The organism is Pseudomonas sp. (assembly GCF_049590575.1).
In the GTDB taxonomy this organism is placed as follows: Bacteria; Pseudomonadota; Gammaproteobacteria; order Pseudomonadales; family Pseudomonadaceae; genus Aquipseudomonas.
Window position 1 is genome coordinate 1 of record NZ_JBAWDE010000266.1, and the last position, 54,260, is coordinate 54,260.

A 54,260-nucleotide genomic window follows, 5' to 3' on the forward strand; every position below is an offset into this window, starting at 1 on the left:
GCGCAGGCCATCGCCAGCCAGCGCGTACGGCTGAGTGCGGTGCCGAGGCTGTGCGCGGCTTCATCGCCGAGGGCGATCAGGTTCAGCGGCTTGGCCAGGCACAGGCCCAGCGGGATCAGCACCAGGAACGGCAGCACCAGCGCCACATGGTGCCAGTTGCGGCTCCACAGGCTGCCGGTGAGCGCGAGCAGCGCAGTGTTGATATCCAGCGGGTGGGACAGGATCAGAAACTCGGTGACGCTGGACAAGCTCACCGCAATTGCCACACCCGACAGCGCAAAGCGCACCCCGGAAAAACTCACCCCGGTGTTGTACAACGCCAGCAGCAACGCGCCACCGGCACCGCCCAGGCAGGCCACCAGCGGTAGCCAGGCAATCGGCAGGTGCGGCCAGCCGATGATCGCCACGGTCAGCGCGAGCCCGGCGCCCTGGGTCACGCCAAGGATCTCCGGCGAGGCCAATGGATTGCGAATAACACCCTGCACAATCGCCCCGGCCAGGCCGAACGCGGCGCCTGCGAGGATCGCAATCAGGCTGCGCGGCAGGCGGTGGTTCCACACTTCGAAGTCGAGGGCGTCATGGGCCAGCAGGCGCTCGAACACGGTGGCGGGCGTGAGCCACAGGGTGCCGGCGCTGAGGCTGACCAAGGTGGCCGCCAGCAACAGACCGAGCAGCAGCCACAGGCGCAGTGATGGGCGAATCATAGGGCACGCCTGGCAAGAAACAGAAAGAACGGTGCGCCGATCAAGGCAGTGACCACCCCGGCCGGGGTTTCCACCGGGAACGCCACGGCGCGGCTGAGCAGGTCGGCACCCAGCACGATCACCGCACCCAGCGCCGCGCTCAGCGGGATCAGCCAGCGGTAATCGTTGCCGAGAAACTGGCGCAGGATATTCGGCGCAATCAGCCCGACAAAACCGATCGGCCCTACCGCGCAAACACTCGCGCCCACCAGCAACAGGCTGGCGAAAAACACCTGCAAACGCAGGCTGGCGATGCCCACGCCGAGTGAGCGCGCGGCGTCTTCGCCGAGGTTGATCAGGTTCAAGCGCGGCGCACACCACAGCGCCCACAGGCCGCCGATCAAGGTGCACGGCCAGAGCAATTGCAGCTGCGCCGTGCCGACGTTGGCCAGGGAGCCGGCCAGCCAGTTCAGCACGCTCTGCGCCTGGGCTTCGACCAGGATCACCGTGAGCCGGGTCAAGGCAGCGCACAAGGCAGCGACGGCAACGCCGGCCAATACCAGCCGACCCTGAGCAGTGGTCGGCGACCAGGCGCCGCCGAGGCTGAACACCGTGACCCAGGCCAGCGCGCCGCCCAGGCAGGTCATCAGCAAGGCACCGCCGGCAAACGGCGGTGCGACCAAACCGGTGGAAAACAACGCGAGCCCCAATGCCGCACCGGCCGTCACGCCAAACAACGAAGGCGATGCCAGGCGGTTGCGGGTGATGCCCTGCATCAATGCACCGGCCAGGCCCAGGCAGGCACCGACCAATGCCGCGCACAGCGCGCGAGGTACACGCAGTTGCGCGACGATATAGGCCATATTGCCGCCCACGCTGCCCTGGTGAACCAGGCCATTCCAGGCATCTGTCGCGGTGATGGTGAACGGTGACCAGCTGTACAGCGAGAGCCAGAACAAGCAGGCGCCCGCCAGCACAATGCCGGCTGCGGCCAAACTGCGCTGCACGGTTACTGGCTCAGTACGGCTTTGCCGCCCTTGAGAATCGCCAGGGCGTCTTCGGCGATCTGCTCGGACGCCAATACCCCGCGATTACGTGCCCAGCTGTCGCCGTCGACTTCCGCCACCTGGTGGTTGCGCACAGCGCCAAGCACTTGCCACAGCGGCTGCTTGCTCCAGCTGTCGACGATGCTCGGGCGGCGGTAATGGCCGACCAGCAGCCAACCCGGGTCGAGGGCGAGCAGTTGTTCGAGGCTGACGAATTCAGTGGGCGCGGCGTTGGCGCGAACCTCCGGGACTTTCAGGCCAATCGCTTGCAGCACGCTGCCGGCATAGGAGTCCGGGCCGTGCACCGAGAAGCTGTCTTCGCGGGCAACGCCGAACAACACGCTGGCGCCAGCGGGGATTTGCTGGGCAATCTTTTTCAGGTTTTCGCGGTTCTGGGCGATACGCGCCTGCATCTGCGGGCTTTTGCCCAGGGCCTTGCCGATCAGCTCGGCGGACTTGAGGCTGCCCTCGTAATCCTCACCGCGCGAGGGCAGCAACAGGGTTGGCGCAATGCTCGCCAGGTCGCTGTACAGCGCCTGATGGCGGTTGAGGTCGGCGACGATCAGGTCGGGTTTGAGCCGCGCGATTTCCTCGATGCTCGGCTGCGAGCGCAGGCCCACGGACTTCCACTGGCCGATGGTCTGACGCACGCGGGGCAGCACGCGGTTGGCGTCGCCATCATCGGCGGCGCCGACCGGCGTCACGTCTACGGCGGCCAGGCTGTCGAGAAAGGAGAACTCCAGCACCACTACGCGCTTGGGCGCATCCGGCAGGTGCACCGCGTGCTGGCCGTCATTCAGGTCGATGGGCGCAGCGCTTAACAGGCTGGAAGAAAACGCCAGGAGGCAGGCGGCAAGGGTCGGGATGGAGCGCAGCATTCGCATGACAAGTACCTCGGCGTTAAAACACCCCAGCCAGACAGGCTGGGGAAAACGGCGGGTACTATTCCATATCAGGACGGTGTGATCAAAAAACATTCTCATTTATGCCCCGCTCCGTGCGGCAGCGCCTGGCTGATGGTGGCGAGCGGGCTCGCCACAGAAGCCCTCAACCCATAACGGGCCACCGTATTAGAAGTCGACCGTGGCCGACAACAGGTAGGTGCGCGGCGTTGACAAGGTCAGCCCCGGCTCGCTGTCATCCGATGCGCCTGCCGAGCTCCAGTAGCGTTTATCCGCAACGTTTTCCACATTGGCGCGCAGGGTGATGTGCTTGTCATCCACTTTGAACGCATACCGCGCGCCCACGTCGATGCGGTTCCAGGCGTCGATTTCCTTGACGTTGGACTGGTCCAGGTACTGCGAGCTGGAGTAGATGCCGCGGCTGGTCAGGGTCAGGCCTTCCAGGGTCGGCACGTCCCATTCGGCGCCGAGGTTGACGTTGTACTTGGGCGTGGCCGGTGCGCGGTTGCCGTCGTAGGTGCCGTTGGTGGTTTTTTGCAGTTCGCTGTCGATGTACATCACGCCGCCGAGCAGGCGCACGCCCTTGAGCGGTTCGCCGAACATGCTCAGCTCCGCCCCGGTGTTCTGGCGTTTGCCGTTGGGGCCGAACACTTGGGTGATGGCATTGGTTTCGTAGGCAGGTTGCTTGATGCGGAACACCGCCGCGGTCACGGCGAAGGCACCCGCATCGTATTTGGCGCCCACTTCAACCTGGCGGCTGATAAACGGCGGGAAGATTTCATCGTCGTTGACCGAGGTCGACGGCGCGACCTTGCCCTGGCTCAGGCCTTCCATGTAGTTGGCATACAGCGACAGCTTGTCGGTGGCCTTGAACAGCAGGCCGCCGGACGGCGAGACTTTTTCTTCGTCGTAGGCGGTGACGCCTTTGACCCCATTGTTCCAGTCATCCACCTTGACCCGCTGCCAGCGCGCGCCAAGGGTCAACAACAGACGGTCCTCAAAGAAGCCCAGGGTGTCGGACAGCGCCACACCGCTGAACTTGTTCTCGGTGTAGACCTTGGGGTCCTGACGTGTTGCGGTCGAGGGCGTCGGCGTTTGCACCGGGTTATAGAGATTGCTGCGCCCCTGCGCGTAGCGTGCGCCGCCATTTTCAAAGTCCATGTAGAAGTAACTCGCAGCCAGGTTGAGCTCATGGCTGACCGACCCGGTATGGAACCAGTTGCGCACGCCGGCGGTGTAGGTGCGCACGTTTTCATCGCGGGTGAAATCCCGTGGCTGCACGAGGAAGTCCCCAGCCGCATTGGTCACGGAGACAGCGTGGCGCAGGAAGTCGTGGTTACTTTTGCGCGCGCCGACGCCGCCGTAGAGCATCACGTTATCGCTCAGGTCGTACTCGCCGCTGAATGTACCGAACGTGTCATTGGTACTGGCCTTGCTCCAGGACTGTGCGTAGTTGCGGCGCACATCGTTGGCGCTGGGCACCGGCGCGTTGGCCGCCACTTGCACGCGTTCCTGCGGGGCGTCGGTGTCGCGTTCGGTGCGGCCTATGTCAGTCGAAAGGCGCAGGCGTTCACCGCGAAAATCCAGGCCGAGCACGGCCATCTCACGGTCGACATTCTGGTGGTCCCATTCGGTATCGCCGGACTGCTTCACGCCGTTGAAGCGGATGCCGAACTTGTTGTCCTCGCCAAAGCGCCGGCCTATGTCCACCGCGCCACCGGCCTGGCTGTCGGAGGCCCAGTTGCCGGTAAACGAGTTGATGTCCTTGTCGGTGGCGCGCTTGGGCACGATGTTGATCCCGCCGCCCACGCTGCCACGCGGCGAAATGCCGTTGATCAACTGGGTGGGGCCTTTGAAGATGTCGACGCGGTCGGCCATTTCCATGTCGATGGTGTACGTCGGCAACACGCCATACAGGCCGTTGTAGGCCACATCACTGTTGAACAGGCTGAACCCGCGAATGGTGAACTGCTCGTAGCGCCCACCGGCCGGGTTGGTGGCGCGTACCGAGGGGTCGCTGGCGATCAGGTCGCCGAGGGTGCGCGCCTGCTGGTTTTTCACGGCTTCCTGGGTGTAAGTGGTGATGCTGAAGGGCGTTTCCATAAAATCCCGCGTACCCAGCAGGCCCTGGTTGCCGCGCCGCGCGACCTGGCCGCCGGCATAGGTGTCGCCGTCGTACAGGCCGGTGGTGCCGAGAATCGAGGTTGGCGCCAGTTCCAGGCTGCTGCCATCCGGCACCGGCACCAGCATGTAGGCCTGGTCGCCCATCGGTTGCAGTTGCAAACCCGAGCCCTGCAGCAAGCGCGCAAAGCCCTCTTCCACCCCGTACTCACCGGACAAACCGCTGCTGCTGCGCCCGCTGACCAGCGCCGGGTCGACAGACAGGTTGACCCCCGACAAACCGGCGAAACGCGTTAACGCCGCACTCAAGCTGCCGGCCGGAACCTGGTAACTGCGGCGGGTGGCGGCGTCGTCGGCATAGCTGACGGCAGTGAAGAATGGGCTGGCGCTGAGGCTCAGCATCAGGCTCAGCTTGAGTAACGGGCGCAAGCGCAAAGGTAGAACTGCGGACATGGGAGGAAGCTCTCGATTTTGTTCACTTACCTGGAATGACAGGCGACGTGAAAAAAGGGGACAGGCTTCGGCAACTATTTTTCAACCGATGGGAATGTCCAGCCCTACCTCGCGTTGGGGTTCTCGGCGAACGGTCGTCCGAGGAAGGCCCACTGTAGCGTTACGGGCTTGCACTGCCCAGCCTGAATACCCTACGGAAGGCGTGGGCGGGGCTGGTGCTGCTATTGGGGCGCTTTCAGGCTCACTGACCGGCCGAGTCAGCTGAATAGATGACGGTCTGCGCACTGTTGGCTGCGACGTTTTGCCGAGTGAAGTAGGTGTCGCCGTCGTCGGTCAGGATTTCGTAATCCACTTTACGGGGCTCGCTGGCGTGCTTGATGATTTTCAGCACGCGCTGGAATTTCACGCTTTGCGTGCCGTTCTGGTTGGGCCCGGTGAGCACATTCACACTCTGAAACCAGCCAGTCTGCCGCTTGTTGCCGAGCAATGCGCCGGTCATCGCTTCAAACCGTTCCAGCCGGGTGAACCCCCACAGTGTTTGCTCCTCGACCAGTGCGCCGGGCGTGGCCGCACCGGTGAACACAAACAGGTTGATCGCCGGGCTGTCTTCGCAAAAGAAATCATAGGGGACCAGGCCGTCGACCATTTTCCGGCCGGGAACCAAGCCCTTTTTATGCACTTGAAACATCGCCACCGCCGTTCAATAGGACCACAGAGGCATCGAGTCTAAAGAGGCGCAACGTACAGGGCCGTCAAGCCAATGTAATATCGTGTAAAGACAGTGCGCTGTGCAGGTTTACCTTCACGGTCAGCCCCCCCGCCGGTTCGTTACGGGCTTCAATCGTGCCGCCGTGCATCTGCACGGCCCTCGCAGCGATGGCCAGCCCCAGGCCAAAGCCGACACTGGTGTCGTTCACGCCACGCTCGAACGGCTGGAATATGCTTTGCAGACGGTCCTCTTCGACCCCCGGCCCGTGGTCGGTGATCCGCACGTTGAGGCGGGTCGCATCGGAATTGATCTGCGCCGCCACGAGCACGGCGCTGCCCGGCCGGGTGTAGCGCACTGCATTTCGGATGACGTTCTCGAAACAGCGGTACAGCAACTCGCCGCTGGCGCAGGCGATGAACGATGGACACGCCTGCAGCTCGACACGACACCCTTTGATCCCGGCTTCGAACTGTGCATTTTCGACAATCATCGCCAGCAACTCGACGATATCCACCGGCTCGCGCTCGATACTTTCGGGCCGGCCTTGCAGGCGTGCCAGGGTCAGCAGCGCTTCGATCAATGTGTCCATGCGCTCGGATTCGCGTTCGATGCGCTCAAGCACTTCCACTCGAGCGGGGTCCTGGCGCAACAGGCCGATGGCCGCCTGGATTCGCGTGAGCGGTGAGCGCAGCTCATGGGAGATGTCGTGCAGCAAGTGCTGCTGGGCTTCTACCAGCACCTTCAGTTGGTTGGCCATACGGTCGCAATCTTCGGCCAGGTCGACGATTTCATCGCGGCGCTTGCCCATGGCCGGCTTGACCCGGGTTTCGAAGCGCCCCTGGGCCGCGTCGCTCATCGCCCGGCGCAGGTAGGCCAGGGGCCAGGCCAGGTAGTAGGCCATGTAGCCGCTGAACAACGCGCTCATCAGCGTGCCGATGATCAGCGGGAGCTGCTGCCAGGGCTTGCCGAGGTCGGTGCCGGGGGGGTGGGTGGACCTGATCGAAAGCGCCAGGCCTTCCTTGCTGACCAGCGATTGCTCGTAGATTGGCATCTCGACCGGCGAGCCCACGAGCAATTTGCCGGTACTGTCATAGATGCCGATGGCCTCGTCCGGTGGATGCTCCCAAACCGCCAGGAATTGGCCCCCGGCTTCGATGCCATATCGCTGCAGCAGATTCGCTTCGGTCGCCAGCACGGCTTCGACGTGCGGGTCATTGGGCCGGAAACGGCCCCACTCCAACACGCCGACGCCTAACAGAAACGTCAGCGTGGTGGCCAACCAGAAGGCCAGGAACAGTTTCCAGAACAGCAGGCTGGGCCTGGTCATTCGGCAATCAACAGGTAGCCAAGGCCGCGCACGCTCTGGATCCAGGCCTTGGCGTCCGGACGCGGCCCGAGTTTTTGCCGGATGCTGCTGATGTGCACGTCGATCCGCCGGTCATAGCGGGTCAACGGGCAGCCCAGGGCGTTGAGCGACAGGTCCTTTTTGCTCACGACCTGGCCGGCACTGCGCGCGAGCTCTTCGAGCAGGCTGAACTCGGTGCTGGTCACGCCCAGCTCGACACCCTTCCACAAGGCCTGGCGTTTGCCCGGCCACAGCACCAGCAAGCCGGTTTTTATCACTTCGGTGGTCGGCTGGCCCACCGGCTGCACCCTGCGCATGATCGCGCGCAACCGTGCGACCAATTCGCCGGGTGAACTGGGCTTGGGCACGTAGTCGTCGGCGCCCAGCTCCAGGCCCGTGATGCGGTCTATGTTGTCGCCACGGGCGGTCAGCAGCACCACGGGCACCTGGCTGACGGCGCGGATACGCCTGAGCACCTCAATACCAGAGCGCTGGGGCAGCATGACATCCAGCACCACGATGCCATAACGCCCCGAAAGCGCCTGCATCTCACCCTCCTCCCCCGTATGCACAGCGGTGACTGCAAAGCCTTCGCGTGCAAGGTATTGGCTCAGCATCCCAGTCAGTTCCTGGTCGTCGTCGACTAACAGTACGGAGATCATCACAGGCTCGTCGGTGGTGGAGTGCGCATTATCGGTCTTGCCTCGCGGTTTCTAACCAACCTTTACCTAACTTGACATTCGGTTAACCGCATCAAACGCCACGCACTCTTATGCTGGATCTTCACCAGTCTGGCCGCGTGGCGAATTGTCCGAGCGCGCCGGCACTGCTTGTCGATGTGTTCTGGAAAAGATCTTGATGAATTTTTCGCGCCTGCTCTGCTCGGTTGCGTTGCTGCTCAACACCACACTGGCACTCGCCCAAGGCTTCAAAATCTCGGATATCCGAATCAACGGTTTGCAACGTGTCTCTGCGGGCAGCGTGTTCGGTGTCTTGCCACTCAACGTCGGCGACCAGGCCGACGACCGGAGCCTGGTGGACTCTACCCGCGCACTGTTCAAGACGGGCTTCTTCCAGGATATCCAGTTGAGCCGCGAAGGCGATGTGCTGATTATCAATGTAGTCGAACGCCCTTCGGTTGCCAGTATCGAACTCGAGGGCAACAAGGCGATTTCATCCGATGACCTGCTGAAGGGTTTGAAGCAATCAGGGCTTGCAGAGGGCGAGATTTTCCAGCGCGCCACCCTCGAAGGTGTACGCAACGAGCTGCAGCGCCAGTACGTCGCCCAGGGACGTTACTCGGCATCGGTCGACGCGCAGGTAGTGGCCCAACCGCGCAATCGCGTGGAGGTGAAGATTACGGTCAATGAAGGCGAAGTGGCATCGATCCAGCACATCAACGTAGTAGGCAATAACGTCTTCCCCGACGAGGCGTTGACCGAACAATTCACCCTCAAGACCAGCAACTGGCTGTCGTTTTTCAAGAACGATGACAAATACGCACGCGAAAAGCTGTCCGGTGACCTTGAACGTCTGCGCTCCTACTATCTGGATCGTGGCTATATCAACATGGATATCACCTCGACCCAGGTCTCCATGACCCCGGACAAGAAACACATCTACATCACCGTGAACATCTATGAAGGCCCGAAATACACGGTGCGCGAGGTGAAACTGAGTGGCGAGCTCAAAGTCCCGGAGGATCAGGTCCAGTCACTGCTACTGGTACAAAAAGGCCAGGTGTTCTCGCGCAAGCTGATGACCTCCACCTCAGAGCTGATTACCCGCCGCCTGGGAAACGAGGGCTATACGTTTGCCAACGTCAGCGGCGTGCCGAAAGTCAACGAACAAGACCACACGGTGGACGTCATTTTCTCCGTAGACCCCGGCAAGAGAGCCTACGTCAATCGCATCAACTTTCGCGGCAACACCAAGACTGACGATCAGGTGCTGCGTCGGGAAATGCGCCAGATGGAGGGTGGGTGGGCGTCGACCTACCTGATCGACCAATCCAAGGTGCGCCTGGAGCGCCTGGGGTACTTCAAGGAAGTGAACGTCGAGACGCCAGCGGTCGCCGGCGTCGATGATCAGCTGGATGTGAACTACGCCGTACAGGAACAAGCGTCAGGCTCAATTACCGCCAGCGTCGGTTTTGCACAGAATTCGGGCCTGATTCTGAGCGGTTCGGTCAGCCAGAACAACTTCCTCGGCACTGGCAACTCTGCCAGCCTGGGGCTGACGCGCTCGACCTACCAAAGCAGATACAACATCGGCTTCACCGATCCCTACTTCACCTCCGACGGCGTGAGCCTCGGGTACAACGCGTTCTACAGCAAAACCGACTACAACACCTATTACAACGACGGGGTCTCGTACTACGCGATCAACAGCTTTGGCCTGGGCGCCAACCTCGGCTACCCGATCAATGAAACCTCTCGACTGAGCTTTGGCCTGTCTGCGCAACGTGACAGCATTGAACCGGGCACCTATAGCGCGGACGAGATCTACGATTTTGTGGAGCGCGAAGGCAAGGAATTCACCAACTTCAAGGCCAGCGTCGGCTGGTCGGAATCGACATTGAACAGAGGGATATTGGCAACCCGAGGGCATTCTCAAAACCTCAACCTGACGGTGACAGTGCCGGGCAGCGACCTCAGCTTCTATAAAGTCGATTACACGGGGCAGACTTACCTGCCCGTCACCAGCGAAACGACCCTGCGCTTGCATACCAAGCTCGGCTACGGCAACGGCTATGGTTCAACGGACGGGTTGCCTTTCTATGAAACCTACAGCGCCGGTGGCGAGGGCACTGTGCGTGGCTTCCAGAGCGGCACCCTCGGCCCGCGCAACACCCCTGCCACCGGTACTTATGCGCGTGCCGGGCAGGCCTATTACTCCGATCGCGACACCGATGCGCTGGGCGGCAACATCCTGATCACGGGTGGCGTGGAGTACCTGTTCCCGGTGCCTTTTGTCAAAGAAAACAAATCCGTGCGTACTTCGCTGTTCTGGGATGTGGGTACGGTGTATTCGGACACCTGCTACCTCAGCACGACCCAGGGTTGTGGCAATGTAGACCTGAGCAAGATGGCCAGTTCAGTGGGGGTGGGCGTGACCTGGTACAGCCCGCTGGGGCCGCTGAGCGTCAACCTGGCCTACCCGATTCGCACGCCTGAAAATGCGGAAACCCAAATATTTCAGTTCTCGATCGGGCAAACATTTTGATTGCCTAGCTAAGTATCATTTTTTTTACAAAGAAACTCTGAGGCAGAATTCAGGTCCGGTGATGTAGGAAAACTACATTCACTGCACGGTTGAGTTCATGAAACCACTGTCTCGAGTCCCTGTAGAGCCTGCATCAGAGTCAGAACCAGAGGGTTCTGACCCTTCCCATCGCCTGGCGACGCACGATTTTGAAACGTGCCGAAATATCGAACCAGGCGCCGTTTTTATTATTGCTTCCGGGGCGTCTGCCAAGTCGTTCCCCATCGAAAAATATGCGCACGTGCCAATGATCACGATGAATGGCGCTATTTCGAAGTTTATAAACACCAGCGTCAAACCGTACTTTTACGTGTGTACGGACAGAAGCTTTTCCAAACAGCAGCCGGAGCTCTTCAAGTACGCGATGGCCCTCAGCCAAAAAGTCGCGCTATGGGAAGACCACGCGCAAGCATCCCATGCTCACCCAAACGGGCCGCTCTACCCTTTGTCCAAGGCTGAAAAACCATCATGGCTGGATGTGGCGCTGGGAAGGCATAGCGCGCTGGTCGCTGATCATTCCCTATCCGCCCTCCGCAAGCGGCCCGTAGGGTTCAGCAAGGACATGAGCGAAGGTTTTTTCGATGCGCGAACAGTGGCCTACCTGGCACTGCAGCTGGCCTTTCACATCGGATTTTCAAAAGTCTTCCTGGTTGGCGTTGATCTGGACCAGAACTCGGGGCGATTTTATGAAACGAATGACTCCATAAACTCCCCCTGCGGACTCGATGAACACTTTCACAGCCGCATACTTCCCTCATTCGAATTGATGTCGAAAAAGGTCATGGGGGATGACTTCATGGTCTACAACTTATCTGACACTTCGAGGATTCCACCGAGCGTGGTGCCGCGCGTGACGCTTGGGGAAGTGGAGGCGATGCTCGGGTAGTTTGACGCAGCTTTTTAAAAGCCGTGAACGAAAAAGGGGACCCGTCACTATAAGTGAGAGGTCCCCTTTCAGAATATGGTCGGGACGGAGTGATTTGAACACTCGACCCCTAGCCCCCCATCTCCTTTTTCATACTTCTTGAAAGACTTCAAAATTTCACCCTGGTTTTTTCTAAGCTTGTATTTACTTGAGCTCCAGCGATGTTCTGCTCTACGAGAGTCCAGCAACGTCCATCAAGAGCTGACGTTTTTGTGATAGCCTTGATCAAGTACGAGGCCTGCGGCCTCTCGTTTGAATTCAGCGAAAAAGGAACGAAGTTGCTTGGTCATCAGACACCTCTATCTGGCGAGCATTCTCGCCTAGATGGGTGTCCGGAATCATTAGACCACTACACACAAACCCAAGCCGGGGCTGCTTAGGTTATTTAGTCATTCTAAATAACGAAAGTGCACATCATGCAAGATATATTCGGAGGTAAAAAGACAATCGCCACATCGTTATTCGCTTCAATAAGCGTAAAAAACCATGGAGCGAAAATCTCATCGTTATCTATTACAGAGCATCTGCGTCATTGTTTCTCGTAAAAATCTATGGGTTATATTTCCCGAGACAGGCGCGAAAAAGAACCTCTAGAACAGACAAATTACCTTTGACACTGCTGATTTTTGTAGGAACCTCCCCCTTGGGGTAGCGCCTGGTCGTCGCTAGTTCAACACACCTATAGCCTAATTTTGGTGCTCGATACGAAAGATAAGCCAACAATTCGTAAGTCATAAAAACCTCCCGAAAAGGAGCCACTTCAGGGTCTACCAGCATGTCCCGACTATAAGCTCTAAAGCCCTGAGTAGTGTCTGTCCATTTAAAACCCGAAGACAGGCTCAGTAATGGTGCGTGAATGAAGCGTATTGCAAAGTCACGCAACTTAGGGGTGTTTTCGGCAACACCTCCCGGAACAAATCGAGAGCCTTGTACAAAGCTAGCGCCCTCTTCGAGCATTTTGATAAACCCTGGAATAGCGCCCGGGTCATCCTTGTCATTACCATCGATAGTGACAATACCCTGATAGTCTTGATCCAGTGCAAAGGCATAGGCACAACGTAATTGAGCGCTGAGCTTTCCTGGCGCAGTCTTGAGCAATAAACCACTTACACCCAGTGCCTTCAGAGCCTCCAGATCCAAAGAGCCATCGGTACTGCCCCCATCAACGATAATGATGTCTGCAACACTGTCGATTTTGAGAGCGGCCATTCGGTTGAGCAAATTAGCTATTCGCTTCCCCTCATTAATTACCGGGATCACCACGCACCAAGGCCGTTTCCGCCCAAGCCAAAGAAGCGTCTCAAATGCAGGAACTTGCCATGTCTTACGAAAGTCAGTTTCAGAAGCTGGTGGAATCACGATATTTACCATTAAGCGATGCGTGCAGTGATGAGTCCGACACCGATGATCACAAATATAATCCCGGCAGCGGTCGTCCAATAAAATGGCTCACGAAAAAAAACCACTGAAGAAATGGCGACTGTCGCTACCGCTCCTGCGGTAAGTATAGGGTGCGCCACATTCAACGGCAGACGAGCCAAGGCCGCTGCGTATAGCAGAAAGGCTGCGCCATACAAACTTAAGCCTAACCAAAACGGCCAATTCGTCAGCGATCCCAAGGGATCTGCGAGAGAGGGAAACTTGCGCGGCGGGATCATTGCAAATTTGATCAGCACGCTGGCTGACGCATTGGAAATAATGCCCAGAAAAAGAATTATCCACTTTGCACTCATACCCTCCCCCTTTGCCCTTCGGGGCGGTAGTACTGGATAGCGACACCCAGAGCTCGTGCGACAGACAAAGCATGAGACTCGTGCGCAGTCGCTACCATCTCAACAGTAACAACATGATTGGGAAGGTACTGCCTGATTGCCTGAGCCATTTTTTTGTGATCTGTTGCTCCGTCACCAACCGGCAACAGATTTGGCTCACTGATATGGACATGCCCTATCAGGCCCGACATGGATTGAAGCACCTCGAAGACATCTTCTCCATTCATGGTTAATGCGCCAGTATCCAACTGCATACCTATAGACGGGTGCGCTACCTCCCTGACCACCTCCACGGTTTGCACACTGGTAGTCATGAAGTTGGCACCATACGATGCAGGGTTAGGCTCAAGGCAGATATTTACTCCAAACGATTGGGCTATATCTCCTAGCCTTCTGAAAAACGGAATGGCAACGTCTAGCGCTTCTTGGTCGCTCAATCCACTCCGATCACGATTTTTAGGAGACCCAAATACGATCCTGGTAGCCCCAAGCCCTGCTCCGACACGACACACTTCTGCCAAGTGATTTAATAAAGAAGTCTGGCTTTGGGTTCCAGCAAAAACGTTCAGACCCGTGGTGCCAAATAACAGTGCTTGAAGCCCAGTTATTTCAATTCCACGTTCAGCCCACCAATTTTTCACTTTGCTGATATCTTGTATTTTTGCATCGGCCGGAACTGGAAAGTATTTCCCCGGTGCTATATCAATTACATCAACCCCAACGCCTTGAAGCAAATCGGCTATCTCTTCATCTTCCGCAGTGTCCCAGGCAATGTTTGAAATAGACAGCCTCATACACGACCCCCTGTACCCGTTTTAGCAAGAACAGGTTCAGATTGAGCGTAAGACCTGACCGCTTGAATAGTTTCTCGTGCAGAATATTGGTAACGGCCAACACCGCCAAAGAGAACGGCATGTTTGGTCTGCATATCGTAAGTCGCCACGGGCCGACTGAGTTCATTTGAAAACTCGACACCGAACCCCGCCCTTGAAACCGTCCCCACACTTAGCGGTTGCGCAGTAAGATGCACTAATTCAAGGCCAGCATTCAGAGCAGTCTGGATATCGCCCCATAAATTAACCATTGGATAAAACTGAAAAACCCCTCGATGATCGATCTCATCAAGATTGTTTTTATTAAAAAAATCAAAGATGACATTCTTACGCAATCCAGGCCCGACCAGCCCCGGAAGGCGCACGATTAAAAATGAAGAAAACGTTTCCTCGACAAATAGTTCAAGCAGCCTCCGATGCCGTCCATAGGCATGCAGGCCATCTAACTCAACAAGGGTTTCCTCATCAACACCTCCAGCCTGGCGAAAAACATCGACAGTGCTAATAAGAATGAACTTTTTGCATCGAACTTTTTTCAAATGCTCTATCAGGTCATTAATGTTTTTTAGGTCATCTTCAGGCTCTTTATTTGCAAGCCACTTTTGCGCGGAGGCGCCCGCACACACCACAAGGTCAAAATCCTCAATCTCAATATCGCCGATATTGGTTGAGCGGTACAACGATGTAAACGCTGTTTGCCGAAGAAGAGTTGAGCCTACAAATCCAGAAAATCCAATAAGCGCTGACTTCATAATCACCTCTCCTCCACACGAAATATTTTATAAAGCCGCTTGTTTTAGCTGGCTATTGGCACGACGATAAACACAATATTCATTTATAGCGACAAACCCGGAAATTGTACAAACAAAACATAGCCAATAAACGTATCTGAGATCGGCAGCCGGCGTGACCGGGAAATAACTCAAGGCGTAGAACAGGCCCGATGCAGGAAGCAACCATAACGAACGTTCTTTCGAGGATGCATGCCTAGCAAAAAACACGATCAAGCCAATAGACAGCAACATCCACACATAAGGTTTAAACGCCCCTGGAAGAACCTTGGAAAAGGCATGCACATACTTCCTGAACATTTTTTCGATTTTGGTTTCTTCGCGAATGCCAGATTCAAATACATAAGGGGGCTCAACAACTCGAAACTGACTGATATCATAATTCGAGCTAAAGGGAGAGCGGGTCAATTGCAAAAACGCTTGCGACCGATAATATAAATACCCTAAGAAGTTTTCGCTCAGAGCATTACGCCAAGAAAAACTTAGCGCTTTGAAGTTATGCTGTGTAATATCAGCCCAACGATCTGTATCTAGACAAAATGCTGCACCAACTTTATTTTCTTTAATATGAGGGCAAGATACAATAGAGGAACGCTCCTGCTCCGTCAAAAAATCCAAGTTTACATCTTTACCTTGTAGCTTGAGCCCAATCAAATCGTCGAACATCACGTAGCTGATAGGATTCGTTTTCTTAGGATCAAGAAATGAATTAAGCACCATATTTGCCAACACACATAACATAAGACTGCCGATCATCACGGCCGTCGCGGTCTTTATAGAGATTTTTTTACAAATACAGATCACAAAAAACAAAAACAAAAAGGGAACTGCTGCCAAAGAATTAGAGCGTATCAAAGCTCCGTAGAAAAATAACAAAAGGACAGCCGCGACGGCGCACCTGGGAAATTTATCTTTAGACCGATAATAAAGACAAATGGCGACCCCCGCCCCCCAAGAATAAGCCATCCCAATGTCTTTCCATATGACAAACTCGAAGTTTAGAACCCAAGGCAATATAGGTATCAATAAAAACAATACCCCACAGGGCCATTTCTCCCTCGTGCTCAAGCAGTACAATAAAATTGCAGTCGTCCACAGCATGGAGATATGAAATACCAACATCATACTTGGGCCGTCCTTTATAAATATAAAGAGGCTCCATATAAACGCCATGGCAGGAGGATGCCAATCGCCATAATCACCGGTACGGGCCTGCCTTAACTGCTCCAAGCTGTCCCAAGTCATAGAGCCAGGATAAAAGCAAAGAAAAGAAGCAACCCATAAAAAAATAGCCAAACATCCAATAATGCTAGAGTATTTTAATTTCATCTTCCAACCTTTCGATAACATCATAAACATTATCTATCTTCCCCCCCATAATAGAGTAGCACCCGGCGAGGTCAGGGTGGGGTTCAAAAAGGATAGGTCTTCCGTCGTCTACTTCATTTCTCACAAGAACAGTTTTAACCTCAAAAAGCGAGTCTTTAAACCGAACGTTCGACGCAAGAGGGATATAGCGTGCCACATCGCGAATCATGCGTTCAAAACGTGTGTTTTTTTCATGCGCACGTAATTTTTCGTAAGGGTCTAAACCTTGCCTATCACTCCAACTAGTATGAGGTGTATAACGCACGTGAGAGAGAGTATGTAAGCCACGAGCAGGAAAGGGCATCATTGAAAAAAACGGACCGTCCATTACTGTAATACCCACGCCCTCAAGGGGATCAGGAACTTGAACCAGCGCCATCTCGGTAATTTCTTGCTTGAGCTCGGACTGAATGCCTGTAAAACCACCTTTGAGCTGATTAATACCGCTGTAGGTACAGTTGAACACAAAGTGAGAACTTATTTTTTGAGCTTCGAGGTGATTGGACTGCACCACAACACTTAAAGAGGTTGATCTTTCTCTCGATACTTCAGTGACACAAGCCCCAAACATCAATTTAACACCGCTTCTCTTCAACTCCCTCTCTGCCCAGCGCGCAAGCTTGGTGGTATCAAACGCACACTCCTCGACTTGAAATACATCCTCAATCAAATGTGACTCAAACATCTTTTTCAATGAACTGTCAGCGGGCCTGATTGATGCGCCAATGTTATGACAGAAACGCTCAAACTGCTTAGCCGTAACTTTTGAATTACGCCGAGCAATAGCATAAAGCTTGGTAAAGTCAGTGTTAATGACGTCAGGCCAGTCACGTAGAAATTTGGGGAAATTAACACGACTTCTATAAGCAGTTGTAAAGCTTCGAGGGTAGTGATAGCCATTATGCACTCGGGCCTGATTATTATAGGAGGCTCGCAGCATCAGTCCCGTTTCGCGCTCAACTAACAAAATTCGCTTGAAGTCACCACGGCTTGCCAAATAGATAGCGATTACGGCCCCATAAAAACCACCGCCAATTATGACAGCGTCAAAATCAGTTTGATCGAGATTTACACCAATCATCAGGGAGCTGACCGCTTTTGCGGGTCGTGCATCACTTCTTCAATATTAAGTTTATCAAGACGTGTCATTCGCCCACTCGTAAACTCTTGTGCAACGTGATAAAGCGGCCCCTCATTCGATAGGCTGGCCATATTTATTATGTATTCACCCAGCACCAACAGAACCAAAGATATCAGAAAAAACATACCGGACTGCTGCAGAGAAAAACTGACCCAGCCAGGCGCAACATCAGTCTTCAAAATACCGACAGCCAAAACATAAACGCTATATACCAAATTAGCGATAGCGCCAAACATAGAAAGGTAGGTAACCAACCTCATGGGCGCCCGGGTAGTTGACACCAACAGCCGCATTCCACGATCAACACTCTCACCGAGACGTTTTGTATGAGAGGCCTTTGGTGCAGAACTGTAATTCAGATAAGCGCGGGCAAATCCCCCCGTTGCTGGAAGATGACGATACGTGATAGCGGGTTGAGGGTGCTGAAGAATAAAATTGATGACTCGCTTACTCAGTATCCGATAATGCGGCGCTTCTTTGGCCAAATCTACGCCATTTAACTTTTTATAAAGACTATGAAATACAAAGTTCGCCCCGCGGTAAGCAAAGCTTTGCTCGGTTTTTTGTTCATTTCGAGCAAACACCACGTCTGCGCCGCCAACAGATCTCTTGAGCATCTCAAGAACAAAGCCAATATCATCAGTCAAAGGATCTATGACTGCGACAAAATCACCCAAAGCATTTTCCAACCCAACCCAAGAAGCAGTATCCGCGTCTACTTCTTTAGTCAACGCATACACTTGAAGATTTGCTAGACCACTTTCCCCCGCCAGCGATTTCAACACTGAGACACTGTCATCATCGGAGGCATTGTCTACGACAATTAGCTCGTAATCGCTGACAGCTTTGCCAATGGTCGTTGTCGCCTCTATTAGAAATTTCTCAAGATCGTTTGCCTGATTACGAAATACAAAGACCATAGAAAAAAAACAAGGAAAAAATTCCATCATGTACTCTCGTGTCGACGACCGCCCGAATGAAAAAGGAATTACCTACCAGAGCGCGTGAATAGCGTCACACTTTAACACCTGACCAACCCTCATGACACGAAGCACCCCATCGGACCACAAAGCCCAACCACCTCAGCACCTTCGTTCCGGACTCTGCACCCTGCACCGCACCACTCAGAGCCCCTATTGACTCATTGAAGCGCTGCCGGCTGCTTCGATTTTCACCATCGCCTCAGCCATTACAGAGCCCATATATCCCTGCCATCCTGAATTAACAATCGTCACAGCACGTAACGCCTCCAAGATGCCCAAGGTATAGGTAAAATCAGCGAAGAAAATGAGTCATCAAGACATAAACCATCAGCAAAGATTGCCCTTGTTGAAAAAGCCAAATAGGGAGTTGGCCAACTGCAGCAAAAAAGCTCCTGCTACAGAAAAAACAAAGCCGCTCGAAAGCGGCTAAGTCATTGAATAATATGGTCGGGACGGAGTGATTCGAACACTCGACCCCTAGCACCCCATGCTAGTGCGCTACCGGACTGCGCTACGCCCCGACTAGGCGTGTTACTGGGTTTGCTTCGCAACGAAGCGATCAGGAATATACCGCAAGCTTTTGAAATGTGGAAGTATTTTAAAAGCCTGAATCACTTCTTCAAAACCACCAACACGTCTTCGAGCTCGGAGATCATCTGGCGGATCATTTGCTTGTATTGGGTAGTGTCGTCTTTGGCTTCATCACCGGACATGCGCTGGCGCGCGCCGCTGATGGTGAACCCCTGATCATAGAGCAACGCGCGGATCTGTCGGATCATCAGCACATCCTGGCGCTGATAATACCGACGGTTCCCGGTGCGTTTGACGGGGTTGAGTTGAGGAAACTCCTGCTCCCAATAGCGCAGCACGTGCGGCTTGACCGCACACAGCTCGCTGACTTCACCAATGGTGAAGTAGCGCTTGCCTGGGATGACGGGTAGCTCGTCGTTATGACTTGGTTCCAGCATAAGCCTCAACTCGGGCCTTCAACTTCTGCCCTGGACGAAAGGTGACCACACGGCGAGCCGTGATCGGGATTTCTTCTCCCGTTTTTGGATTGCGGCCAGGCCGCTGGCGTTTGTCCCGCAGGTCAAAATTGCCGAAACCGGACAATTTGACCTGCTCATTGTCTTCCAGAGCGTGCCTGATTTCTTCAAAAAACAGCTCGACCAATTCCTTGGCCTCGCGCTTGTTCAGACCCAACTCTTCGTACAGACGTTCCGCCATCTCAGCTTTCGTCAAAGCCCCCATACGTCACTTCCTTAACGTGGCGTTCAACCTTTGTTCGAGCGAGGTGAGGATATTTTGTGTCGTGGTATTCACCTCATCGTCATTAAGAGTGCGCGATGGATGCTGCCAGGTCAAGCCAACTGCAAGGCTTTTTCTATGCGGATCAATGCCTTTACCCTGATAAACGTCAAATAGCCTGAGGTCTGTCAGCCATTCCCCTGCATTTTCACGGATTACATCCAGAACAGCAGTGGCGGGCACTTCACGATCAGCGATCAACGCCAGGTCACGACGCACTTCAGGGAAGCGCGACAACTCGCTGAATTTAGGCATTTTGCCCGAAGCCACTTCAGCCAGGACCAGTTCGAATACAAAGACCGGACGGTCCAGGCCCAAGGTTTTCGACAGCTCCGGGTGAATAGCGCCGACAAAACCTACCAAGCGCCCTTCGCGCTCGATGCGTGCAGTCTGGCCTGGGTGCAACGCTGGGTGGCTACCTGGCAAGAAGGTGAATGCATCCAGTGCACCGGCAAAGCCCAGGACCGCTTCCACGTCAGCTTTAACGTCGAAGAAATCCACGGCATCGCGGCCCTGCGCCCACCCTTCCGGCAAACGGCTACCGCACACCACGCCAGCCAGCATCGGCTCTTGCTTCAAGCCATCCATCTGACCGACAAAACGCAGACCGCTTTCGAACATGCGCACGCGATCTTGCTGGCGGTTCAGGTTGTGGGAAAGGGCTTTCACCAGACCTGGCCACAGCGACGAACGCATCGCCGCCATGTCATTGGAAATCGGGTTGGCCAGCAACAGCGGCTCGACGCCCGGATTGAACAGTTCGAATTGCTTCGGATCGATGAAGCTGTACGTCACCGCTTCCTGATAGCCACGGCCAACCAGCAGACGGCGCAGCTCAGGCAGGTGCGCACGCGCCTCAGCCTTGGGTTGCGGTGCCAGGCGCGCTTGCGGGTAACGAACTGGCAGGCGGTTGTAACCGTACAGGCGGGCCAGCTCCTCGATCAGGTCGACTTCCAGGCTGATATCGAAGCGATGGCTTGGCACTTCAACGCGCCATTGCCCTTCCCCACTGGTAGTAATCCCCAGACCGAGGGCCGACAGCAATTGCTCGATTTCAGCCGGTTCAATGACCAGACCAAGCATCTGTTCGACGCTTTTGGCGCGCAGCGTAATCGGCGCAATGGACGGCAAGTGCTGCTCGTTGACGGTTTCGGTGATCGGGCCGGCTTCACCACCGGTGATGTCCAGCAGCAGGCCAGTGGCACGTTCCATGGCTTCACGGGCAAGCTTCCAATCCACACCGCGCTCGTAGCGGTGTGAGGCATCGGTGTGCAGGCCGTAGGAACGGGCCTTGCCGGCGATGGCGATCTGGTCGAAGAACGCACTTTCGAGGAACACGTCACGCGTGGTCGCAGACACGCCGCTGTACTCGCCACCCATTACGCCAGCAATCGCCAGGGCGCGGGAATGGTCGGCGATCACCAGAGTGTCGGCGCGCAGGCTGACTTCCTGGCCATCGAGCAGCACCAGCTTCTCACCTTCTTCGGCCATGCGTACGCGGATGCCGCCGTTGATTTCGGCGAGGTCAAACGCGTGCAGCGGTTGGCCAAGCTCAAGCATCACGTAGTTGGTGATGTCGACGGCAGCATCGATGCTGCGTACGTCGGCGCGACGCAGACGCTCGACCATCCACAGCGGAGTTGGTTTGGACAGGTCGACGTTACGGATCACACGACCCAGGTAACGCGGGCAGGCATTGGGCGCCAACACTTCGATCGGCCGCACTTCATCATGCACCGCAGCCACAGGGGCAACCACTGGACGGGTGACAGGGGCGTTGTACAAGGCGCCCACTTCACGAGCCAAACCCGCCAGGGACAGGCAGTCGCCACGGTTCGGGGTCAGGTCGACCTCGATGCTGGCGTCTTCGAGTTCCAGGTAGACGCGAATGTCCTGGCCCACCGGCGCGTCGGCCGGCAGCTCCATGAGGCCATCGTTGCCCTCGCCTACCTGCAGCTCAGCCTGGGAGCACAGCATGCCGTTGGACTCAACGCCACGCAGCTTGGCCTTCTTGATCTTGAAGTCGCCCGGCAGTTCGGCGCCGATCATGGCGAATGGAATCTTCAGGCCCGGACGCACGTTTGGCGCTCCGCACACGACCTGGAAAGTTTCCGCGCCGTTGCTGACCTGGCACACACGCAATTTGTCGGCATCGGGATGCTGCTCGGTGCTCAGCACCTCGCCCACCACCACGCCGCTGAAAACACCGGCGGCCGGCGTGACGCTATCGACCTCAAGGCCGGCCATCGACAGACGAGCAACCAGCTCGTCGCGATCTACCTGCGGGCTTACCCAGCCACGCAGCCATTGTTCACTGAATTTCATCCTGCTCTCCTAAAGATTCGTTACGACTAGCGAAATTGCGCGAGGAACCGCAAGTCGTTGTCGAAGAACAGACGCAAGTCATTCACGCCGTAACGCAGCATGGCCAGACGCTCAACGCCCATGCCGAAGGCAAAGCCCGAGAACTCTTCAGGATCGATACCGGACATGCGCAGCACGTTAGGGTGAACCATGCCGCAGCCCATTACTTCCAGCCAGCCGGTCTGCTTGCAGACGCGGCAGCCTTTACCGCTGCACATCACGCATTCCATGTCGACTTCAGCGGATGGCTCGGTGAACGGGAAGAACGAAGGACGGAAGCGCACCGCCAGCTCTTTTTCGAAGAACACCCGCAGGAACTCTTCGATGGTGCCTTTGAGGTCGGCGAAGTTGATATCGCGATCCACCAGCAGGCCTTCGACCTGGTGGAACATCGGCGAGTGGGTGATATCCGAGTCGCTACGGTACACACGGCCTGGGCAGACAATGCGGATCGGCGGCTTGTTCGCTTCCATGGTGCGGACCTGTACCGGCGAGGTATGGGTGCGCAACAGCATGTTTGCGTTGAAATAGAAGGTGTCGTGCATCGACCGGGCCGGGTGATGGCCTGGGATGTTGAGCGCCTCGAAGTTGTGATAGTCGTCTTCGACCTCTGGGCCTTCGGCAATGCCGTAGCCAATGTGGGTGAAGAACTGCTCGATACGTTCCAGAGTCCGGGTGATCGGATGCAGACCGCCCGAGGCCTGGCCACGGCCAGGCAAGGTGACGTCAATGGACTCGGCGGCGATTTTGGCCGCAAGATCGGCCTCCTCCATCGTCGCCTTACGCGCATTGAGCACCTCTGTGACGCGCTCCTTGGCCACGTTGATCAGCGCACCGACTTGCGGACGCTCTTCAGCCGGCAAATTCCCCAGGGTCTTCATCACCTGAGTCAATTCACCCTTTTTGCCAAGGTAGTGAACCCGGATTTGCTCCAGGGCATTGATATCTTCAGCGCTTTGCACAGCCTCAAGGGCTTGGGCAACGAGCGCGTCCAGGTTTTCCATGTACAGACTCCAGATACAAAATAGGGGAAGAGCTTGAAGGCTCTTCCCCTATTTATGACGTTTACCACCCTGGGCTACAGGAGCAATCCAGGGTGACTGTCGGGGGTACTTAAGCCAAGGTGGCTTTAGCTTTCTCGACAATCGCAGCAAACACCGCTTTATCGTTCACGGCCAGTTCAGCCAGAACCTTACGGTCGATTTCGATGGACGCTTTTTTCAGGCCAGCGATGAAACGGCTGTAGGACAGACCGTTAACACGTGCACCAGCGTTGATACGAGCGATCCACAGAGCGCGGAACTGACGTTTTTTCTGACGACGGTCACGGTAGGCGTATTGGCCTGCCTTGATTACCGCTTGCTTGGCAACACGGAATACGCGTGAACGCGCGCCGTAGTAGCCTTTAGCAAGTTTCAGAATTTTTTTGTGACGTTTACGGGCAATGACGCCACGCTTTACACGAGCCATGAGTTACTTCCTCTATTCTTGACTAAAATTAACGAAGGCGCAGCATGCGCTCGACTTTTGCCACGTCAGACGGGTGCAGCAAGCTGCTACCGCGCAGTTGACGCTTACGCTTGGTCGACATTTTGGTCAGGATGTGGCTCTTGAAAGCGTGCTTGTGCTTGATACCGTTAGCAGTTTTCAGAAACCGCTTAGCAGCACCACTTTTAGTTTTCATCTTTGGCATGTTCGGTACTCCGCATTCAGTTGATAAACATAATCAGAAGGCCTGCCGTGCCCTGTTGATTACTTCTTCTTTTTCGGGGCGATGACCATAATAAGCTGGCGTCCTTCCATCTTAGGATGCTGCTCGACAGAACCGTACTCCAGCAGGTCACCTTCAACCCGCTTGAGGAGTTCCATCCCCAGCTCCTGGTGGGCCATCTCACGGCCGCGGAATCGCAAGGATACCTTGGCCCTGTCCCCATCACTCAGGAAACGTACCAGGTTGCGCAGTTTTACCTGGTAATCCCCTTCCTCCGTCCCTGGACGAAACTTGATTTCTTTTACTTGAATCTGCTTCTGGTTCTTCTTCGCCGCGGCAATCTGCTTCTTCTTTTCGAAGATCGACTTGCCGTAGTCCATCACCCGGCAAACGGGTGGGATTGCATCGGCGGAGATTTCCACCAGGTCCAATTTGGACTCTTCTGCAATACGAAGCGCTTCATCAATCGAGACGATGCCAATCTGCTCGCCGTCAGCGCCAATTAACCGAACCTCGCGTGCCGAGATATTCTCGTTGATCGGGGCTTTCGGTGCAGCTCGTTTATCTTGTCTCATTTCACGCTTAATAATAATTACTCCGAATCTGGGCGACCACGCCGGGAAACCGCTTGCGCGAGGAACTCAGCGAACTGGGCGACGGGCATCGAGCCCAGGTCAGCACCTTCACGAGTACGCACAGCGACAGTCTGCATCTCGACTTCCCGATCTCCGATAACCAAAAGATAGGGAACCTTGAGCAAAGTATGCTCGCGGATTTTAAAGCCGATCTTTTCATTTCTCAAGTCGGACTTGGCACGAAATCCGCTTTCGTTGAGAGTTTTTTCAACTTCAGCAGCAAAATCGGCCTGTTTATCAGTGATATTCATGATCACTGCCTGGGTCGGAGCAAGCCACGCAGGGAATGCACCCTCGTAGTGCTCGATCAGGATCCCGACGAACCGTTCGAACGAGCCGAGGATCGCCCGGTGCAGCATAACCGGGTGTTTACGGCTGTTGTCTTCGGAGACGTATTCGGCTCCCAGACGGATCGGCAGGTTAAAATCGAGCTGCAAAGTACCACATTGCCAGACACGACCAAGACAATCTTTCAGCGAAAACTCGATTTTAGGCCCGTAGAAGGCGCCCTCACCCGGTTGCAGATCGTACGCAAGGCCCGCACTGTCTAGCGCTGCGGCCAGTGCAGCTTCGGCGCGATCCCACAGCTCGTCGGAACCGACGCGTTTTTCCGGACGAGTGGACAGCTTCATTTCGACGTCGGTGAAACCGAAATCGCGATACACGTCCATGGTCAGCTTGATGAACGCAGCGGATTCAGCCTGCATCTGCTCTTCGGTGCAGAAGATGTGCGCGTCATCCTGAGTAAAGCCGCGCACGCGCATGATGCCGTGCAGCGCACCCGATGGCTCATTACGGTGGCAGGCACCGAACTCGGCCAGGCGCATCGGCAACTCGCGGTAGCTCTTCAGGCCCTGGTTGAACACCTGCACATGGCACGGGCAGTTCATTGGCTTGATGGCGTAGTCGCGGTTTTCCGACTGAGTGGTGAACATGTTGTCGGCGTAGTTGGCCCAGTGCCCGGATTTCTCCCATAGGCTGCGGTCAACAACCTGCGGAGTCTTGATCTCCAGGTAGCCGTTGTCACGCTGAACCTTGCGCATGTACTGCTCGAGCACCTGGTACAGGGTCCAGCCGTTCGGGTGCCAGAACACCATGCCCGGCGCTTCTTCCTGGAGGTGGAACAGGTTCAGGCGCTTGCCGATCTTGCGATGGTCGCGTTTTTCGGCTTCTTCGATGCGCTGGATGTAGGCCGCCAGCTGCTTCTTGTCAGCCCAGGCAGTGCCGTAGATCCGCTGCAGCTGTTCGTTCTTAGCGTCACCGCGCCAATAGGCACCGGACAGCTTGGTCAGCTTGAACGACTTGAGAAAGCGTGTATTTGGCACGTGCGGGCCACGGCACATGTCGACATATTCTTCGTGGTAATACAGGCCCATGGCCTGCTCGTCCGGCATGTCTTCCACCAGGCGCAGCTTGTAGTCTTCGCCACGGGCGGTAAACACGTCGATCACTTCGGCACGCGGCGTGACCTTCTTGATCACGTCGTAATCTTTCTCGATCAACGCGTGCATGCGCTGCTCGATGGCCGCCAGGTCGTCCGGCGTGAAAGGACGCTCGTAGGCGATGTCGTAATAGAAGCCTTCGTCGATAACCGGGCCGATCACCATTTTCGCGGTGGGGTACAGCTGCTTGACCGCATGGCCAATCAGGTGCGCGCAAGAGTGGCGAATGATCTCCAGCCCCTCTTGATCCTTGGGCGTGATGATTTGCAGGCTGGCATCGGAGGTGATCAGGTCGCTGGCATCAACCAGCTTGCCGTCGACCTTACCGGCGACGGTGGCCTTGGCCAGGCCGGCACCAATGGATGCGGCGACCTCGGCTACGGAAACCGAGTGATCGAATGAACGTTGACTGCCGTCGGGAAGAGTAATAGTTGGCATGGCGCCTCCTCTCCTAGTGGTGACCCCTACCAAAGGTCACGTGGGTTGGGATGAGCCAGTACAAGATCCAACACCAGGCCGTTCAGTGATGAACGCCTGCCTTACAGCGGCAGGAGCCTTTCGGCCAACCGATAATCGAACCAGAGTGACTGGAGTGAGCTAAAAAGAACCTGGCAAGGCGGCAAATGGCGCGCCCGGAACAAGCCAAGCGCAAGATGCTAGCACAGATGAACGGTCATCGCGCCGCTGCCAATGGGTGCACACGCAAATTCCAGCCTTTATAGCTGCAAAAGTGAACTTGAGCTGTACGCAACGCCTCAAACCCACTGAGAATTGCCGTTCGTCTTCGACCCAAAGGAGCATCCCATGATGCGTTTTACCTCTACCCTCGCTCTCGCCGCTACCCTGAGCCTCCTTTCCCTCGGCGCGCAGGCTGCTGCCCCTTCCAACTGGCCGGCCGGTGCCCGTGACAGCTTTGTCAGCGACTGCAGCGCGGCCGCCAGCCAGAACGTAGATGCCAAAACCGCCAAAGCCCATTGCGAATGTGGCGCCGACAAGATTAACGCTGAGCTGAGCACTGCGGAAATCAAAGAACTGATGACCAACCAGAACGCCAGCCAAGAGCTGAAAAACAAAGCGGTGGCGGCAATTTCGTCCTGCAAAGTCGTGAAGAAAAAGTAAGAACAGCGCCTGATCAGGCGGCCGTTTTGCTGAAAAAACAGCCTGAAAACTGCCATTTCTCACAAAATAAGCAGCTTTTACAGCTTTTTTTACCAGCCGATATTTCGTGCGAAAGCCCCGTAAATCGGGGCTTTCAGCCGAACAAAGCACTAAACGCAACGCTATTGATTAGCAAACAATGCCTTGGGGGGGCTCCCAAGCCGAACATTTCGACTATGATAGCCCGGTGTGCCCAGTTGGCCTGAGCAGCACAGCACTACTGAAAATATATGTTTCTTGGAGATACACCATGTCTAATCGCCAAACCGGCACCGTTAAATGGTTCAACGATGAAAAAGGCTTCGGCTTCATCACTCCTCAAGGTGGCGGTGACGACCTGTTCGTACACTTCAAAGCTATCGAAAGCGACGGTTTCAAAAGCCTGAAAGAAGGCCAAACCGTTTCCTTCGTGGCTGAGAAAGGCCAAAAGGGTATGCAAGCTGCACAGGTTCGCGGCGAGTAATTCTCCGCTGAGCTAAAAAAACCCCGTCCATGTGACGGGGTTTTTTATGGGCGGTGCAAAAGCGCGTCGGCTATCAGCCGCAGTTGACCCGCGTGATCACCAGGTTGTCATCGGTGTTCAGGTTCAGGCGGTCGGAGCGGTATTCCAGGGTGATCATGTCGTTAGGCTTGAGAATCCGTGCGTTTTGCGCACCGGCACGGGTACGCGCCTGTTCCAGCAGTTGGGGCGAGGCTTTCTGGCCGATCGCGAATTCAGCGGCCTTCGACTCACAGCGGCTATGACCGGCATCGGTCACGGCGGCGTCTTTGGCTGGCTCAGAGGCACCCGGGGTGCTGCAACCCGCCAACGCGAGTGCTGCCAACAAAGTACCAAATGATGCGAGCTTCCAAGGCATGAAGCCTCCTATGATAAAAAATGGACAGAGATCGTGCGACAGCGATCTGGCGGATTGGTTTCAAGACGTAAACCGCCGCAGGGCAAGTCTGCCTGACTCTCGACAGGCAATCGTCCGGTCAATCGTGACCAGATATGAACGCAATCAGTAGATATCGATGTAGTCGAAAGGCGGCTTCGGCCAGTTCTGCTGCAGCGCATTAAAAATCTGCCTGACCCAGACCTCATCGCTGGCAGCCACATTCCCTACATAACCAGAGCCCTTGGCCCAGGTTTCCAGGCGAAACAACAGCCCATCAATATCCACCCCACCCACTGCAGGCCCGGACGAAATGTAGGCGATTCCGTCTCTGGTCACGCGCAATTGGGTATGTTCGTCGTCACTGGCACTTGCGATCAGTTGGCGCACCGCGGCCAGCGTCAGGTTCTCGGGGTTGTTCAAATCGATCTGCACGCGGGAGTCCCCGGCAATTAAACACGGGCACAGTGTCGCACAGCATTTCCCCCATGCAGAAATACCTCATGCCTAAGTAGAAGTGCCAAACGCAGTGCAAAATGGTTAACTGCCCTGGTAAGAACCGCGTTGCAGCGCATTGCCCAGTTTATTTCAGCCCCGTGAGACGTCCATGACCACCGTAACGATCCAAGCCGACATCAAAGCCAAATGGCCCCAAGGGCAGAGCTCCTACAGCCCCGGAAGCCCTGAGGAATTGGCGATCATCGGTATCGACCTGCTGGTCAAGGAACTGGGCACCCAGGCGGCGCACGCATTCATCGGCCAGATATTCGAGAAATACCCGGCCGACCACATGGGGGCACACGACCCCGAGCGCGAATAAGCGCCGGCCGGCGAGCGCCGACCGGAACACACATTACTTCAGACGCGCCAGGCGCTCGGTCAGCAGATCGAAGAAGCCCTGGGCGTCGCCGTTTTCAACCCAGAACGCGTTCTTCGGTTGCTTCAGGCCGTCGTACCAATCGACGATGGTCTGGCCGAAGGTCGGGCCTTCACGGCTGTCCACCACCACGTTGACTTCACGCCCACTGAACAGCGAAGGCTTGAGCAGGTAGGCAACGACGGTCGCGTCATGCACCGGGCCACCCGGGATGCCGTAGTGCTCCATGTCGCCCTTGACGTACTCATTCAGAATATCGCCAACCACCTTGCTTGCATTGTTCTTGATGTCGGCGATCTGCTTCAGTCGCGCGTCACTGGTCAGGACTTTGTGGGTCACGTCCAACGGCAGGTAGGTCAGCTTTACTCCGCTCTTGAGCACGATCTCGGCGGCAATCGGGTCGGCGAACAGGTTGAACTCGGCAACCGGCGTGATATTGCCGCCATTGAAGTGCGCCCCGCCCATCACCACCACTTCCTTGATGCCCTGGGTGATTTCCGGCGCCTGGGTCAATGCCAGCGCCAGGTTGGTTTGCGGGCCGAGCATGGCAATCGTGATGCTATGAGGCTTGGCGGTGCTCAGGGTCTTGATCAGGTAGTCAACGGCATTGCCGTCAGCCAGGCCCTTTTTCGGCTCATGCACGGTGACGCCGGAAATCCCTTCCTTGCCGTGGATGTTCTCGGCATAGATCGGCGTGCGCAGGATCGGCGCCGGGGCACCGGCGTACACCGGGATGTCCTCGCGCCCTGCCCACTCGCGGGCCAGGCGTGCATTACGCGAGGTCTTGTCCAGGCGCACGTTGCCGGCGACGGTGGTCAGCGCGCGGATGTTCAACTCTTGCGGGGAAGCCATGGCGAACAGCAGCGCCACCACGTCGTCGGCACCCGGGTCGGTGTCGATGATCAGGTCGATTTTTTCCGCCGCGTGGGCGCTTGCAGCAGTGAGCGCGGACAAAAGCAGAACACTCCGAAACAGGTTTTTCAAAGTTGGGAGACCACGTTGCATAAAACACTCCTTGTCGTTGGGATTCTAGAACGTTACGCCGGACACCAGCGCGATGTTGCAGTAAGGCTGGCATTCGCCGGTGCGCACCACAGCGCGCGCCTTGCGGCTGAGCTGTTTGAATTCTTCATGGCTGACCAGGCGCCGTTCGCCCAGGGCCGCCTGTTCGGTGAGGGTGTTCAGCTCGCTCAGGGCCGGTGGCTGCTTGAGCAGGATTTCTTCGGCCAGCACATGGCTTTCCACCTGCATTTCGCTGAGCACAATGCGCAAAGTGCTGATGAAGTCAGGAATACCCTGGGTCAGCGCCAGGTCGATCAGCTCGACGCCCGGCGGCACCGGCAAACCCGCATCGCCGATCACCAGAATGTCGCCGTGGCCCAGGGACGCGATCACACGCGACAGGGCAATATTGAGCAGTGGGGTCTTTTTCATGAGGGCACAAAACCTTGTACGTCGTGCAGCGTAGGAATAGAGGGTTGCGCACCCGCGCGGGTGACTGACAGCGCGGCCGCTACCTGGCCAAACCGAATCGCCTCGGCTTCGCCTTTGCCATTAGCGAGTGCCGCGGCAAACCCGCCGACAAACGTATCGCCGGCCGCAGTGGTGTCCACCGCCTTGACCTTCGGTGCAACCAGGTGCTCAAACACCTGGCCGTCGGTGAACAGTGCGCCCTGCGAACCCAGGGTGATGATGACTTTGCCCGCGCCCGCCTGAATCAGCTGCAAGGCAGCGGCCTTGGCGCTGTCGAGGGAGTCGACCGCCACGCCAGTCAGTGCGCCGGCTTCGCTTTCGTTGGGGATCAGGTAGTCAATCGAGGCATACCATTCGGCCGGCAGCGGCGCGCTGGCCGGGGCGGGGTTGAGGATCACCGTCTTGCCCAACTCACGACCGCGTGCAAGGGCATAGCCCACGGTAGCCAGCGGTACTTCGAGCTGACAGACGATCACATCGGCGGCCTGCAACACCGCGTCAAATGCTTGCAGCGAGGCTGGCGTCAGCTCGCCATTGCTGCCGGCGACGATCACGATTGCGTTCTGGCTGCTGTCATCCACTACGATCAACGCCACGCCGCTGGAACCGTCCACACGCCTGACGGCCTGGCAGTCGATGCCTTCTACCAACAACGCGTCACGCAATTGGGTGCCGTATGCATCGGTGCCAACGCAGCCGATCATCGAGACATCAGCCCCTAGTCGCGCCGACGCCACGGCCTGGTTGGCGCCTTTGCCGCCAGGCACGGTGGAGAACGTCTGGCCGATCAGGGTTTCACCGGCACGCGGCAGCCGGCTGGCGCGGGTGACCAGGTCCATGTTCAAGCTGCCTACTACCACTACTTTTGCTGGCATACATCAATACTCATCAATTCGGTTCAGCGGTACTGGGCGAACGTACCGGCGACGGGCGCTGTCGACTCACGCAACACAATGCTCGGCGTCACGATGCGCTGATCGATCGGCAGTTGGGGTTTAGCAATTCGTCGCAATAAAAGCTCAGCCGCCGTCTCGCCCAGCTGCACGATCGACTGCCCGACCGTGGTCAGCGCCGGGTACACATAGCGGCCCATTTGAATGTCATCAAAACCGATCACCGACAGCTCGCCGGGCACACGGATGTTGCGCTCGGCCGCTGCGCGCAACACGCCGAAACCTATCATGTCGTTACTCGCGAAAATCGCACTGGGCGGGTTTTCCGACAACAGCTTCACCGCTGCCGAATAACCGCCCGTGCTGGTGAAATCACTTTCCTGGATACGATTGGCCGTCACCTCCACACCCGCCTCACGCAACGCGCGGTGATAACCCGCCAGACGCATTTGCGCCACGCGGGTATGGCTGGGACCGCCGATGCAGGCGATATCCCGGTGGCCCAGTTCGAGCAGGTGGCGGGTCGCCAGGTAGGCGCCCTCCTCGTGGTCGATGCGCACCAGGTCGACGTCAATGCCGTCCAGTGCGCGGTCGACGATGACCATGGGCGTGCGCACCGCGCTCAAGCCGGCGGCAAGGCCACTGTCGTCACCGCCCACCGAGGTCACGATCAAACCATCGATGCGTTTTTCCAGCAACACGCGCAAATAACTGCGCTGTTTTTCCGCGTTGTCATCCGAGTTGCAGAGGATCACGCAGTAGCCATTGCGCTCGCAATAATCTTCGATGCCACGGGCCAACTCCGCAAAATACGGGTTGAGGCTGTTGGGCACCAACAGGCCGATGGTGGCCGTGGTCTTGGCCTTGAGCGAACGCGCAACCGCGCTGGGCACGTAGTCGAGCTGCTTGATTGCCGCTTCGACTTTGATCCGTACCGGCTCGCTCACCGGGCGCGTCTTGTTCACCACATGCGACACCGTGGTGTAGGAAATACCTGCAAGCGCCGCTACATCCTTGATCGTTGCCATGGGTCAGCCCCGACGACTGGCGCGCTGGCTGCGGTAGGTATCGAGGACCACGGCAATCACGATCACGGCACCAGTGATGATGCGTTTTGTGGGTTCCGTGGCACCGATCTGTGCCAGGCCGGCGGCCAATACCGAAATAATCAACACCCCGAAAAACGTGCTGATGACCGAGCCACGTCCACCCATCAGGCTGGTGCCGCCGATCACCACCGCCGCAATCACTTGCAGCTCAAGGCCGGAGCCGGCATTCGGGTCCGCCGCCTCCAGGCGCGAAATCTGGAACAAGGCCGCCACGCCGGCCAGCAGCCCCATCAGGCTGAACACCAGGATTTTGTAAGGCTTGGGATTGATCCCGGCCAGGCGCACAGCCTCTTCGTTGGTGCCAATGCCGATCAGGTAACGGCCGAAGACGGTACGCGTCAACACCAGCTGAGCAGCGATGATCACCAGCAACGCGATGATGAACGACGGCGAAATACCAAAGGCAATCGGGTTGGACAGCCAGGCAAACGAATCACCGATGTAGGCCGTGCGCGAGCCGGTCATCTGGTACGCCACGCCGCGGGCCATTTCCAGCACGCCCAGGGACACGATAAACGACGGAATCCGCCAGGCCACGGTGATTGAGCCAGTGAGGGTCCCGGCCAGCGCCGCACACCCCATGCCGAGCAAGGCTGCCGGCAATACGCTCCAGCCCCAGCCGAGAATCGCCACGCTGACCGCGGAGGCTGCCAGGGCCAGTACCGAACCCACCGACAGGTCGATGCCGCCGATAATCAGGATGAAGGTCATGCCCACCGCCAGCACCATCAGGTCCGGGATCTGGTTGGCCAGGGTGCTGAAGGTGTCGTAGGACAGGAAGTGATCGCTGAGCACCGAGAACAGCGCAATCATCGCCAGCAACGCACCCGCCAGCCCCAGGTAGGTGCCCAGGCCATAGAAGTTGCCGCCAGTTTTACCGGGGGAAATTGTTGTTTTCATGGGGTATCCCTAAGCACTGCGTCATTGAGCAGCGCATCACGTTTCTGATAGCCGGCAAAGGCGGCGGCGAGCAATTCGTCCTGGGTCCAGCTGTCGCGCTCGAAGGTCTCGATCAGGCGCCCGGCAGACAACACGCCGATACGGTCGCAGATCAGCATGAGTTCGCGCAGGTCGCTGGACACCACCACCAGCGCTTTGCCCTGGCGGGTCAAATCGCCGAGCAAGGCATAAATGTCGAACTTGGCCCCGACGTCGATGCCACGGGTGGGTTCATCGAACAGCATCACCGAGCAGTCACGCTCCAGCCAACGGCCAATCACGACTTTCTGCTGGTTACCGCCCGACAGCTCCGACACCAGTTGCGCCGGGCTGGAGCTGCGAATGCGCATGGCGTCGATCTGGCGCTTGGCCAACGCGGTTTCGTCGCGGCTGTTGACTACACCGCCGCCGGAAATTTCCGGCATGTTGCCCAGGGCGATATTGGCACTGATCGACTGGGTCAGCAGCAGGCCTTCGCCCTTGCGGTCCTCGGTGATCAGCGCGATGCCGTGGCCTACGGCGTCAACCGGCGAGCGAATGCTCACCACCTTGGCCGGCGAACCCAGGGCCACGGTGCCGCTGTCGGCCGGGTCGGCGCCGAAAATCAGGCGCAATAACTCCGTACGACCCGCACCGATCAGGCCGGAAATGCCGTAGATTTCACCGGCACGCACTTCAAAGGAGACGTCGCGGACCTTGTCCGAGCGGGTCAGGCCCTTGACCGTCAGGGCCGGGCCGCCAAGGGTGCGCGGGCCCAGGTCGATCTGCTCGCCCAGCTCGCGACCGACCATCAAGGTCACCAATTGCTCGCTGTTGTAGTTGGCCATCGGCTCGACGCACACCAGCTTGCCATCGCGCAGTACCGCAATGCGCTGGGCGACACGCGCGAGCTCTTCGAGCCGGTGTGAAATATAAATGATCGCCACGCCGCGAGCCTGCAGGCGGGTGATTTGCTCAAACAGCATCTCGACTTCACGCGCAGTGAGCATCGCCGTGGGTTCGTCGAGGATCAGTACATGGCAGTCGCCGATCAGGTTGCGGGCGATCTCGACCATTTGCTGATGCCCGATACCCAGGCTGCCGACCAGCGTGTCCGGGTCGATGGCGTCCAGGCCGACCTGGGCCATGGCTTCGATCGCGGATTTGCGCAGTTGCTTGCGGCTGATCCAGCCACCGTGGCTGGGCAAGTTATCCAGGAACAGGTTTTCGGCCACGGTCAGCGTCGGTAGCAGATTGAGTTCCTGCATGACCATGCGCACGCCCAGCTCTTCAGCTTGAGTGCGGCTGGCTGGGCGGTAATCCTGCCCATTGAATTGCATGTGCCCGGTGGTCGGCGTGACCAGCCCGCCAATGATCTTCGACAAGGTACTTTTGCCTGCGCCGTTTTCGCCGGTCAGTGCCAGCACTTCCCCGCGATTGAGCGTCAGGGTGATGTCGGACAGAACCGGTTGGGCATAGGTCTTGCCGATACCGCTGACCGAGAGGACAGCGTTCGGGGCGGAAGATGACATAGGAAGATCTCCAGGCGCCCGCTCAGGACGAGTGGGCGCTGTTGGGTGCTGCCGGGATTACTGCTTGAGGACGAGTTCGACCGGGGTTTCGATCACACCATCTTTGGCATCGACTTTCTCACCCTTGACCAGCTTGAGCGCATTCTGGATACCGAATACGGCTTGCTGGGCAGCAGCCTGGTCGGCGGTCGCCAGGACGCGGCCGTCTTTGAGCATTGGCTTGATCGCTTCGATATTGTCATAGCCCACCACGATCACCTTGCCGGCCTTGCCCGCCGCACGCACGGCGGAGACAGCGCCCAGGGCCATGTTGTCGTTACCGGCCAACAGTGCCTTGAGGTCCGGGTATTCGCTGAGCATCGCGGAAGCGACTTTCTGGCCCTGGTCGATTTCCCAGTTACCGGACTGGGTAGAGACGATTTTCATGCCGGCCGCGTCCATCGCGTCCTTGTAGCCTGCGGTGCGCTGCTGAGCATTGGTGGTGGTCGGTACGCCTTCGATGATGCCGACTTTGTCACCCGCGGTCAGTTGCTTGGCGAGGTAGTCGCCCACCAGCTTGGCACCTTTGCGGTTGTCGGGGCCGACGAAGGGAATATCGAGGTTTTTGCCTTTGAGTACATCCGGGTCCAGGCGATTGTCGATGTTGACCACCTTGATGCCGGCATCCGAGGCTTTCTTCAATACGGTCACCAGCGCCTTGGAGTCGGCGGGTGCGATGACGATGGCGTTGACCTTGGCCAGAATCATCTGATTGACGATATCGATCTGCGCGCTGGTATCGGTTTCGTTCTTGATGCCGTTGGTGATCATGTCGAAATCGGCGGCGTGGTCTTTTTGATAGGCCTTGGCGCCGTCTTGCATGGTCACGAAAAATTCATTGGCAAGGGACTTCATGACCAGGCCGACCTTGGGTTTGGCGGCAGCGTCATCTGCGAAGGCAGAGGAAAGAGGCAAAGCGGCGGATGCGGCAGCAAGCACAGCGACAGCAAGAAGACGTCCTGCAAATGGCAGCTTCATGGTGTACTCCGATCTTATGATTATTGTAAGCAACGCTTGCTTTGTGAAACATCTCGCAAACGTTTGCGTTAATCGAACTATGAGAACGTTGCCGAGATTTGTCAACGGTAGAAAACAGCCTTTCATCCAAGCCATTCAGCAGCGGCCTTCCACGTGATTAAACATTGCCTTCGCCCGGTCGTTCTCTGAAACGACAGGCTTTTACGCCTACGGCGTACGTCCCGCGCAGAACGCCTGTCAGAGTTTTCGGACAACCGAACGAAAAATTACTCATCCGTTCGGAAAGCCGGACAGACACTTATACAAACACACTGAAAGGCTCGTAAAAGTTGTTTTAAATCAATGAGCTAATTTATAAACAACACAACCATCGGCTTGGTACAAATCCTGCTCTTTCTCAGCACCTCGAGGCGTACAGAACCGCCCGGGTGTTCTGGATGAACCTGCTACAGCACTCATCAAAAACCAGAGAGAAAAATAATGAAATCTGCACTGAAGACTTTTGTTCCGGGCGCGTTAGCCCTCCTGCTGCTGTTTCCCGTAGCCGCCCAGGCCAAGGAAGTTGAAACCAAGACCAAACTGTCCAACGTGGTGATTCTTGCCACCGGCGGCACCATTGCCGGCGCTGGTGCCAGCGCAGCCAACAGCGCCACCTACCAGGCGGCCAAAGTCGGTATCGAGCAATTGATCGCCGGTGTTCCTGAGCTTAGCCAGATCGCCAATGTACGCGGCGAGCAAGTGATGCAAATTGCGTCCGAAAGCATCAACAACGAAAACCTGCTGCAACTGGGCCGCCGCGTCGCGGAACTGGCCGACAGCAAGGACGTGGACGGCATCGTGATCACCCACGGTACCGACACCCTGGAAGAAACCGCTTATTTCCTGAACCTGGTGGAAAAAACCGACAAGCCAATCGTGGTGGTCGGCTCCATGCGTCCAGGCACCGCGATGTCGGCAGACGGCATGCTCAACCTGTACAACGCCGTGGCCGTGGCCGGCAGCAAGGACGCACGTGGCAAAGGCGTGCTGGTGACCATGAACGACGAGATCCAGTCGGGTCGCGACGTCAGCAAAATGATCAACATCAAGACCGAAGCGTTCAAGAGCCCTTGGGGTCCGTTGGGCATGGTGGTTGAAGGCAAATCCTACTGGTTCCGCCTACCTGCCAAGCGCCATACCATGGATTCCGAATTCGACATCAAGACCATCAAGAGCCTGCCGGACGTTGAAATTGCCTACGGTTACGGCAACGTCAGCGACACCGCCGTGAAGGCCCTGGCCCAGGCTGGCGCCAAAGCCATCATCCATGCCGGCACCGGCAATGGTTCGGTGTCTTCCAAGGTCGTGCCTGCCCTGCAGGAACTGCGCAAGCAAGGCGTGCAGATCATTCGTTCTTCCCACGTGAATGCCGGCGGTTTCGTTCTGCGTAATGCCGAACAACCAGACGACAAGTACGACTGGGTCGCCGCGCATGACCTGAACCCGCAAAAAGCCCGCATCCTGGCTATGGTCGCCCTGACCAAGACCCAAGACAGCAAAGAGTTGCAACGGATGTTCTGGGAATACTGATTCCTGGTGACACCTCGGCAGGGGCGGATTTTCCGCCCCTGTCCTCCCCGCAAAACCCTCCCCTACCCCGCCTGCGTCTTACACCAAACGTCCTGAAACGCTGTAAGACGAACCTCTTGAAATTTAAGCAGTTGCGAAATCACTCACAGTTAAATACTGTATGTGCGTACAGCACACTAAGGAATATTCCGTGGCAAAGTCCTCTTCCGCAGCGCAAACCCCGCCTGATGCCTATGCACGCCTGGCCGTTCGCGTGCAAAAGATCATCAATTCGACCAACGCTCAGAAAGCCAAGTCAGCCCTGATCTTCCGTTTGCCGGACGAGCCAGAGGAAGAGTGGGCGCGCTTGTTGGAAGAAATCGCGGAAAACGACAACGTCACCCTCGCCTATCGGGACGATGGCGGCGTGCAGATTTTCTGGGTTGTACCAAAGGAAGATTGATTCAATGAGTGCCCGTTTTATCGCTGTGTGTTGCCTGCTTTTTGCCGTCACTGCCCATGCCCAGGCGCCTCGCACTTTCAGCGAGGCCAAGAAAGTTGCCTGGACGCTCTACGCCCCACAATCCACCGAATTCTATTGTGGCTGCAAATACACCGGCAACCGCGTCGACCTGAAAGCCTGCGGCTATATCCCGCGCAAAAACGCCAACCGCGCCGCGCGCATCGAGTGGGAGCACATTGTTCCGGCCTGGCAGATCGGCCACCAGCGCCAGTGCTGGCAGAACGGCGGGCGCAAGAACTGTACGCGCCATGACGACGTGTTCAAACGCGCCGAAGCTGACCTGCACAACCTGGTGCCGAGCATTGGCGAGGTCAACGGTGACCGTAACAACTTCAGTTTTGGCTGGCTGCCGGTGCAGAGCGGGCAGTACGGTTCGTGCCTGACCCAGGTCGATTTCAAGGCCAAGAAGGTCATGCCACGCCCTTCAATCCGCGGAATGATCGCGCGTACCTATTTCTACATGAGCAAGCAATACGGCTTGCGCCTGTCGAAACAGGACCGCCAGCTATACGAAGCCTGGAACAAGACCTACCCGGTGCAAGCCTGGGAGCGCCAGCGCAACCAGACCGTGGCGTGTGTGATGGGACGCGGCAATGAATTTGTCGGCCCGGTGAACTTGAAGGCCTGTAGTTGAAAGTGGGCGGGAATCCCGCCCATCCGGCCGCTATTGCGCAGCTGTGTGCTCGATGACCTGCGACTCTGTATCGGTTTTCTTCGCGCGCGCCAGTTTTTCGGTAAGTTGCGCCTGTTTGGCCTCGGCTTCAGCCTTGGTTGCGAACGGGCCCAACAGTACGTCGTCCTTGCCGTCGACCTTCACAATATAAAAATTGAAACCATGTTCCAGCAACCAAGCCGTGAGGTCGGTAATCGCTTGTAACTTATGGTCCGGCGGCCCCACCCGCACATCCCATTCCTGAGCTGCAATCGCACCGGTCTGTGGCTGGCTTTCGGTCACGGCAGGCTTGGCCTTGGGGGCATCGACGCTTTTGCCTTCACCGCAACCGGCCAATGCCAACACCGCAATTGCCATCGCTACTTTACGCACTGCCCTGCTCCTTTAATGATAAAGAGGCGACTTTATCATTCACTGTCTATTCTGGCCGTCATAAACGTTGGCTTAAACAATGCGAATGATGTATCGCAGACCTGTATGATGCCGCCATGGGAATTAATGTCGCCTCTATGCGTCCTAAAAGAGGCAGTCACAGGGAAGCGCTTAGCAGTAAGCTACACACATCCGACATCTGCCCTGTCTGAAACATGTGTCCTTAAAAGTAATCAAGGAGAAGTCCATGCTTATACTCACCCGCAAAGTCGGTGAAAGCATAAACATCGGTGATGACATCACGATCACCATCCTGGGCGTCAGCGGCCAGCAAGTACGAATCGGCATCAACGCACCCAAGGATGTTGCCGTGCATCGCGAGGAGATCTACCAGCGCATCCAGGCTGGCCTGTCCGCCCCGGACAAAAACCAGACGCCTTGAAGCACCTCAGTAGCCAGCCTTTTCGTTCACTGTAACGGCTGGCGAAGACCCCTTCGAATTCCCCCTTCATTACCCCGTACCAACGCGCCGATGCATTCATCTTTGCCACAAGATGAAACTATTCTCGCGCCCGGAACTTGTCGCGCCAATCACAGCCGAATCATCTACTGACACTTTGCCAGCCGTGTGCACTCGGGAGCACGTCGATGAGGCCTACCACCACGCAGCCCTATTTCTCCATTTCCTGGACGATCGCCTTGCTGATCGGACTGGCCTTCATCGGCCTGGAATATGGCCTGAGGCTTGAAATCGCAGGCGATGATCCCGCCGCCCCCCACTCTTGGCCGGACCTCGTGCTGCTATTGTGCGGCTACTTGTTCATGTTCTGCCTCAAGCCGATCCAGAAGGCCGTGCAGCGCAAAATGTGCCAACACAGCGTGCACAAAACTGCTCGCTGATGGCCAACGAGCTGCGATCAGATCACCGGTATTTACAGGCGCGCAACACGGCCTATGCTTTGGTCTGCACGGTCACTGAAAGGTGCGCAAACAGATGGATACACTGACCAAATCCCAGATCGAATCGGCACTGGCAGCGCGTCTGCCCAGCTATAAAGTCACCTGCACATTGCACGCCGACGGCACTCTTTCGGCCGTGCTCAGCGGCCCGGAAACCGACCATTTCGCAATCACCGGAATCGTGCGCGCGCATTATCGCGGCGCCGAGGCAATTGCCCGGCTGGCCAATGAAGTCCTCAGGGAGATGGTGCTGTCACGCCAGGCAATGAGAAATGATCGGATGCAGCCGCCGCCTGCCGCCGCCAACTGCGAACAAGGCCGAGACCGGTAACGGGCTCGGCCTTTCCGTATCAGGCCTGGCCGTTGCGCAAAAGCAGCAAACCGTCGGCGGTGCACCGCACCTGTAATTGTTCATACCCGCCAATCGAAGGATGCTCGGTGGCCATCGGCTTGAGGTGGGTCGAGGTCACGACCATCACATCTGCCCCAGCCGCTTCGCCTGCACGAATGCCCACCGTGGCATCTTCAAATACCAGGCAATCCTGCACTGGCACCCCCAGGCGCTGCGCCCCCAGTGCATAACAGGCCGGGTCTGGCTTGCCGACGGCAACGTCCTCGGCCGTGACCAACACCGCCGGCGGCGCAATGCCGGCCGCTTGCAGGCGACGCAACGCCAGCGCCTTGGGCGCAGACGTGACCAGCGCCCATTGATCGCCCGGCAGGCTGTTCAAAAACGCCACGGCGCCGGGGATCGCCACCACGCCCTCGACATCATTGACCTCAGCCTCGGTAATCCACTGCGCCTCAACCTCAGGATCAACGCCGGGCAATGCCTGGCGCGTGATGGTATCAATCGCACGCGCACCGTGAATGGTGGTCAGAAACGCCGCGACGTCCAGGCCATGGCGTTCGGCCCAGAGGCTCCATACCCGCTCGGCGGCGGCAATAGAGTTGAGCAGCGTCCCATCCATATCGAACAGAAAGGCGCGGTAAGGGCGGGCAAATACGGCTGAACCTCGGGTGGACACTGCGTGGCTTCCTCGTGGGCTGTAAGAATAATCGGCCCGATGCAATCTACGGATCAGTTGGGTGCTTGTAAACGGCACCGGCCGTGGGGGACGTATCGGTCAACGCCCAGATTCGATTGTGGCAACCATCATGCAACTGCATAACGGGTACTAGAGTGAGCAATAAAGCCGGGGTGACGTGTTTCGAATTGTTCTTTCCGCAGCGGGAGGGCTGAGCACCAATCGCTTGGTGTTATTTTGCAAAGGTTTGGCCCTCACCACTGGGCTCAACTCGTACTAGTCTTCATTCCCGAGCACTGCCTCACCGTGCTCGAAACAGATGTCACGCTGCAGCGAGACGACACGCTGAATACCCCGGCTCAAGGTAGAGGCGACAGCGGCAATCATGGAGATTAGGGCATGGAAATACGATTGGGCGTACTGGAAAAGGGGCTGGCGGAGATGAAAGAGAAACTGATCACCGTTTCGAACAAGGCAGACGCTATGGAGAGGCACTTCGCGTCCAAGTCGGACCTCGCAACCACTGAACTGAATCTCATCAAATGGTACGTAGCCACCGCGTTCGCAATGACCGGCCTGGCCTGCGCCATCACCTTCGGGCTGACCCGTTTGTTCGCGACCTGAAGATAAACAGGCGGGTCAACTGACCTGCCCGCCGGCTTCCGCTAAATCCGCTGAGGTTTGCCACGCCGTCTCAACAGCTACCCGCAATCCTTTAACCATCTTGTCCAACGCCATCGAAGGCTGCCCCGAGACAACCACCTGTTCCGGCAGGAATGGCACGTGGATGAAACCACTGCGCACGGCCGTCGCAGCGAGTGCATGCTGCAACAGGTAAAAAACCTGGTTACACACAAAGGTACCCGCCGTCTGCGAGACCGATGCCGCAAGCCCGGCCTCACGCACCGCCTTGACCATCGCCTTGATCGGGAGCGTCGTGAAGTACGCCGCCGGACCGTCGATTACAACGGCCGTATCGATAGGCTGCTCACCCAGGTTATCGGGGATGCGTGCGTCGTTCACATTGATCGCCACGCGCTCCATGCAAATATCGCTGCGCCCCGGCCCCAGGCCTGTGGCGATCACCATCGCCGGATGCAGTTTGTCGATCAATCGGGTCAGGCACTGCCCCGCCGTAGAAAATGCGCAGGGCAACAAGCGCGCAACAATCTGTACATCGGCGCCCAGCTGGAAGCCGTCCAACCGATGCACCGCCTCCCAGGATGGATTGATCGGGTCTTGATCAAAGGGTTCGAAACCCGTCAGCAATACGGTTCGCATCTTGGCCTCACATCAGCAGGTAAAGCAGGACTATATTCACCACCAGCATCATCAACGCCGTCGGCAGCTGGGCCTTGATCACCGCGTTTTTATCCGGTAATTCCAGCAGCGCTGCCGGCACGATATTGAAGTTGGCCGCCATCGGTGTCATCAGCGTACCGCAGTAACCGGAGAACATGCCGATCGCAGCCATCACGGCGGGGTTGCCGCCATAGATCCCCACCAGCACCGGCACGCCGACCCCGCCGGTCATCACCGGAAATGCCGCAAAACCGTTACCCATGATCACCGTGAACAGCGCCATGCCCAACACATAGACCATCACCGCTACCAGCTTGAAATCCATGTTGATGTAGGTGGTGGTGACGTGGGCAACGGCCGTGCCGACGCCGGCCTCGTTGAACAGCAAGCCAAGCATTGCCAGCATCTGCGGCAGCACCATCGCCCAGCCCAGGGCTTCGGTCAGGCGTCGCGATTCGCGCAAGGCCTGCACCGGGGTGTCACGGGTCAGCCAACACGCCAGGCCCAGGGCGATCAGGCAGCCGATGCCGAGGGATACGAAGGTGGTGTTTTTCGGATCCAGCAACGGCACGCCGCCGATCTCGGTGTGCTTGAGCAGTACCGAACCGATCACCGTTGTCAGGGGAATGGCCAGCGCCGGGATAAACAGTTTGTGCCCCAAACGACCGGCGCTCGCACGGGAAGCCTTGTCATGCAGTTCGGCATGTGTGCCACGGCCGACACCACCCAGGCCTGCGATCAACGCCATCACGACCACGCCGGCACCAATGGCCACCGAAGGCAGCCGCTCCCCCACCAGGAACGGGATCGCGAACAGCAGCCAGAACAAGGCGCTGGACCAGCGCTTGGGGTGGGTGCGATCGAGCAGAATCATGCCTGCGGTGATCAGCAGCAGCACCCCGGCCAGCCAGTACAGGTATTGAATGGAAATGATCATTGCGCAGCCTCCCCCGGGGTGGCGACTGGCGTCATTTCGCGGGTCAGCCTTCGGTCAAACCTGTGCAGGCGCATGGCGTGGATGATAAACGCGCAGATCGCCGTAGGAATGCCCCACACCGCGATGTGCAGCGGTTCCACATCAATCCCCGAGCCCAGCAGGAAGGTGTGCATCAGCGCGATCGCACCAAAGGCGACAAAGATATCCTCACCAAAAAACAGACCGACGTTGTCCGTCGCGGCGCACATGGCCAGCACCTTGTGGCGTACTTTGTCCGGCAGTTTGCCGTAGCGTTTTTCCGCCGCGCCTTCGGCCATGGGTGCCAGCAGCGGGCGCACCATCTGCGGGTGCCCGCCCAGGCTGGTCAACCCCATGGCGGCGGTGGATTCGCGTACAAACAGGTAAATGATCAACAGGCGCCCGACCGTGGCGCGCTCGAACCGCGCAATCCAGTTCTGCGCATGCAGGCGCAAACCATGGCGCTCCAGCAGGCCGATGACCGCCAGGGGCAACAACAGAATCAATTGCAGGGCACGAGTCTGCAGGAAGCCATCACCCATGGTGGCGAGGATTTTTTCCAGCGGGAAATGGGCCGCGAGCCCGGTGGCGATAGCGGCGGCGGTCACCACCAACAGCGGATTGAAGCGCAAGACAAAGCCGACCACGATCACAAGTACGCCGATCAACGGCCATAAGTTCACAACAGTTTGCATGACGGAGAGGTCCTTAAGTGCGCGCTGCGGCGCCATTACAGCAGGATGTGAACAAAGGGTTCACAGCAGGAAGTGGCGTGCAATCGGCTCGGTTTTTTATTGTTGACCCGGAAGGTCGAGCGTCAGTGGCGGCAACTTTGCTGCCTGGGGGCGGGAGGTGTCCAACAAGAAAAATTGTTGCTGGAAATCAATAAAGTTTGTGGGCGTTTTGAGAGGCACGGTCAACCGTATGCAAAAGGACTTCGACCATTTGCAGAGCATGGCGCCCCACCGTTTATCCAGTGCGGTAGTGGGGCCCAGCGCGTTATACCAAGCGTTTTTCGAAGAAATGTCGCTGATGGCCTGGTGGGTAATCGGCGATATGCCCGAGCTCACTGAAGCCCAGCTTTCGATAAAATCCAGGCGCCTGGAAGCTGAACGTGTCCAGCCAAATCCCTACGCAGCCCTTCTGCCGCGCCAACGCTTCCGCCGCCTGCATCAGGCGTGTGCCGGTGCCTTGGGTACGGATCGAGTCCGGGATGCTCAGTAACTCAATGAACATCCACCCGTAGGAAATCTTTCCGTATAAACCACCTACTACCTCTTGGGTCGTGGGATCGCGCAATAAAATCCCGACGGTTTCGAACGGCATTTCGCCTGTATGGCTGAGGTTATAGGCCCTCAGTGGCTTGAGGATCGCCTCGCGCTCCTGTTCCGAAACATTGAACGACACTTCCATTTCCATCACGACTTTCATCTCCTGCACGGCATCGAAAGTAACCGAGTATGACTTTATACATGCAAAAAGGGCCAACCTCGCGGTTGACCGTCCTGCCACACACCTGCGGGTCTCAAAGCTGCTTGGAAGTCTCGCGCGACACTTCCTGAAGATTCGCCTCGGTGATTTTCTTCCAATCTTTTTCTACCACCAGTTGCATGCTCTGGTTTTGAGCGCTGACCACATCAAAAGTCTTCGCCCCCAGTGTTTCGATACGCAGTAGGGATTTGCTGCTGACATCAACCGAGAGGAACCCCGGGGTAAACCACGACCAGAATTCGACGATATGCACCTTGACCATGGTGGCATCCGCAGCACCCGGCTCGGTCACGACTTCATAGCCGGCTTGTTGGTAGGCCGAGGCGACTGACTCATTGACCAATTGCGAAAGGGTGCGACCGGACGGCAACAACACATCGCCAAGTGCCATGCCGTAACCATTACGTTTGCGAGCGATAGCACGCTCGGTAATGGATTTATCGTTGACTTCGTTATTTTTCAGCGAAGGCGTGGCCGGGTTACGAGGACTTATCTGGAAGACCCGCTCATCCACCGTGCTGATCAGCACCTTTTTGCCATTGTTTGCCGCAGGCTGCACGTTACCCGGTGGTACAAAGTTGACATCAACCTCCGACCGACTGGTGACGCAACCCGCCAGCAACATCAACGCCGCAATCCCTACCGCTAACCGAACACTCATACCCACCACTCCCTATCGCCAGCTTGGCTTGACCGGATATCGGCCGGAAGCGATTGTACAGCGGTGATGGCATTTAGACATCTCCGATAATTTGATCCGAAACCGCGCCTCGGCACGTGTGCGTTTCAGCCTGAACCGGTATCGTCAACGGCCAGCAACCTTTACAAACAAGGGGCAGCACCGGTGACCTCTCCCGCCACACCCTCCGCCGAGACCGGCCTCAGCCTGCAAACACGTCTGATCGCCCTGGTGGTCGCCGTGACCTTCTTCATGGAGAACCTCGACGCCACGGTCATTGCCACCGCGCTGCCGACCATGGCGACGGCCTTCGGGGTCACCCCAGTCGACATGAACATCGGCATCACCGCCTATATCCTCGCCGTGGCGATCTTCATACCGCTGTCCAGCTGGGTCGCTGATCGTTTTGGTGCGCGCCGCGTTTTTGCCGGCGCGATTATCGTGTTCACCCTCGCCTCGCTGCTCTGCGGGCTGAGCCAAAGTATTGAAATGTTCGTGGTCGCCCGGGTCCTGCAGGGCATTGGTGGCGCGCTGATGGTGCCCGTGGGGCGCCTGGCCGTGCTGCGCAATACGGACAAGAAAGACTTGGTGAAAATGATCGCGATCATTACCTGGCCCGGCCTGGTCGCGCCGATTCTCGGGCCATTGGCCGGCGGGCTGATCGTCACTCATGCATCGTGGCCCTGGATCTTTTACGTGAACCTGCCGCTCGGCGCATTGGCCCTGGTTGCCGCACTCTGGCTGGTGCCGGAAGGCCGCGAAGCGAGCGTGCGCAGATTTGACGCAAAGGGTTTTGTATTGCTCGCGGGTGCCTGCGTGGCCTTGCTGGGCGGGCTGGAATGGCTGGGCAGCCAGACGGGCGAAATGCTGATCCCAGGGTTGGCACTGGTCGCAGCGGGCGTGGTGCTGGCGGTATGGGCCGTGCGCCATTGTCGGCGCGACGCCGAGTCGTTACTGCCGCTGGGGACCCTGTCGATCGACACCTTCCGTGTGAGCATCTACGGTGGTTCGCTGTTTCGATTGGCCATCAGTGCCTTGCCATTCTTGCTGCCGCTGCTGTTTCAGGTGGCTTTTGGGTTATCGCCGGTCGATGCAGGCATGCTGGTGCTTGCGGTATTTGCCGGCAACCTGGCGATGAAACCCTTCACCACCGCGATCATGCAGCGCTACGGGTTTCGCCAGGTGTTGCTGGTCAATGGCGCGATCGGCGTAGTGTCAATCGCGGCGTGTGCATTTTTCACCGCACACACGCCGTTCGCGGTGATTGCCGCGGTGTTGTTTGTGGGCGGGTTGTCACGCTCGATGCAGTTCACCTGCTACAACTCGATCGGCTTCGCGGACGTGCCCAAACCGCGCATGAGCGAAGCGTCAGCACTGTTCAGCATGGCGTTCCAGTTGGCCATGGGGATGGGCGTAACAGTTGCCGCGCTGTTGTTGCGCGCATCCATGACGCTGCAAGGGCATGAGACCCAGGCACAGGTGGGGGATTTTCGGGTGGCGTTTGTCGGCGTGGCGTTGCTGGGGGTGTTGGCGCTGGTGGACGTGTACCGGTTGCCGGCCCAGGCGGGTGAAAGTGTGCTGAAGCGCGGCTGAGCACTTCAACACACATGCCGAGTGCTCAAGCGGTGGTGCTGACCATCGAGCCCGTGCCGCTGTTGCCTTCATCCGTCACGGCCTTCAGCAATGCCGAAGTGACTGTCTGCAAAGCCGCCGAGGTGTTCGCGATCTGCGATTGAGCCGCCGCTACAGCGACTGCCTTGGCGTCGGGATCCTGAGTGCTGGCCTGGGCTTTCTGCAACGCTTGTTGCTGCTGCTGAAGCAGTTGTTGCAACTGCTCGATCTGCTTTTTCAGCTGCTTGACCGTCTCCGACTCCTGCTTGGCCGGCGCAGCCTCACCGCCGCCCACGCCACCCGCACCGTTAGGGTCGGCTTTCATATTGACCGTCAAGCCTGTTGCGCCGCTGGTGTTTTGGGCGGTTGTGGAGTCAACCGGGGCAGCAGCGGTTTGCGTGCTGGATACCGGGGAGGGATTGCTAATGTTGATAAGCATGCCAAATGTCCGACGACGAGAGAGTACTGACTGCATCGGCGTGGCAGCTGGATACTTTAGTGCGCCGCCCGCAGTAAATCGCAGACAACAAAAAAGGGCCCACCTTTCGGTGAGCCCTTCTAGACCGCCCAGCAGAGCGGATTTTGTTTGGTAGGCGCGATTGGACTCGAACCAACGACCCCCACCATGTCAAGGTGGTGCTCTAACCAACTGAGCTACGTGCCTGCTGTGAGGCGGCATTCTACGGAATTCCGAAGGTGTGTCAACATCTTTTTTGCAGCTAACCCTATGAATATGCGAATTTTTTATTTGGGACGGGCGCACCCGCGATTTCCGGGTGGCTGGCAGGCAATTTTCAACTCAGGTAGGATCGGCGCACTCGTAAAAAATATAAAACAGAGGTTCCAGGATGGCGAACACCCCCTACCCCCAGTCGTACTACGCCGCTTCCGCGAACACAGTTTCACCGCGCCCGAAGCTGCAAGGTGAGGTCGAAACCGATGTGTGCGTGATTGGCGCCGGCTATACTGGCCTTTCCAGTGCGCTGTTTCTGCTGGAGAACGGTTTTCGCGTAACGGTGCTGGAAGCCGCCAAAGTGGGCTTTGGTGCGTCTGGCCGAAATGGCGGGCAGATCGTCAACAGCTATAGCCGCGACATCGACGTGATCGAGCGCAGCGTTGGCGCCCAGCAGGCCCAATTGCTGGGGCAAATGGCGTTTGAGGGCGGTCGGATCATTCGCGAGCGGGTTGCCAAGTATCAGATCCAGTGCGACCTGAAGGATGGCGGCGTATTCGCAGCGCTCAACAGCAAGCACATGGGGCACTTGGAATCACAGAAGCGCCTGTGGGAACGCTACGGCCATACGCAACTGGAGCTGCTGGACGAGCGCCGTATCCGTGAAGTGGTGGCGTGTGACAACTATGTCGGCGGCCTGCTGGACATGAGTGGCGGGCACATCCACCCGCTCAACCTGGCGCTGGGCGAAGCGGCCGCGGTGGAGTCCCTGGGCGGCACGATCTACGAGCAGTCCGCTGCGGTGCGCATCGAGCGCGGCGCCAACCCGGTGGTACACACCGCCGAGGGCAACGTCAGGGCCAAGTTCATCATCGTGGCAGGCAATGCCTACCTGGGGAACCTGGTACCGGAACTGGCGGCCAAATCGATGCCCTGCGGCACCCAGGTCATCACCACAGCGCCACTGGGCGACGAACTGGCCGAGACATTGCTACCACAGGATTACTGCGTCGAGGACTGCAATTACCTGCTCGACTACTACCGCCTCACCAGCGACAAACGCCTGATCTTCGGCGGCGGCGTGGTGTACGGCGCACGCGACCCGGCCAACATCGAAGCGATCATCCGACCGAAGATGCTCAAGGCCTTCCCGCAGCTCAAGGATGTGAAAATCGACTATGCCTGGACCGGCAATTTCCTGCTGACCCTGTCGCGCCTGCCGCAGGTGGGCCGCCTGGGCGATAACATCTATTACTCCCAGGGCTGCAGCGGCCATGGCGTGACGTACACCCATTTGGCCGGCAAGGTCCTGGCGGAAGCCCTTCGAGGCCAGGCAGAGCGTTTTGATGCGTTTGCCGACCTGCCGCACTACCCTTTCCCGGGCGGGCAACTGCTACGCACACCGTTTGCCGCGCTGGGCGCGTGGTACTACGGGCTGCGCGACAAGCTGGGGTTCTGACTCAAACAGCGGGGCCGGTTCGCCGGCCTGCATCAATACCCAAATCGCAGACACAAAAAACCCCGGTCTTTCGACCAGGGTTTTTGCTATCGGATCAAAGCAGCCAGTGGCTTCTTTGTGCTTCAAGGCGTTCAGTGGGCCTTGAGGCAGATATGGCGCAGCGGACGGGACTCGAACCCGCGACCCCCGGCGTGACAGGCCGGTATTCTAACCGACTGAACTACCGCTGCGTATCGCTTGACCGGCTGTGCGTAAACACTCAACCGTCTTTAAAACGTCGGATCAAGCAGCCTTGGCTGTTCAATCTCAAGCCTGACGGATCAGACCTGGAAAATATGGCGCAGCGGACGGGACTCGAACCCGCGACCCCCGGCGTGACAGGCCGGTATTCTAACCGACTGAACTACCGCTGCGCGTCGGTGCAACCTTTAACGTTGCGTCTTGCCCGAAGGCAAAACTCTCAAGAAGTGGTGGGTGATGACGGGATCGAACCGCCGACCCTCTGCTTGTAAGGCAGATGCTCTCCCAGCTGAGCTAATCACCCTTTGCTTCGTTGAGGCCGCGAAATTTACGCAGGTAGCGGACCTAAGTCAATAGCCCGCTTGAAGTTTTTCTGAAAAAGACAAAATCACTTCAAGACGCCCGCCTGCCCTACTCGCTGTAAATCATCTTCTTGCTCATGCCGCCGTCCACCACAAACTCTTGCCCGGTGACGAAGCCAGCCTGGCGTGACAACAGCCATGCCACCATTGCCGCCACATCCTCCACGGTACCGACCCTGCCCGCCGGATGCTGGGCATGATCGGCATCGGTCAGAGGCTCGGCACGCCGTGCTGCGGGGTCACGCGCATCGATCCAGCCCGGGCTGACGGCATTCACCCGCACTTCCGGGCCAAGACTGATCGCCAACGCGTGGGTCAGGGCCAACAGACCGCCCTTGCTCGCCGCATAGGCTTCGGTATCGGGCTCCGATTGACCGGCTCGGGTCGATGCCAGATTGACGATGGCACCGCCATGGGCGCGCAGGTAGGGCGCACAGTGTTTGGCCAACAACATCGGCCCGCTGAGGTTGACCGCCAGCACGCGATTCCAGTAAGCCAGGTCGAGGCTTTCCAGGGTGATATTGCGCGGGTCGGCCACCGCTGCGTTGCACACCAACGCGTCCAGGCGCCCGAATTGCCCCAACACCTCGGCGACGCCCTGGGCGACTTGCTTCTCATCCGCCACGTCCATGGTGATAAACCAGGCGTTCTCACCCAGCACCTTGGACACCTTGGAACCGCGCTCGCGGTCCAGGTCGGTCAATACCACCTGCCAGCCTTCACTGATCAGCCACGCGGCAATCCCGAGGCCAATGCCCCGCGCCGCGCCCGTCACCAACGCGACACGCCCGTTAGTGGCGGCCGCTGCTTCCATGGACCACTCGATCACAAGGCAGCCAGCCCGCGAGCCAGGTCCGCTTGCAAATCGGCTACATCTTCCAGGCCCACGGCGATGCGGATCAGGCTGTCACGGATACCCGCGGCTTCACGCTCCTGGGGCGCCAGGCGACCGTGGGACGTGGTGCTCGGATGGGTAATGGTGGTCTTGCTGTCACCCAGGTTGGCGGTGATCGAAATCAGGCGCGTCGCGTCGATAAAGCGCCAGGCGCCCTCTTTGCCACCTTTCACTTCAAAGCTCACCACGGCACCAAAGCCACGTTGCTGGCGCTGGGCCAACGCGTGCTGCGGGTGGCTCTTGAGGCCGGCGTAATGCACCTTCTCGATACCGTCCTGTTGCTCCAGCCACTCGGCCAGCGCCTGGGCATTGGCACAATGGGCCTTCATGCGCAGGCTGAGGGTTTCCAGGCCTTTGAGGAAAATCCACGCGTTGAACGGGCTAAGGGTCGGGCCGGCGGTACGCAGGAAGCCCACCACTTCCTTCATCTGCTCGCTGCGGCCAGCCACCACGCCGCCCATGCAACGGCCCTGGCCGTCGATGAACTTGGTCGCCGAATGCACCACGATGTCAGCGCCCAGCTTCAGCGGCTGCTGCAACGCAGGGGTGCAGAAGCAGTTGTCGACGATCAGCATTGCGCCCTTGGCGTGCGCCACTTCGGACAACGCAGTGATATCCACCAGTTCGGCCAGCGGGTTGGACGGCGACTCGACGAACAGCAACTTGGTGTTGGCCTTGATCGCCGCGCCCCAGCCGGACAGGTCCGCCAGCGGTACGTAGTCGACTTCGATACCAAAGCGCTTGAAATACTTTTCGAACAGGCTGATGGTCGAACCGAACACGCTGCGCGACACCAGCACGTGGTCGCCGGCGCTGCACAGGCTCATCACCACCGCCAGGATCGCCGCCATGCCGGTTGCCGTGGCCACCGCCTGCTCAGCGCCTTCCAGGGCCGCGATGCGCTCTTCGAACGCACGCACGGTCGGGTTGGTATAGCGCGAATAGACGTTGCCCGGCACTTCACCGGCAAAGCGCGCAGCCGCATCGGCGGCGGTGCGGAACACGTAGCTGGAAGTGAAGAACATCGGATCACCGTGTTCACCTTCCGGCGTGCGGTGCTGGCCGGCGCGCACAGCCAGGGTATCGAAAGCTACGCCATCGAGGTCGCTGTCCAGCCGACCGGCATCCCATTCCTGACTCATGCTGCGACTCCTTACTCTCAAAATTCTTTGTTTAAGATACAAAACCGGCCCCTCAGGGCCGGTGTTTACTCAGTTGTTGTACAGATCGATGATCGCGCTGACCGCCTGGGTCTTGATCTTCGAGGAGTCGTTACGCGCCTGCTCGATCTTGTTCAGGTAGGTCTCATCGACATCACCGGTCACGTACTTGCCGTCGAACACGGCGCAGTCGAACTCGGCGATCTTGATTTTGCCACCGCCGACCGCTTCGATCAGGTCCGGCAGGTCCTGGTAGATCAGCCAGTCGGCGCCGATCAGGTCGGCCACGTCCTGGGTCGAACGGTTGTGGGCGATCAGCTCGTGGGCGCTCGGCATATCGATACCGTAGACGTTCGGGTAACGCACGGCAGGCGCGGCGGAACAGAAGTAGACGTTTTTTGCGCCGGCTTCACGGGCCATCTGGATGATCTGCTTGCAGGTGGTGCCGCGCACGATGGAGTCATCCACCAGCATCACGTTCTTGCCGCGAAATTCCAGCTCGATGGCGTTGAGCTTCTGGCGTACCGATTTCTTGCGCGCCGCCTGGCCGGGCATGATGAAAGTACGGCCAATGTAGCGGTTCTTGACGAAGCCTTCGCGGAACTTGACGCCCAAGTGGTTGGCCAGTTCCAGCGCAGCGGTACGGCTGGTATCCGGGATCGGGATCACCACGTCGATATCGTGCTCAGGGCGCTCGCGCAGGATCTTGTCAGCGAGTTTCTCGCCCATGCGCAGGCGCGCCTTGTACACCGAAACACCGTCGATGATCGAATCCGGACGCGCCAGGTAGACGTGTTCGAAGATGCACGGGGTAAGTTTCGGCGCCACTGCGCACTGGCGGGTGTGCAGCTTGCCATCTTCAGTGATGTACACCGCTTCGCCCGGCGCGAGGTCGCGGATCAGGGTGAAACCCAGCACATCCAGGGACACGCTTTCGGAGGCGATCATGTACTCGACGCCTTCGTCGGTGTGACGCTGGCCGAACACGATTGGGCGGATGCCGTGCGGGTCACGGAAACCAACAATACCGTAACCGGTGATCATCGCCACCACCGCATAGCCACCGACGCAACGGTTGTGCACGTCAGTCACGGCAGCGAACACATCTTCTTCGGTCGGCTGCAGCTTGCCGCGCTGGGCCAGCTCGTGAGCGAACACGTTGAGCAGCACTTCCGAGTCGGAGTTGGTGTTGACGTGGCGCAGGTCAGATTCGTAAATCTCCTTGGCCAGTTGTTCAACGTTGGTCAGGTTACCGTTGTGCGCCAGGGTGATGCCATACGGCGAGTTGACGTAGAACGGCTGAGCTTCGGCCGAGGTCGAGCTACCGGCAGTCGGGTAACGCACATGGCCAATGCCCATGTGCCCGACGAGGCGCTGCATGTGACGCTGATGGAACACGTCACGCACCAGGCCATTGTCCTTGCGCAGGAATAACCGGCCGTCGTGGCTGGTCACAATACCGGCAGCGTCCTGGCCGCGGTGCTGGAGGACGGTTAGCGCGTCATACAGCGCCTGATTCACGTTCGACTTACCGACGATACCGACGATGCCACACATGCGACGCAACCCCTACTTAATGAATCTTGACTGAACACAACTTACTGAGGCGTTTTGGCCGGCAAGAGGTGTTCCTTGAACGGAAGATCAGCGGGTACGCTGATTCCGCTGGCCAGCCACTGACTGCTCCACCCCAAGATGAGGTTCTTGGACCAATCTGCAACCAATAGAAATTTTGGCACGAGTACCGACTCCTGCCACCACGAATCCTGCTGTACTGGCCCCAGGCTCAATAGCCCGACCGCCACGACCACCAGCAATGCGCCACGCGCGGCGCCGAAGGCCATGCCGAGAAATCGATCGGTCCCGGAGAGGCCGGTGACGCGTATCAACTCGCCAATAAGATAATTGACCATTGCCCCCACCAGCAGCGTGGCGATGAACATGATGGCGCAGCCCGCGATGACGCGAGCCGAAGGTGTCTCGATGTATCCGGCCAGGTAAACCGACAATGAACCGCCGAACATCCAGGCTACGACTCCTGCGATGATCCAGGTCAGCAACGACAGTGCTTCTTTTACGAAGCCGCGGCTTAGACTGATCAAAGCGGAGATGGCGACGATTGCAACGATCGCCCAATCAACCCAGGTAAATGGCACGTTTCAGCCTACGGACAGATAAGGCGGCGCATTTTAGCAGAGCGTCGGGCTGTCGGTAAGCGGTGATTACAGGTGCTTTGCAAATCAATAGTTTGGGGCGAACGAATCCGATCTCAACCCTACCCCCAAAACGAATGTGGGAGCGGGCTTGCCCGCGAATGCAGTGGGTCAGCAACAGATTAAGTCAACTGATCCACCATATTCGCGGGCAAGCCCGCTCCCACATCAAACCGCAGCACCCACCGAGGTCTGCAGTGTTTAGCCGCGCTCAGGCTGGAAACGCGTCACGAAGCCCTTGAGGTTCTGCTGGCGGTCCAGCAAGTCGCGCAGGCGGTCGGCCTCCGCGCGCTCGATCAGCGGCCCGATAAACACCCGATTCTTGCCGTCGGCGCTGCGGATATAGGCGTTATAACCTTGGCTACGGAGCTTTTTCTGCAGGGCGTCGGCGCCTTCGCGATTGCCCAGGCTGGCGACCTGAATCGACCAACTGATCGGCAAACCATTGGGGTCGATGCGGCTTTGACC

Annotated in this window: 58 protein-coding genes and 5 tRNA genes; 14 read left to right on the forward strand and 49 right to left on the reverse strand. The window is 57.7% G+C overall.

The genetic code is table 11. The features are described 5' to 3' along the window. The 7 genes from WBR57_RS18225 to WBR57_RS18255 all read right to left on the reverse strand — a co-directional run. Nucleotides 1-704 (reverse strand): iron chelate uptake ABC transporter family permease subunit (locus tag WBR57_RS18225; RefSeq protein ID WP_424085293.1); only part of this gene is annotated, 704 nt, incomplete at its 3' end. Continuing rightward, on the reverse strand, nt 701-1,690 hold the full coding sequence (gene fecC / locus WBR57_RS18230) for an iron-dicitrate ABC transporter permease FecC (protein WP_424085295.1): 990 nt from the start codon (nt 1,688-1,690) through the stop codon (nt 701-703). The genes WBR57_RS18225 and fecC, both read right to left, overlap by 4 nt. Nucleotides 1,691-1,692: 2 nt before the next feature. Beyond that, the gene (locus tag WBR57_RS18235; RefSeq protein WP_424085377.1) at nt 1,693-2,607 is read right to left on the reverse strand and encodes a Fe(3+) dicitrate ABC transporter substrate-binding protein FecB; all 915 of its coding nucleotides are present in this window, start codon (nt 2,605-2,607) and stop codon (nt 1,693-1,695) included. A 192-nt stretch (nt 2,608-2,799) separates the two neighbouring features. Then, the gene (locus WBR57_RS18240; RefSeq protein ID WP_424085297.1) at nt 2,800-5,205 is read right to left on the reverse strand and encodes a TonB-dependent siderophore receptor; all 2,406 of its coding nucleotides are present in this window, start codon (nt 5,203-5,205) and stop codon (nt 2,800-2,802) included. Nucleotides 5,206-5,446: 241 nt separating this feature from the next. Next, nucleotides 5,447-5,893: a hypothetical protein gene (locus WBR57_RS18245; protein WP_424085299.1), complete on the reverse strand. Its 447-nt coding sequence runs from the start codon at nt 5,891-5,893 to the stop codon at nt 5,447-5,449. A 64-nt stretch (nt 5,894-5,957) separates the two neighbouring features. Beyond that, nucleotides 5,958-7,241, reverse strand: a complete 1,284-nt coding sequence (locus tag WBR57_RS18250; RefSeq protein ID WP_424085301.1) for a HAMP domain-containing sensor histidine kinase — start codon at nt 7,239-7,241, stop codon at nt 5,958-5,960. Next, nucleotides 7,238-7,921: a response regulator transcription factor gene (locus tag WBR57_RS18255; RefSeq protein WP_122539572.1), complete on the reverse strand. Its 684-nt coding sequence runs from the start codon at nt 7,919-7,921 to the stop codon at nt 7,238-7,240. Before WBR57_RS18255 ends, WBR57_RS18250 begins: the two co-directional genes overlap by 4 nt. Nucleotides 7,922-8,117: 196 nt before the next feature. On the opposite strand from WBR57_RS18255, the gene bamA reads away from it, so the two are divergent. Beyond that, nucleotides 8,118-10,484, forward strand: a complete 2,367-nt coding sequence (bamA, locus tag WBR57_RS18260) for an outer membrane protein assembly factor BamA (RefSeq protein WP_424085304.1) — start codon at nt 8,118-8,120, stop codon at nt 10,482-10,484. 97 nt (nt 10,485-10,581) lie between these two features. Further along, the gene (locus WBR57_RS18265) at nt 10,582-11,409 is read left to right on the forward strand and encodes a lipopolysaccharide biosynthesis protein (protein WP_424085306.1); all 828 of its coding nucleotides are present in this window, start codon (nt 10,582-10,584) and stop codon (nt 11,407-11,409) included. Nucleotides 11,410-11,997: 588 nt separating this feature from the next. Here WBR57_RS18265 and WBR57_RS18270 read toward each other — a convergent pair. The 16 genes from WBR57_RS18270 to thrS form a co-directional block, all read right to left on the reverse strand. Continuing rightward, nucleotides 11,998-12,807 carry a glycosyltransferase family 2 protein gene (locus WBR57_RS18270; protein WP_424085308.1) on the reverse strand — a complete coding sequence of 270 codons (810 nt, stop codon included), beginning with the start codon at nt 12,805-12,807 and terminating at the stop codon, nt 11,998-12,000. A gap of 11 nt (nt 12,808-12,818) precedes the next feature. Further along, nucleotides 12,819-13,181, reverse strand: coding sequence for a multidrug transporter (locus tag WBR57_RS18275; RefSeq protein WP_424085310.1), 363 nt, complete (start codon nt 13,179-13,181; stop codon nt 12,819-12,821). Next, on the reverse strand, nt 13,178-14,014 hold the full coding sequence (locus WBR57_RS18280; RefSeq protein WP_424085312.1) for a sugar phosphate isomerase/epimerase family protein: 837 nt from the start codon (nt 14,012-14,014) through the stop codon (nt 13,178-13,180). Before WBR57_RS18280 ends, WBR57_RS18275 begins: the two co-directional genes overlap by 4 nt. Next, nucleotides 14,011-14,805, reverse strand: a complete 795-nt coding sequence (locus tag WBR57_RS18285; protein WP_424085314.1) for an NAD-dependent epimerase/dehydratase family protein — start codon at nt 14,803-14,805, stop codon at nt 14,011-14,013. Before WBR57_RS18285 ends, WBR57_RS18280 begins: the two co-directional genes overlap by 4 nt. 27 nt (nt 14,806-14,832) lie before the next feature. Beyond that, nucleotides 14,833-16,173: a hypothetical protein gene (locus WBR57_RS18290; RefSeq protein ID WP_424085315.1), complete on the reverse strand. Its 1,341-nt coding sequence runs from the start codon at nt 16,171-16,173 to the stop codon at nt 14,833-14,835. Continuing rightward, nucleotides 16,154-17,293 (reverse strand): NAD(P)/FAD-dependent oxidoreductase, encoded by a 1,140-nt coding sequence (locus WBR57_RS18295; RefSeq protein WP_424085317.1) that lies wholly within the window; start codon nt 17,291-17,293, stop codon nt 16,154-16,156. Before WBR57_RS18295 ends, WBR57_RS18290 begins: the two co-directional genes overlap by 20 nt. Then, on the reverse strand, nt 17,293-18,300 hold the full coding sequence (locus WBR57_RS18300; RefSeq protein ID WP_424085378.1) for a glycosyltransferase: 1,008 nt from the start codon (nt 18,298-18,300) through the stop codon (nt 17,293-17,295). The genes WBR57_RS18295 and WBR57_RS18300 overlap by 1 nt, the downstream gene beginning before the upstream one ends. Before the next feature lie 480 nt (nt 18,301-18,780). Continuing rightward, a tRNA-Pro gene (locus WBR57_RS18305) sits at nt 18,781-18,857 on the reverse strand. 90 nt (nt 18,858-18,947) lie between these two features. Next, nucleotides 18,948-19,304, reverse strand: a complete 357-nt coding sequence (locus tag WBR57_RS18310) for a MerR family transcriptional regulator (RefSeq protein WP_003219935.1) — start codon at nt 19,302-19,304, stop codon at nt 18,948-18,950. Next, nucleotides 19,285-19,587 carry an integration host factor subunit alpha gene (gene ihfA, locus WBR57_RS18315; protein WP_002553164.1) on the reverse strand — a complete coding sequence of 101 codons (303 nt, stop codon included), beginning with the start codon at nt 19,585-19,587 and terminating at the stop codon, nt 19,285-19,287. The genes WBR57_RS18310 and ihfA overlap by 20 nt, the downstream gene beginning before the upstream one ends. Nucleotides 19,588-19,590: 3 nt before the next feature. After that, nucleotides 19,591-21,969 carry a phenylalanine--tRNA ligase subunit beta gene (gene pheT, locus WBR57_RS18320; protein WP_424085319.1) on the reverse strand — a complete coding sequence of 793 codons (2,379 nt, stop codon included), beginning with the start codon at nt 21,967-21,969 and terminating at the stop codon, nt 19,591-19,593. 26 nt (nt 21,970-21,995) lie between these two features. After that, complete coding sequence (pheS, locus tag WBR57_RS18325; RefSeq protein ID WP_424085321.1) at nt 21,996-23,012, reverse strand: phenylalanine--tRNA ligase subunit alpha; 1,017 nt, start codon at nt 23,010-23,012, stop codon at nt 21,996-21,998. Between the two features lie 109 nt (nt 23,013-23,121). Next, nucleotides 23,122-23,478 (reverse strand): 50S ribosomal protein L20, encoded by a 357-nt coding sequence (gene rplT, locus WBR57_RS18330; protein ID WP_053257052.1) that lies wholly within the window; start codon nt 23,476-23,478, stop codon nt 23,122-23,124. A 28-nt stretch (nt 23,479-23,506) separates the two neighbouring features. Continuing rightward, nucleotides 23,507-23,701, reverse strand: coding sequence for a 50S ribosomal protein L35 (gene rpmI / locus WBR57_RS18335; RefSeq protein ID WP_002553160.1), 195 nt, complete (start codon nt 23,699-23,701; stop codon nt 23,507-23,509). A gap of 59 nt (nt 23,702-23,760) precedes the next feature. Then, nucleotides 23,761-24,312: a translation initiation factor IF-3 gene (gene infC / locus WBR57_RS18340; protein ID WP_205900002.1), complete on the reverse strand. Its 552-nt coding sequence runs from the start codon at nt 24,310-24,312 to the stop codon at nt 23,761-23,763. Continuing rightward, nucleotides 24,312-26,234, reverse strand: coding sequence for a threonine--tRNA ligase (gene thrS, locus WBR57_RS18345; protein ID WP_116626444.1), 1,923 nt, complete (start codon nt 26,232-26,234; stop codon nt 24,312-24,314). Before thrS ends, infC begins: the two co-directional genes overlap by 1 nt. A 366-nt stretch (nt 26,235-26,600) precedes the next feature. Between thrS and WBR57_RS18350 the strand changes: the two genes are divergently transcribed. After that, complete coding sequence (locus tag WBR57_RS18350) at nt 26,601-26,915, forward strand: hypothetical protein (RefSeq protein ID WP_424085324.1); 315 nt, start codon at nt 26,601-26,603, stop codon at nt 26,913-26,915. A 289-nt stretch (nt 26,916-27,204) separates the two neighbouring features. Beyond that, nucleotides 27,205-27,417 carry a cold-shock protein gene (locus WBR57_RS18355; RefSeq protein WP_003234260.1) on the forward strand — a complete coding sequence of 71 codons (213 nt, stop codon included), beginning with the start codon at nt 27,205-27,207 and terminating at the stop codon, nt 27,415-27,417. A 73-nt stretch (nt 27,418-27,490) separates the two neighbouring features. Here the strand turns inward: WBR57_RS18355 and WBR57_RS18360 are convergent, their stop codons facing one another. Together WBR57_RS18360 and WBR57_RS18365 are read right to left on the reverse strand one after the other, a co-directional pair. Continuing rightward, on the reverse strand, nt 27,491-27,811 hold the full coding sequence (locus WBR57_RS18360) for an I78 family peptidase inhibitor (RefSeq protein ID WP_159958681.1): 321 nt from the start codon (nt 27,809-27,811) through the stop codon (nt 27,491-27,493). A gap of 144 nt (nt 27,812-27,955) precedes the next feature. Beyond that, the gene (locus WBR57_RS18365; protein ID WP_424085327.1) at nt 27,956-28,264 is read right to left on the reverse strand and encodes a hypothetical protein; all 309 of its coding nucleotides are present in this window, start codon (nt 28,262-28,264) and stop codon (nt 27,956-27,958) included. 172 nt (nt 28,265-28,436) lie between these two features. Between WBR57_RS18365 and WBR57_RS18370 the strand changes: the two genes are divergently transcribed. Then, nucleotides 28,437-28,649, forward strand: coding sequence for a hypothetical protein (locus tag WBR57_RS18370; protein WP_424085329.1), 213 nt, complete (start codon nt 28,437-28,439; stop codon nt 28,647-28,649). Nucleotides 28,650-28,682: 33 nt separating this feature from the next. On the opposite strand, the gene WBR57_RS18375 is transcribed toward WBR57_RS18370, so the two are convergent. The 7 genes from WBR57_RS18375 to WBR57_RS18405 are packed head-to-tail and all read right to left on the reverse strand — an operon-like array spanning nt 28,683 to nt 35,648. Beyond that, on the reverse strand, nt 28,683-29,711 hold the full coding sequence (locus tag WBR57_RS18375; protein ID WP_424085331.1) for a nucleoside hydrolase: 1,029 nt from the start codon (nt 29,709-29,711) through the stop codon (nt 28,683-28,685). 24 nt (nt 29,712-29,735) lie between these two features. Then, nucleotides 29,736-30,140 carry a D-ribose pyranase gene (gene rbsD / locus WBR57_RS18380; RefSeq protein ID WP_304630413.1) on the reverse strand — a complete coding sequence of 135 codons (405 nt, stop codon included), beginning with the start codon at nt 30,138-30,140 and terminating at the stop codon, nt 29,736-29,738. After that, complete coding sequence (gene rbsK, locus WBR57_RS18385) at nt 30,137-31,054, reverse strand: ribokinase (RefSeq protein WP_424085333.1); 918 nt, start codon at nt 31,052-31,054, stop codon at nt 30,137-30,139. Before rbsK ends, rbsD begins: the two co-directional genes overlap by 4 nt. A gap of 23 nt (nt 31,055-31,077) precedes the next feature. Further along, entirely contained in the window at nt 31,078-32,100 is a 1,023-nt protein-coding gene (locus tag WBR57_RS18390) for a LacI family DNA-binding transcriptional regulator (RefSeq protein ID WP_424085335.1), read from the reverse strand. Nucleotides 32,101-32,103: 3 nt separating this feature from the next. Then, nucleotides 32,104-33,081 (reverse strand): ABC transporter permease, encoded by a 978-nt coding sequence (locus WBR57_RS18395; RefSeq protein ID WP_424085337.1) that lies wholly within the window; start codon nt 33,079-33,081, stop codon nt 32,104-32,106. Next, nucleotides 33,078-34,631: a sugar ABC transporter ATP-binding protein gene (locus WBR57_RS18400; RefSeq protein WP_424085340.1), complete on the reverse strand. Its 1,554-nt coding sequence runs from the start codon at nt 34,629-34,631 to the stop codon at nt 33,078-33,080. The genes WBR57_RS18395 and WBR57_RS18400 overlap by 4 nt, the downstream gene beginning before the upstream one ends. A 57-nt stretch (nt 34,632-34,688) precedes the next feature. After that, entirely contained in the window at nt 34,689-35,648 is a 960-nt protein-coding gene (locus tag WBR57_RS18405) for a sugar ABC transporter substrate-binding protein (RefSeq protein ID WP_424085342.1), read from the reverse strand. Between the two features lie 480 nt (nt 35,649-36,128). Here WBR57_RS18405 and WBR57_RS18410 point away from each other — a divergent pair, with 480 nt between their 5' ends. The 3 genes from WBR57_RS18410 to WBR57_RS18420 all read left to right on the forward strand — a co-directional run bounded on the left by WBR57_RS18410 (nt 36,129) and on the right by WBR57_RS18420 (nt 38,353). Then, entirely contained in the window at nt 36,129-37,217 is a 1,089-nt protein-coding gene (locus WBR57_RS18410) for an asparaginase (RefSeq protein ID WP_056861272.1), read from the forward strand. Between the two features lie 190 nt (nt 37,218-37,407). Next, nucleotides 37,408-37,659 carry a DUF1654 domain-containing protein gene (locus WBR57_RS18415; protein WP_424085344.1) on the forward strand — a complete coding sequence of 84 codons (252 nt, stop codon included), beginning with the start codon at nt 37,408-37,410 and terminating at the stop codon, nt 37,657-37,659. 4 nt (nt 37,660-37,663) lie between these two features. Further along, nucleotides 37,664-38,353, forward strand: coding sequence for an endonuclease (locus WBR57_RS18420; protein ID WP_424085346.1), 690 nt, complete (start codon nt 37,664-37,666; stop codon nt 38,351-38,353). 30 nt (nt 38,354-38,383) lie between these two features. Here the strand turns inward: WBR57_RS18420 and WBR57_RS18425 are convergent, their stop codons facing one another. After that, a complete protein-coding gene (locus tag WBR57_RS18425) occupies nt 38,384-38,764 on the reverse strand; it encodes an SPOR domain-containing protein (protein ID WP_122539377.1) in 381 nt (126 codons plus the stop codon). A 247-nt stretch (nt 38,765-39,011) separates the two neighbouring features. Between WBR57_RS18425 and csrA the strand changes: the two genes are divergently transcribed. The 3 genes from csrA (at nt 39,012) to WBR57_RS18440 (ending at nt 40,055) form a co-directional block, all read left to right on the forward strand. Next, entirely contained in the window at nt 39,012-39,206 is a 195-nt protein-coding gene (gene csrA, locus WBR57_RS18430) for a carbon storage regulator CsrA (protein WP_027604095.1), read from the forward strand. Between the two features lie 206 nt (nt 39,207-39,412). Further along, entirely contained in the window at nt 39,413-39,664 is a 252-nt protein-coding gene (locus WBR57_RS18435) for a hypothetical protein (protein WP_424085349.1), read from the forward strand. 94 nt (nt 39,665-39,758) lie between these two features. Then, complete coding sequence (locus WBR57_RS18440; protein WP_424085351.1) at nt 39,759-40,055, forward strand: hypothetical protein; 297 nt, start codon at nt 39,759-39,761, stop codon at nt 40,053-40,055. 19 nt (nt 40,056-40,074) lie between these two features. Here WBR57_RS18440 and WBR57_RS18445 read toward each other — a convergent pair whose 3' ends face one another. Then, entirely contained in the window at nt 40,075-40,752 is a 678-nt protein-coding gene (locus tag WBR57_RS18445; RefSeq protein WP_424085353.1) for an HAD family hydrolase, read from the reverse strand. Between the two features lie 399 nt (nt 40,753-41,151). On the opposite strand from WBR57_RS18445, the gene WBR57_RS18450 reads away from it, so the two are divergent. After that, entirely contained in the window at nt 41,152-41,376 is a 225-nt protein-coding gene (locus WBR57_RS18450) for a hypothetical protein (protein WP_424085355.1), read from the forward strand. Nucleotides 41,377-41,391: 15 nt separating this feature from the next. On the opposite strand, the gene pcp is transcribed toward WBR57_RS18450, so the two are convergent. The 5 genes from pcp to WBR57_RS18475 form a co-directional block, all read right to left on the reverse strand. Further along, nucleotides 41,392-42,033: a pyroglutamyl-peptidase I gene (gene pcp, locus WBR57_RS18455; RefSeq protein WP_424085357.1), complete on the reverse strand. Its 642-nt coding sequence runs from the start codon at nt 42,031-42,033 to the stop codon at nt 41,392-41,394. 7 nt (nt 42,034-42,040) lie between these two features. Then, nucleotides 42,041-42,991, reverse strand: a complete 951-nt coding sequence (locus WBR57_RS18460) for a DUF979 domain-containing protein (protein ID WP_122539367.1) — start codon at nt 42,989-42,991, stop codon at nt 42,041-42,043. Beyond that, complete coding sequence (locus tag WBR57_RS18465) at nt 42,988-43,704, reverse strand: DUF969 domain-containing protein (RefSeq protein WP_424085359.1); 717 nt, start codon at nt 43,702-43,704, stop codon at nt 42,988-42,990. Before WBR57_RS18465 ends, WBR57_RS18460 begins: the two co-directional genes overlap by 4 nt. A 304-nt stretch (nt 43,705-44,008) precedes the next feature. Next, nucleotides 44,009-44,422 (reverse strand): GNAT family N-acetyltransferase, encoded by a 414-nt coding sequence (locus tag WBR57_RS18470; RefSeq protein ID WP_424085381.1) that lies wholly within the window; start codon nt 44,420-44,422, stop codon nt 44,009-44,011. A gap of 112 nt (nt 44,423-44,534) precedes the next feature. Further along, nucleotides 44,535-45,161 carry a flagellar biosynthesis protein gene (locus tag WBR57_RS18475; RefSeq protein WP_424085361.1) on the reverse strand — a complete coding sequence of 209 codons (627 nt, stop codon included), beginning with the start codon at nt 45,159-45,161 and terminating at the stop codon, nt 44,535-44,537. Between the two features lie 183 nt (nt 45,162-45,344). On the opposite strand from WBR57_RS18475, the gene WBR57_RS18480 reads away from it, so the two are divergent. Continuing rightward, a complete protein-coding gene (locus WBR57_RS18480) occupies nt 45,345-46,772 on the forward strand; it encodes an MFS transporter (RefSeq protein ID WP_424085363.1) in 1,428 nt (475 codons plus the stop codon). A gap of 25 nt (nt 46,773-46,797) precedes the next feature. Here WBR57_RS18480 and WBR57_RS18485 read toward each other — a convergent pair whose 3' ends face one another. Together WBR57_RS18485 and WBR57_RS18490 are read right to left on the reverse strand one after the other, a co-directional pair. Next, nucleotides 46,798-47,229: a hypothetical protein gene (locus tag WBR57_RS18485; RefSeq protein ID WP_424085365.1), complete on the reverse strand. Its 432-nt coding sequence runs from the start codon at nt 47,227-47,229 to the stop codon at nt 46,798-46,800. A gap of 148 nt (nt 47,230-47,377) precedes the next feature. Then, nucleotides 47,378-47,454: transfer RNA gene (locus tag WBR57_RS18490), tRNA-Val, on the reverse strand. A gap of 184 nt (nt 47,455-47,638) precedes the next feature. On the opposite strand from WBR57_RS18490, the gene WBR57_RS18495 reads away from it, so the two are divergent. Continuing rightward, a complete protein-coding gene (locus WBR57_RS18495; protein ID WP_424085367.1) occupies nt 47,639-48,922 on the forward strand; it encodes an NAD(P)/FAD-dependent oxidoreductase in 1,284 nt (427 codons plus the stop codon). 153 nt (nt 48,923-49,075) lie between these two features. On the opposite strand, the gene WBR57_RS18500 is transcribed toward WBR57_RS18495, so the two are convergent. The 8 genes from WBR57_RS18500 to WBR57_RS18535 all read right to left on the reverse strand — a co-directional run. After that, nucleotides 49,076-49,152: transfer RNA gene (locus WBR57_RS18500), tRNA-Asp, on the reverse strand. A gap of 106 nt (nt 49,153-49,258) precedes the next feature. After that, a tRNA-Asp gene (locus tag WBR57_RS18505) sits at nt 49,259-49,335 on the reverse strand. A gap of 55 nt (nt 49,336-49,390) precedes the next feature. Then, nucleotides 49,391-49,466, reverse strand: a tRNA-Val gene (locus WBR57_RS18510). A 107-nt stretch (nt 49,467-49,573) separates the two neighbouring features. Then, nucleotides 49,574-50,338: an SDR family oxidoreductase gene (locus WBR57_RS18515; RefSeq protein WP_424085368.1), complete on the reverse strand. Its 765-nt coding sequence runs from the start codon at nt 50,336-50,338 to the stop codon at nt 49,574-49,576. A gap of 11 nt (nt 50,339-50,349) precedes the next feature. Then, entirely contained in the window at nt 50,350-51,561 is a 1,212-nt protein-coding gene (locus WBR57_RS18520) for an O-succinylhomoserine sulfhydrylase (RefSeq protein WP_424085370.1), read from the reverse strand. A 69-nt stretch (nt 51,562-51,630) separates the two neighbouring features. Then, entirely contained in the window at nt 51,631-53,136 is a 1,506-nt protein-coding gene (gene purF / locus WBR57_RS18525; RefSeq protein ID WP_424085372.1) for an amidophosphoribosyltransferase, read from the reverse strand. 41 nt (nt 53,137-53,177) lie between these two features. Then, entirely contained in the window at nt 53,178-53,735 is a 558-nt protein-coding gene (locus WBR57_RS18530; RefSeq protein ID WP_003192538.1) for a CvpA family protein, read from the reverse strand. 258 nt (nt 53,736-53,993) lie between these two features. Continuing rightward, a partial coding sequence (locus WBR57_RS18535; RefSeq protein WP_424085375.1) for an SPOR domain-containing protein occupies nt 53,994-54,260 on the reverse strand: 267 nt, incomplete at its 5' end.

What these genes read in the sequence shown, in the direction of transcription:
- WBR57_RS18485 (WP_424085365.1), bottom strand. Translation starts at nt 47,229, where the DNA reads ATGCTTATCAACATTAGCAATCCCTCCCCGGTATCCAGCACGCAAACC.
- WBR57_RS18295 (WP_424085317.1), bottom strand. Translation starts at nt 17,293, where the DNA reads ATGATTGGTGTAAATCTCGATCAAACTGATTTTGACGCTGTCATAATT.
- rplT (WP_053257052.1), bottom strand. Translation starts at nt 23,478, where the DNA reads ATGGCTCGTGTAAAGCGTGGCGTCATTGCCCGTAAACGTCACAAAAAA.
- WBR57_RS18440 (WP_424085351.1), top strand. Translation starts at nt 39,759, where the DNA reads ATGGATACACTGACCAAATCCCAGATCGAATCGGCACTGGCAGCGCGT.
- WBR57_RS18405 (WP_424085342.1), bottom strand. Translation starts at nt 35,648, where the DNA reads ATGAAGCTGCCATTTGCAGGACGTCTTCTTGCTGTCGCTGTGCTTGCT.
- WBR57_RS18355 (WP_003234260.1), top strand. Translation starts at nt 27,205, where the DNA reads ATGTCTAATCGCCAAACCGGCACCGTTAAATGGTTCAACGATGAAAAA.
- WBR57_RS18450 (WP_424085355.1), top strand. Translation starts at nt 41,152, where the DNA reads ATGGAAATACGATTGGGCGTACTGGAAAAGGGGCTGGCGGAGATGAAA.
- WBR57_RS18470 (WP_424085381.1), bottom strand. Translation starts at nt 44,422, where the DNA reads ATGGAAGTGTCGTTCAATGTTTCGGAACAGGAGCGCGAGGCGATCCTC.
- bamA (WP_424085304.1), top strand. Translation starts at nt 8,118, where the DNA reads ATGAATTTTTCGCGCCTGCTCTGCTCGGTTGCGTTGCTGCTCAACACC.
- WBR57_RS18475 (WP_424085361.1), bottom strand. Translation starts at nt 45,161, where the DNA reads ATGAGTGTTCGGTTAGCGGTAGGGATTGCGGCGTTGATGTTGCTGGCG.
- WBR57_RS18460 (WP_122539367.1), bottom strand. Translation starts at nt 42,991, where the DNA reads ATGATCATTTCCATTCAATACCTGTACTGGCTGGCCGGGGTGCTGCTG.
- purF (WP_424085372.1), bottom strand. Translation starts at nt 53,136, where the DNA reads ATGTGTGGCATCGTCGGTATCGTCGGTAAGTCGAACGTGAATCAGGCG.
- WBR57_RS18390 (WP_424085335.1), bottom strand. Translation starts at nt 32,100, where the DNA reads ATGGCAACGATCAAGGATGTAGCGGCGCTTGCAGGTATTTCCTACACC.
- WBR57_RS18515 (WP_424085368.1), bottom strand. Translation starts at nt 50,338, where the DNA reads ATGGAAGCAGCGGCCGCCACTAACGGGCGTGTCGCGTTGGTGACGGGC.
- WBR57_RS18300 (WP_424085378.1), bottom strand. Translation starts at nt 18,300, where the DNA reads ATGGAATTTTTTCCTTGTTTTTTTTCTATGGTCTTTGTATTTCGTAAT.
- WBR57_RS18250 (WP_424085301.1), bottom strand. Translation starts at nt 7,241, where the DNA reads ATGACCAGGCCCAGCCTGCTGTTCTGGAAACTGTTCCTGGCCTTCTGG.
- WBR57_RS18360 (WP_159958681.1), bottom strand. Translation starts at nt 27,811, where the DNA reads ATGCCTTGGAAGCTCGCATCATTTGGTACTTTGTTGGCAGCACTCGCG.
- thrS (WP_116626444.1), bottom strand. Translation starts at nt 26,234, where the DNA reads ATGCCAACTATTACTCTTCCCGACGGCAGTCAACGTTCATTCGATCAC.
- WBR57_RS18395 (WP_424085337.1), bottom strand. Translation starts at nt 33,081, where the DNA reads ATGAAAACAACAATTTCCCCCGGTAAAACTGGCGGCAACTTCTATGGC.
- rpmI (WP_002553160.1), bottom strand. Translation starts at nt 23,701, where the DNA reads ATGCCAAAGATGAAAACTAAAAGTGGTGCTGCTAAGCGGTTTCTGAAA.
- rbsK (WP_424085333.1), bottom strand. Translation starts at nt 31,054, where the DNA reads ATGCCAGCAAAAGTAGTGGTAGTAGGCAGCTTGAACATGGACCTGGTC.
- WBR57_RS18370 (WP_424085329.1), top strand. Translation starts at nt 28,437, where the DNA reads ATGACCACCGTAACGATCCAAGCCGACATCAAAGCCAAATGGCCCCAA.
- pcp (WP_424085357.1), bottom strand. Translation starts at nt 42,033, where the DNA reads ATGCGAACCGTATTGCTGACGGGTTTCGAACCCTTTGATCAAGACCCG.
- WBR57_RS18400 (WP_424085340.1), bottom strand. Translation starts at nt 34,631, where the DNA reads ATGTCATCTTCCGCCCCGAACGCTGTCCTCTCGGTCAGCGGTATCGGC.
- WBR57_RS18280 (WP_424085312.1), bottom strand. Translation starts at nt 14,014, where the DNA reads ATGAGGCTGTCTATTTCAAACATTGCCTGGGACACTGCGGAAGATGAA.
- WBR57_RS18375 (WP_424085331.1), bottom strand. Translation starts at nt 29,711, where the DNA reads ATGCAACGTGGTCTCCCAACTTTGAAAAACCTGTTTCGGAGTGTTCTG.
- WBR57_RS18245 (WP_424085299.1), bottom strand. Translation starts at nt 5,893, where the DNA reads ATGTTTCAAGTGCATAAAAAGGGCTTGGTTCCCGGCCGGAAAATGGTC.
- rbsD (WP_304630413.1), bottom strand. Translation starts at nt 30,140, where the DNA reads ATGAAAAAGACCCCACTGCTCAATATTGCCCTGTCGCGTGTGATCGCG.
- ihfA (WP_002553164.1), bottom strand. Translation starts at nt 19,587, where the DNA reads ATGGGGGCTTTGACGAAAGCTGAGATGGCGGAACGTCTGTACGAAGAG.
- pheT (WP_424085319.1), bottom strand. Translation starts at nt 21,969, where the DNA reads ATGAAATTCAGTGAACAATGGCTGCGTGGCTGGGTAAGCCCGCAGGTA.
- WBR57_RS18495 (WP_424085367.1), top strand. Translation starts at nt 47,639, where the DNA reads ATGGCGAACACCCCCTACCCCCAGTCGTACTACGCCGCTTCCGCGAAC.
- WBR57_RS18310 (WP_003219935.1), bottom strand. Translation starts at nt 19,304, where the DNA reads ATGCTGGAACCAAGTCATAACGACGAGCTACCCGTCATCCCAGGCAAG.
- WBR57_RS18420 (WP_424085346.1), top strand. Translation starts at nt 37,664, where the DNA reads ATGAGTGCCCGTTTTATCGCTGTGTGTTGCCTGCTTTTTGCCGTCACT.
- WBR57_RS18435 (WP_424085349.1), top strand. Translation starts at nt 39,413, where the DNA reads ATGAGGCCTACCACCACGCAGCCCTATTTCTCCATTTCCTGGACGATC.
- WBR57_RS18290 (WP_424085315.1), bottom strand. Translation starts at nt 16,173, where the DNA reads ATGAAATTAAAATACTCTAGCATTATTGGATGTTTGGCTATTTTTTTA.
- WBR57_RS18285 (WP_424085314.1), bottom strand. Translation starts at nt 14,805, where the DNA reads ATGAAGTCAGCGCTTATTGGATTTTCTGGATTTGTAGGCTCAACTCTT.
- WBR57_RS18255 (WP_122539572.1), bottom strand. Translation starts at nt 7,921, where the DNA reads ATGATCTCCGTACTGTTAGTCGACGACGACCAGGAACTGACTGGGATG.
- WBR57_RS18240 (WP_424085297.1), bottom strand. Translation starts at nt 5,205, where the DNA reads ATGTCCGCAGTTCTACCTTTGCGCTTGCGCCCGTTACTCAAGCTGAGC.
- csrA (WP_027604095.1), top strand. Translation starts at nt 39,012, where the DNA reads ATGCTTATACTCACCCGCAAAGTCGGTGAAAGCATAAACATCGGTGAT.
- WBR57_RS18465 (WP_424085359.1), bottom strand. Translation starts at nt 43,704, where the DNA reads ATGCAAACTGTTGTGAACTTATGGCCGTTGATCGGCGTACTTGTGATC.
- WBR57_RS18235 (WP_424085377.1), bottom strand. Translation starts at nt 2,607, where the DNA reads ATGCTGCGCTCCATCCCGACCCTTGCCGCCTGCCTCCTGGCGTTTTCT.
- WBR57_RS18265 (WP_424085306.1), top strand. Translation starts at nt 10,582, where the DNA reads ATGAAACCACTGTCTCGAGTCCCTGTAGAGCCTGCATCAGAGTCAGAA.
- WBR57_RS18520 (WP_424085370.1), bottom strand. Translation starts at nt 51,561, where the DNA reads ATGAGTCAGGAATGGGATGCCGGTCGGCTGGACAGCGACCTCGATGGC.
- WBR57_RS18275 (WP_424085310.1), bottom strand. Translation starts at nt 13,181, where the DNA reads ATGAGTGCAAAGTGGATAATTCTTTTTCTGGGCATTATTTCCAATGCG.
- WBR57_RS18410 (WP_056861272.1), top strand. Translation starts at nt 36,129, where the DNA reads ATGAAATCTGCACTGAAGACTTTTGTTCCGGGCGCGTTAGCCCTCCTG.
- WBR57_RS18350 (WP_424085324.1), top strand. Translation starts at nt 26,601, where the DNA reads ATGATGCGTTTTACCTCTACCCTCGCTCTCGCCGCTACCCTGAGCCTC.
- pheS (WP_424085321.1), bottom strand. Translation starts at nt 23,012, where the DNA reads ATGGAAAACCTGGACGCGCTCGTTGCCCAAGCCCTTGAGGCTGTGCAA.